At 67.6% G+C, this 55,621-nt stretch carries 59 protein-coding genes and 2 pseudogenes (1 of these 61 cut by a window edge); 49 read left to right on the top strand and 12 right to left on the bottom strand.

The features are described 5' to 3' along the window. The 8 genes from nusG to ABTZ94_RS08990 form a co-directional block, all read left to right on the top strand. Positions 1 to 12: the end of a transcription termination/antitermination protein NusG gene (gene nusG / locus ABTZ94_RS09025; protein ID WP_351198979.1), read on the top strand. The gene continues 873 nt to the left of window position 1, outside the view; only the last 12 of its 885 coding nucleotides appear in the window; its start codon lies off the left edge, out of view; the stop codon is at positions 10 to 12. 176 nt (positions 13 to 188) lie between these two features. Further along, on the top strand, positions 189 to 623 hold the full coding sequence (rplK, locus tag ABTZ94_RS09020; RefSeq protein WP_006126872.1) for a 50S ribosomal protein L11: 435 nt from the start codon (positions 189 to 191) through the stop codon (positions 621 to 623). 81 nt (positions 624 to 704) lie between these two features. Continuing rightward, positions 705 to 1,427 carry a 50S ribosomal protein L1 gene (gene rplA, locus ABTZ94_RS09015; RefSeq protein WP_351198977.1) on the top strand — a complete coding sequence of 241 codons (723 nt, stop codon included), beginning with the start codon at positions 705 to 707 and terminating at the stop codon, positions 1,425 to 1,427. Positions 1,428 to 1,590: 163 nt separating this feature from the next. Continuing rightward, the gene (locus ABTZ94_RS09010) at positions 1,591 to 2,490 is read left to right on the top strand and encodes an SCO4651 family lipoprotein (RefSeq protein ID WP_351198975.1); all 900 of its coding nucleotides are present in this window, start codon (positions 1,591 to 1,593) and stop codon (positions 2,488 to 2,490) included. 311 nt (positions 2,491 to 2,801) lie between these two features. Next, the gene (rplJ, locus tag ABTZ94_RS09005; RefSeq protein WP_328310989.1) at positions 2,802 to 3,332 is read left to right on the top strand and encodes a 50S ribosomal protein L10; all 531 of its coding nucleotides are present in this window, start codon (positions 2,802 to 2,804) and stop codon (positions 3,330 to 3,332) included. A 111-nt stretch (positions 3,333 to 3,443) separates the two neighbouring features. Further along, entirely contained in the window at positions 3,444 to 3,827 is a 384-nt protein-coding gene (gene rplL / locus ABTZ94_RS09000) for a 50S ribosomal protein L7/L12 (RefSeq protein ID WP_010058811.1), read from the top strand. 594 nt (positions 3,828 to 4,421) lie between these two features. Then, positions 4,422 to 7,907, top strand: a complete 3,486-nt coding sequence (gene rpoB / locus ABTZ94_RS08995) for a DNA-directed RNA polymerase subunit beta (RefSeq protein ID WP_351198972.1) — start codon at positions 4,422 to 4,424, stop codon at positions 7,905 to 7,907. Between the two features lie 129 nt (positions 7,908 to 8,036). Continuing rightward, entirely contained in the window at positions 8,037 to 11,936 is a 3,900-nt protein-coding gene (locus tag ABTZ94_RS08990; RefSeq protein WP_351198970.1) for a DNA-directed RNA polymerase subunit beta', read from the top strand. Positions 11,937 to 11,997: 61 nt separating this feature from the next. On the opposite strand, the gene ABTZ94_RS08985 is transcribed toward ABTZ94_RS08990, so the two are convergent. The 6 genes from ABTZ94_RS08985 to ABTZ94_RS08960 all read right to left on the bottom strand — a co-directional run bounded on the left by ABTZ94_RS08985 (position 11,998) and on the right by ABTZ94_RS08960 (position 19,153). Continuing rightward, a complete protein-coding gene (locus ABTZ94_RS08985; RefSeq protein ID WP_351198968.1) occupies positions 11,998 to 13,260 on the bottom strand; it encodes a M48 family metalloprotease in 1,263 nt (420 codons plus the stop codon). Between the two features lie 33 nt (positions 13,261 to 13,293). After that, positions 13,294 to 13,803 carry a Pycsar system effector family protein gene (locus tag ABTZ94_RS08980; RefSeq protein WP_351198966.1) on the bottom strand — a complete coding sequence of 170 codons (510 nt, stop codon included), beginning with the start codon at positions 13,801 to 13,803 and terminating at the stop codon, positions 13,294 to 13,296. Beyond that, positions 13,800 to 15,170, bottom strand: a complete 1,371-nt coding sequence (locus tag ABTZ94_RS08975) for a hypothetical protein (protein WP_351198964.1) — start codon at positions 15,168 to 15,170, stop codon at positions 13,800 to 13,802. Before ABTZ94_RS08975 ends, ABTZ94_RS08980 begins: the two co-directional genes overlap by 4 nt. Before the next feature lie 28 nt (positions 15,171 to 15,198). After that, positions 15,199 to 17,358, bottom strand: a complete 2,160-nt coding sequence (locus ABTZ94_RS08970) for a hypothetical protein (protein ID WP_351198962.1) — start codon at positions 17,356 to 17,358, stop codon at positions 15,199 to 15,201. Beyond that, the gene (locus tag ABTZ94_RS08965; protein WP_351198960.1) at positions 17,355 to 18,176 is read right to left on the bottom strand and encodes a hypothetical protein; all 822 of its coding nucleotides are present in this window, start codon (positions 18,174 to 18,176) and stop codon (positions 17,355 to 17,357) included. The genes ABTZ94_RS08970 and ABTZ94_RS08965 overlap by 4 nt, the downstream gene beginning before the upstream one ends. A 194-nt stretch (positions 18,177 to 18,370) precedes the next feature. Further along, positions 18,371 to 19,153, bottom strand: a complete 783-nt coding sequence (locus ABTZ94_RS08960; RefSeq protein ID WP_351198958.1) for a Crp/Fnr family transcriptional regulator — start codon at positions 19,151 to 19,153, stop codon at positions 18,371 to 18,373. A gap of 360 nt (positions 19,154 to 19,513) precedes the next feature. Between ABTZ94_RS08960 and rpsL the strand changes: the two genes are divergently transcribed. The 4 genes from rpsL (at position 19,514) to tuf (ending at position 23,881) form a co-directional block, all read left to right on the top strand. Next, positions 19,514 to 19,885, top strand: coding sequence for a 30S ribosomal protein S12 (gene rpsL / locus ABTZ94_RS08955; RefSeq protein WP_003948652.1), 372 nt, complete (start codon positions 19,514 to 19,516; stop codon positions 19,883 to 19,885). Positions 19,886 to 19,887: 2 nt separating this feature from the next. Beyond that, positions 19,888 to 20,358 carry a 30S ribosomal protein S7 gene (rpsG, locus tag ABTZ94_RS08950; protein ID WP_093897234.1) on the top strand — a complete coding sequence of 157 codons (471 nt, stop codon included), beginning with the start codon at positions 19,888 to 19,890 and terminating at the stop codon, positions 20,356 to 20,358. A 38-nt stretch (positions 20,359 to 20,396) separates the two neighbouring features. Next, a complete protein-coding gene (gene fusA / locus ABTZ94_RS08945; RefSeq protein WP_351198956.1) occupies positions 20,397 to 22,526 on the top strand; it encodes an elongation factor G in 2,130 nt (709 codons plus the stop codon). A gap of 161 nt (positions 22,527 to 22,687) precedes the next feature. After that, positions 22,688 to 23,881: an elongation factor Tu gene (gene tuf, locus ABTZ94_RS08940; RefSeq protein WP_351198954.1), complete on the top strand. Its 1,194-nt coding sequence runs from the start codon at positions 22,688 to 22,690 to the stop codon at positions 23,879 to 23,881. Positions 23,882 to 24,063: 182 nt separating this feature from the next. Here tuf and ABTZ94_RS37785 read toward each other — a convergent pair. From ABTZ94_RS37785 to ABTZ94_RS08915, 5 genes and pseudogenes are all read right to left on the bottom strand, one after another. Then, a pseudogene (locus ABTZ94_RS37785) lies at positions 24,064 to 24,135 on the bottom strand (DNA-binding response regulator); the annotation flags it as partial. Positions 24,136 to 24,323: 188 nt separating this feature from the next. Next, positions 24,324 to 26,441 carry a PIG-L family deacetylase gene (locus tag ABTZ94_RS08930; protein ID WP_351198952.1) on the bottom strand — a complete coding sequence of 706 codons (2,118 nt, stop codon included), beginning with the start codon at positions 26,439 to 26,441 and terminating at the stop codon, positions 24,324 to 24,326. Positions 26,442 to 26,612: 171 nt separating this feature from the next. Beyond that, positions 26,613 to 26,795, bottom strand: a pseudogene (locus ABTZ94_RS08925) (GNAT family N-acetyltransferase); the annotation flags it as partial. A 239-nt stretch (positions 26,796 to 27,034) separates the two neighbouring features. After that, positions 27,035 to 29,452 carry a poly(A) polymerase gene (locus tag ABTZ94_RS08920; protein ID WP_351198950.1) on the bottom strand — a complete coding sequence of 806 codons (2,418 nt, stop codon included), beginning with the start codon at positions 29,450 to 29,452 and terminating at the stop codon, positions 27,035 to 27,037. Beyond that, positions 29,453 to 31,123, bottom strand: coding sequence for an RNA ligase family protein (locus ABTZ94_RS08915; RefSeq protein WP_351198948.1), 1,671 nt, complete (start codon positions 31,121 to 31,123; stop codon positions 29,453 to 29,455). Positions 31,124 to 31,640: 517 nt separating this feature from the next. On the opposite strand from ABTZ94_RS08915, the gene rpsJ reads away from it, so the two are divergent. From rpsJ to truA, 32 genes are all read left to right on the top strand, one after another. Continuing rightward, positions 31,641 to 31,949, top strand: coding sequence for a 30S ribosomal protein S10 (gene rpsJ, locus ABTZ94_RS08910; protein ID WP_003948644.1), 309 nt, complete (start codon positions 31,641 to 31,643; stop codon positions 31,947 to 31,949). A gap of 13 nt (positions 31,950 to 31,962) precedes the next feature. Continuing rightward, positions 31,963 to 32,607, top strand: a complete 645-nt coding sequence (rplC, locus tag ABTZ94_RS08905) for a 50S ribosomal protein L3 (protein WP_072485542.1) — start codon at positions 31,963 to 31,965, stop codon at positions 32,605 to 32,607. 4 nt (positions 32,608 to 32,611) lie between these two features. Further along, positions 32,612 to 33,262: a 50S ribosomal protein L4 gene (gene rplD, locus ABTZ94_RS08900; RefSeq protein WP_351198946.1), complete on the top strand. Its 651-nt coding sequence runs from the start codon at positions 32,612 to 32,614 to the stop codon at positions 33,260 to 33,262. Beyond that, entirely contained in the window at positions 33,262 to 33,585 is a 324-nt protein-coding gene (gene rplW / locus ABTZ94_RS08895; RefSeq protein WP_093897250.1) for a 50S ribosomal protein L23, read from the top strand. Before rplD ends, rplW begins: the two co-directional genes overlap by 1 nt. Before the next feature lie 40 nt (positions 33,586 to 33,625). After that, complete coding sequence (gene rplB, locus ABTZ94_RS08890) at positions 33,626 to 34,462, top strand: 50S ribosomal protein L2 (RefSeq protein ID WP_351198943.1); 837 nt, start codon at positions 33,626 to 33,628, stop codon at positions 34,460 to 34,462. Between the two features lie 12 nt (positions 34,463 to 34,474). Continuing rightward, positions 34,475 to 34,756, top strand: coding sequence for a 30S ribosomal protein S19 (rpsS, locus tag ABTZ94_RS08885; RefSeq protein ID WP_023539342.1), 282 nt, complete (start codon positions 34,475 to 34,477; stop codon positions 34,754 to 34,756). A 42-nt stretch (positions 34,757 to 34,798) separates the two neighbouring features. Beyond that, positions 34,799 to 35,146: a 50S ribosomal protein L22 gene (gene rplV, locus ABTZ94_RS08880; protein ID WP_026290933.1), complete on the top strand. Its 348-nt coding sequence runs from the start codon at positions 34,799 to 34,801 to the stop codon at positions 35,144 to 35,146. Further along, positions 35,146 to 35,988: a 30S ribosomal protein S3 gene (rpsC, locus tag ABTZ94_RS08875; protein ID WP_093540760.1), complete on the top strand. Its 843-nt coding sequence runs from the start codon at positions 35,146 to 35,148 to the stop codon at positions 35,986 to 35,988. Before rplV ends, rpsC begins: the two co-directional genes overlap by 1 nt. Positions 35,989 to 35,993: 5 nt before the next feature. Next, positions 35,994 to 36,413, top strand: coding sequence for a 50S ribosomal protein L16 (gene rplP, locus ABTZ94_RS08870; RefSeq protein ID WP_014047785.1), 420 nt, complete (start codon positions 35,994 to 35,996; stop codon positions 36,411 to 36,413). Next, the gene (gene rpmC / locus ABTZ94_RS08865) at positions 36,413 to 36,637 is read left to right on the top strand and encodes a 50S ribosomal protein L29 (protein WP_015035581.1); all 225 of its coding nucleotides are present in this window, start codon (positions 36,413 to 36,415) and stop codon (positions 36,635 to 36,637) included. Before rplP ends, rpmC begins: the two co-directional genes overlap by 1 nt. Then, positions 36,637 to 36,921, top strand: coding sequence for a 30S ribosomal protein S17 (rpsQ, locus tag ABTZ94_RS08860; RefSeq protein ID WP_030977953.1), 285 nt, complete (start codon positions 36,637 to 36,639; stop codon positions 36,919 to 36,921). Before rpmC ends, rpsQ begins: the two co-directional genes overlap by 1 nt. Before the next feature lie 100 nt (positions 36,922 to 37,021). Continuing rightward, positions 37,022 to 37,390, top strand: a complete 369-nt coding sequence (gene rplN / locus ABTZ94_RS08855; protein ID WP_003966950.1) for a 50S ribosomal protein L14 — start codon at positions 37,022 to 37,024, stop codon at positions 37,388 to 37,390. Positions 37,391 to 37,392: 2 nt separating this feature from the next. After that, a complete protein-coding gene (gene rplX, locus ABTZ94_RS08850; protein WP_003966949.1) occupies positions 37,393 to 37,716 on the top strand; it encodes a 50S ribosomal protein L24 in 324 nt (107 codons plus the stop codon). After that, the gene (rplE, locus tag ABTZ94_RS08845; protein ID WP_093897251.1) at positions 37,716 to 38,273 is read left to right on the top strand and encodes a 50S ribosomal protein L5; all 558 of its coding nucleotides are present in this window, start codon (positions 37,716 to 37,718) and stop codon (positions 38,271 to 38,273) included. Before rplX ends, rplE begins: the two co-directional genes overlap by 1 nt. Before the next feature lie 2 nt (positions 38,274 to 38,275). Further along, a complete protein-coding gene (locus tag ABTZ94_RS08840) occupies positions 38,276 to 38,461 on the top strand; it encodes a type Z 30S ribosomal protein S14 (RefSeq protein WP_024491590.1) in 186 nt (61 codons plus the stop codon). Positions 38,462 to 38,685: 224 nt separating this feature from the next. Beyond that, on the top strand, positions 38,686 to 39,084 hold the full coding sequence (gene rpsH / locus ABTZ94_RS08835; RefSeq protein WP_030351444.1) for a 30S ribosomal protein S8: 399 nt from the start codon (positions 38,686 to 38,688) through the stop codon (positions 39,082 to 39,084). A gap of 21 nt (positions 39,085 to 39,105) precedes the next feature. Further along, positions 39,106 to 39,645, top strand: a complete 540-nt coding sequence (gene rplF / locus ABTZ94_RS08830) for a 50S ribosomal protein L6 (RefSeq protein ID WP_351198940.1) — start codon at positions 39,106 to 39,108, stop codon at positions 39,643 to 39,645. Positions 39,646 to 39,647: 2 nt separating this feature from the next. Continuing rightward, positions 39,648 to 40,031, top strand: a complete 384-nt coding sequence (gene rplR, locus ABTZ94_RS08825; RefSeq protein WP_093540756.1) for a 50S ribosomal protein L18 — start codon at positions 39,648 to 39,650, stop codon at positions 40,029 to 40,031. Positions 40,032 to 40,077: 46 nt separating this feature from the next. Beyond that, positions 40,078 to 40,683, top strand: coding sequence for a 30S ribosomal protein S5 (gene rpsE / locus ABTZ94_RS08820; RefSeq protein WP_266913326.1), 606 nt, complete (start codon positions 40,078 to 40,080; stop codon positions 40,681 to 40,683). Further along, positions 40,683 to 40,865, top strand: a complete 183-nt coding sequence (rpmD, locus tag ABTZ94_RS08815) for a 50S ribosomal protein L30 (RefSeq protein WP_018550611.1) — start codon at positions 40,683 to 40,685, stop codon at positions 40,863 to 40,865. The genes rpsE and rpmD overlap by 1 nt, the downstream gene beginning before the upstream one ends. A gap of 1 nt (position 40,866) precedes the next feature. Continuing rightward, a complete protein-coding gene (gene rplO / locus ABTZ94_RS08810; protein WP_018550610.1) occupies positions 40,867 to 41,322 on the top strand; it encodes a 50S ribosomal protein L15 in 456 nt (151 codons plus the stop codon). A gap of 215 nt (positions 41,323 to 41,537) precedes the next feature. Beyond that, on the top strand, positions 41,538 to 42,857 hold the full coding sequence (secY, locus tag ABTZ94_RS08805) for a preprotein translocase subunit SecY (RefSeq protein WP_351198937.1): 1,320 nt from the start codon (positions 41,538 to 41,540) through the stop codon (positions 42,855 to 42,857). Continuing rightward, the gene (locus ABTZ94_RS08800; protein ID WP_351198935.1) at positions 42,857 to 43,513 is read left to right on the top strand and encodes an adenylate kinase; all 657 of its coding nucleotides are present in this window, start codon (positions 42,857 to 42,859) and stop codon (positions 43,511 to 43,513) included. Before secY ends, ABTZ94_RS08800 begins: the two co-directional genes overlap by 1 nt. 134 nt (positions 43,514 to 43,647) lie before the next feature. Continuing rightward, on the top strand, positions 43,648 to 44,484 hold the full coding sequence (map, locus tag ABTZ94_RS08795; protein WP_351198933.1) for a type I methionyl aminopeptidase: 837 nt from the start codon (positions 43,648 to 43,650) through the stop codon (positions 44,482 to 44,484). Positions 44,485 to 44,656: 172 nt separating this feature from the next. After that, a complete protein-coding gene (gene infA / locus ABTZ94_RS08790; protein ID WP_003956442.1) occupies positions 44,657 to 44,878 on the top strand; it encodes a translation initiation factor IF-1 in 222 nt (73 codons plus the stop codon). A 60-nt stretch (positions 44,879 to 44,938) separates the two neighbouring features. Continuing rightward, positions 44,939 to 45,052, top strand: coding sequence for a 50S ribosomal protein L36 (gene rpmJ, locus ABTZ94_RS08785; protein ID WP_003956441.1), 114 nt, complete (start codon positions 44,939 to 44,941; stop codon positions 45,050 to 45,052). A 194-nt stretch (positions 45,053 to 45,246) separates the two neighbouring features. After that, entirely contained in the window at positions 45,247 to 45,627 is a 381-nt protein-coding gene (rpsM, locus tag ABTZ94_RS08780) for a 30S ribosomal protein S13 (protein WP_014047799.1), read from the top strand. 106 nt (positions 45,628 to 45,733) lie between these two features. After that, entirely contained in the window at positions 45,734 to 46,138 is a 405-nt protein-coding gene (rpsK, locus tag ABTZ94_RS08775; RefSeq protein WP_003956432.1) for a 30S ribosomal protein S11, read from the top strand. Positions 46,139 to 46,169: 31 nt separating this feature from the next. Continuing rightward, entirely contained in the window at positions 46,170 to 46,796 is a 627-nt protein-coding gene (rpsD, locus tag ABTZ94_RS08770) for a 30S ribosomal protein S4 (protein WP_093897256.1), read from the top strand. 107 nt (positions 46,797 to 46,903) lie between these two features. Then, positions 46,904 to 47,926 (top strand): DNA-directed RNA polymerase subunit alpha, encoded by a 1,023-nt coding sequence (locus ABTZ94_RS08765; RefSeq protein WP_326767231.1) that lies wholly within the window; start codon positions 46,904 to 46,906, stop codon positions 47,924 to 47,926. A 214-nt stretch (positions 47,927 to 48,140) separates the two neighbouring features. Continuing rightward, a complete protein-coding gene (gene rplQ, locus ABTZ94_RS08760) occupies positions 48,141 to 48,653 on the top strand; it encodes a 50S ribosomal protein L17 (protein ID WP_351198931.1) in 513 nt (170 codons plus the stop codon). Between the two features lie 87 nt (positions 48,654 to 48,740). After that, the gene (gene truA / locus ABTZ94_RS08755) at positions 48,741 to 49,595 is read left to right on the top strand and encodes a tRNA pseudouridine(38-40) synthase TruA (protein WP_351198929.1); all 855 of its coding nucleotides are present in this window, start codon (positions 48,741 to 48,743) and stop codon (positions 49,593 to 49,595) included. 69 nt (positions 49,596 to 49,664) lie between these two features. Here the strand turns inward: truA and ABTZ94_RS08750 are convergent, their stop codons facing one another. Then, a complete protein-coding gene (locus ABTZ94_RS08750) occupies positions 49,665 to 50,519 on the bottom strand; it encodes a hypothetical protein (protein WP_351198927.1) in 855 nt (284 codons plus the stop codon). Positions 50,520 to 50,577: 58 nt separating this feature from the next. Between ABTZ94_RS08750 and ABTZ94_RS08745 the strand changes: the two genes are divergently transcribed. From ABTZ94_RS08745 to glmM, 5 genes are all read left to right on the top strand, one after another. Further along, entirely contained in the window at positions 50,578 to 52,206 is a 1,629-nt protein-coding gene (locus ABTZ94_RS08745) for an ABC-F family ATP-binding cassette domain-containing protein (RefSeq protein WP_351198985.1), read from the top strand. Between the two features lie 166 nt (positions 52,207 to 52,372). Further along, positions 52,373 to 52,681: a hypothetical protein gene (locus ABTZ94_RS08740; RefSeq protein ID WP_351198925.1), complete on the top strand. Its 309-nt coding sequence runs from the start codon at positions 52,373 to 52,375 to the stop codon at positions 52,679 to 52,681. 254 nt (positions 52,682 to 52,935) lie between these two features. Then, entirely contained in the window at positions 52,936 to 53,379 is a 444-nt protein-coding gene (rplM, locus tag ABTZ94_RS08735; protein WP_124269622.1) for a 50S ribosomal protein L13, read from the top strand. A gap of 44 nt (positions 53,380 to 53,423) precedes the next feature. Then, on the top strand, positions 53,424 to 53,951 hold the full coding sequence (gene rpsI, locus ABTZ94_RS08730; RefSeq protein ID WP_030914197.1) for a 30S ribosomal protein S9: 528 nt from the start codon (positions 53,424 to 53,426) through the stop codon (positions 53,949 to 53,951). Positions 53,952 to 54,173: 222 nt separating this feature from the next. Beyond that, positions 54,174 to 55,532: a phosphoglucosamine mutase gene (glmM, locus tag ABTZ94_RS08725; protein WP_351198922.1), complete on the top strand. Its 1,359-nt coding sequence runs from the start codon at positions 54,174 to 54,176 to the stop codon at positions 55,530 to 55,532. The last annotated feature ends 89 nt before the right edge of the window (positions 55,533 to 55,621 follow it).

Here is a 55,621-nt window from a genome sequence, read left to right as displayed (position 1 = left end):
CAGAAGAACTAGCGGTTTCCCGCCAGTTTCTGGGCACATACCTACCCAGCAGGTCAGACCGGCTCCGCAGCCGGTCTGACCTGCTCGGTTTTTGGTCGCGCAGCTATACCCGTTATCGTTGTGCGGTATGCCTCCATCCGGATGACCGGACGGCGGCGAAACACTCTCACTAGGACCCGGAGAGAGCAATGCCTCCCAAGAAGAAGAAGGTCACGGGGCTTATCAAGCTCCAGATCAACGCCGGTGCGGCCAACCCGGCCCCGCCGGTCGGCCCCGCGCTCGGCCAGCACGGCGTCAACATCATGGAGTTCTGCAAGGCCTACAACGCCGCGACCGAGTCGCAGCGTGGCATGGTCGTGCCGGTGGAGATCACGGTCTACGAGGACCGCTCCTTCACCTTCGTCACCAAGACTCCGCCGGCCGCGAAGCTGATCCTCAAGGCCGCGGGCGTGGAGAAGGGCTCCGGCGAGCCGCACAAGACCAAGGTCGCCAAGCTGACGGCTGCCCAGGTCCGTGAGATCGCCACGACGAAGCTCCCCGACCTGAACGCCAACGACCTCGACGCCGCGTCGAAGATCATCGCTGGCACCGCCCGTTCCATGGGCATCACGGTCGAAGGCTGATTCAGCCCCTCACGTCCTCAGTGGTAGGGCCAAGCGCTGGCCCGCACCACGACTCCACACCCTGAAACCACAGGAGTAGAAGTGAAGCGCAGCAAGAACCTCCGCGCTGCGGACGCCAAGATCGACCGGGAGCGCGTCTACGCCCCGCTCGAGGCCGTCCGTCTCGCCAAGGAGACCGCGACCACCAAGTTCGACGGCACCATCGAGGTCGCCTTCCGTCTGGGTGTCGACCCGCGCAAGGCCGACCAGATGGTCCGTGGCACCGTGAACCTCCCGCACGGCACCGGCAAGACCGCCCGGGTCCTGGTCTTCGCGACCGGTGACCGTGCTGCGGCCGCGGAAGCCGCGGGCGCCGACATCGTCGGCGCCGACGAGCTCATCGACGAGGTGGCGAAGGGCCGTCTGGACTTCGACGCCGTCGTCGCCACCCCGGACCTCATGGGCAAGGTCGGCCGCCTCGGCCGGGTGCTCGGTCCGCGTGGTCTGATGCCGAACCCGAAGACCGGCACCGTCACCCCCGATGTCGCGAAGGCTGTCAACGACATCAAGGGCGGCAAGATCGAGTTCCGCGTCGACAAGCACTCGAACCTGCACTTCATCATCGGCAAGGTCTCCTTCGACGAGACGAAGCTGGTGGAGAACTACGCCGCGGCGCTGGAGGAGGTCCTCCGTCTGAAGCCGTCCGCCGCCAAGGGCCGCTACATCAAGAAGGCCGCTCTGGCGACGACGATGGGTGCCGGCATCCCGCTGGACTCCAACCGCACCCGTAACCTCCTCGTCGAGGAGGACCCGGCCGCCGTCTGAGCCCCAGCGCTCGGCAGTACGCCGTGTCACGTGTGACATTGACGGGCCCCGCAACCTTTCGAGGTTGCGGGGCCCGTCCTCGTCTCCGCATCCAACCGGTGGCTGTGTCGGAGCTGTGGGTTAGCGTGAGGCTTCGAGAGTCGAACGAGGGGTGGAAGTGGACATGAGGACGAGTACCGTGCGACGCGTGAGCCTGTCGGTAGCGGTGGCCGCGGCGCTGACGTCGGTCGCGGCCTGCGGCGGATCGGACAGCGACGGCGGCAACCGCGGCAGCGCCGCGGTGAAGGCCGACCCCATCGCCGCGTTGCGCGACGTACAGAAGAAGACCGGTGGGGAGCGTTCGGCGAAGGTCGAGGGCACCACCCAGATGGGCACCGCCATGTCCATGAAGCAGAGCGGCACCATCGACTGGACCGACGGTCTCACCGGCACCATGGAGATCACGTACACCGGCGGCAGCATGGCGGACGTCATGAAGCAGAACGGTGGCAGCGGCACGATGCAGGCCCGCTATTTCAAGGACGGCTACGTCGTCAACATGGGCGACAACTTCGCCAAGCAGGCCGGCGGCAAGCACTGGATCAGCTACGGCTACGCCGACCTCGCCAAGCTCGCGGGCGCCTCCGGCGAGGCGATGAAGCAGCAGTTGCAGAACACCACCCCCGACCAGGGTGTGAAGTCCCTGCTGGCCTCCGGTGACGTGAAGAAGGTCGGCCAGGAGGACATACGCGGAGTCTCCGCCACGCACTACTCCGGCACCGTCGATGTCGCCGAACTGACCGCGAAGAACTCCGCGCTCGACGCCGACCAGCTCGACCAGCTGAAGAAGCAGCTGAGCGACGTCGGGATCACCACGGAGAAGGTCGACGTCTGGGTCGACAAGAACAACCTGCTGGTCAAGAAGACCGAGCGCGGCCAGATGAAGACCGGCGAGCTGAACTCGACGGTGTACTACAGCGACTACGGCACCAAGGTCTCGGTCGAGAAGCCCCCGGCCGGCGACACGGCCGACTTCGCTGATCTGCTGAAGCAGCAGCAAGGGACCGGTTCGGGCACGCACTAAGACCGACCATTCCCCCCCATCGCCGGGTCGGTCCAAACCTCCCGCACCACCCGAAGAGGGACGGATTTGCTCGGCGCGACCCCGGTCGCGTACTCTCCTACAGAAGCCAAAGACCGCTGGTCGTTGCTGGGCTCTCGCAAGAGGGAACAGTGACCGAAGGATCCGTTGAGCACGGGCGACCTGCGCAGGTGACTGTGGAAAGTTCCCGGATTTTATTCGGTCGAGCTACGCCCTGGCGCCCGCGCCGGGGCGTTTCGTCTTTCCCGGCCCCTTCTGAGCGGTCCTCATCACCCGGAAGGAGGCCGACGCTCATGGCAAGGCCCGACAAGGCTGCCGCGGTAGCCGAGCTCGCGGACCAGTTCCGCAGCTCGAACGCCGCCGTGCTGACCGAGTACCGGGGTCTCACCGTGGCGCAGCTCAAGACGCTGCGTCGTTCGCTCGGTGAGAACGCCCAGTACGCCGTGGTGAAGAACACGCTGACCAAGATTGCGGCCAACGAGGCCGGGATCACTTCGCTGGACGACCAGTTCACTGGTCCGACGGCGGTTGCCTTCATCACCGGTGACCCGGTGGAGTCGGCGAAGGGTCTTCGTGACTTCGCCAAGGAGAACCCGAACCTGATCATCAAGGGCGGTGTCCTTGATGGCAAGGCGCTGTCCGCCGATGAGATCAAGAAGCTTGCGGACCTCGAGTCCCGCGAGGTTCTGCTCAGCAAGCTGGCCGGTGCCTTCAAGGGCAAGCAGTCTCAGGCTGCCTCGCTCTTCCAGGCGCTGCCGTCGAAGTTCGTCCGCACCGCGGAAGCGCTTCGCGTCAAGCTCGCCGAGCAGGGCGGTGCCGAGTAATTCGGCTCGCGCATTGATCGCCGCCCACCAGGGCGACGGTCGCAGCGGGCCGAACGTACGCCCGCCTACATGTACATCCGGCACCTGCCGAATTAGTGGAAGGACGCCATCATGGCGAAGCTGTCCCAGGACGACCTGCTCGCGCAGTTCGAAGAGATGACCCTCATCGAGCTCTCCGAGTTCGTGAAGGCCTTCGAGGAGAAGTTCGACGTCACCGCCGCTGCGGCCGTCGCCGTCGCCGGCCCGGCCGGCCCGGGTGCCGTTGCCGAGGCCGCTGAGGAGCAGGACGAGTTCGACGTCATCCTCACCGGCGCCGGCGAGAAGAAGATCCAGGTCATCAAGGTCGTGCGTGAGCTGACCTCGCTGGGCCTGAAGGAGGCCAAGGACCTCGTCGACGGCACCCCGAAGCCGGTCCTCGAGAAGGTCGCCAAGGAGGCCGCCGAGAAGGCTGCCGAGTCCCTCAAGGCCGCCGGCGCTTCCGTCGAGGTCAAGTGACTCAGGGAGTCTGCTGACTCCTTCTGACTTCCTGTGCCGCACGGCACGGACGTCATATCACGAAGGGCGATCACCCATCCGGGTGGTCGCCTTTCGGCGTACCCGCGGCGGCTGCCTTGCTCTTACGGCGTTGACGAGTATGGTGATCTTCGCCGTTGCCTCTCGGGGCCGGCCGGCCGGAGAGGCGGCCGGGTGAGGGGCCCGGGGGCGGTGTCCCGGCAGGGGGCCCTTGACGAACCGCACGCGGCGCGCAATTCTCAGGACGCGTCGTCACATCGATCCGAATCCGAGGCATGGATCGTGGACGAAGAGGGCAGTAAAGAAGAGCGCACCGCGCGCACCGGCTAGTCATAGGTGTTGAGAACAGCTGTTGAGAGCAACGTGGGTCTCTGAGAACCCCGACTGGACATCAGTGTGCCGTTTGGCTACACTGACCCTTTGCGCTGCCTGTTAGCTGCCTCCTGCCCGTCACCAGGGGCATGCCCACGCTTGAGCACCGATGGCCGAACGTCTCTGACCTGGGATTTCTGTCTCCGTGTTCAACTTGGGACCGGTACGCGCGTAGTGAGTCCGAGCCCTCGGAAGGACCCCCTCTTGGCCGCCTCGCGCAACGCCTCGACCGCGAATACGAACAACGGTGCCAGCACCGCCCCGCTGCGCATCTCCTTTGCAAAGATCAAGGAGCCCCTCGAGGTTCCGAACCTCCTCGCGCTGCAGACCGAGAGCTTTGACTGGCTCCTCGGCAATGCCGCCTGGAAGGCTCGCGTCGAGGCTGCTCTGGACAGTGGACAAGACGTCCCCACCAAGTCCGGCCTGGAGGAAATCTTCGAGGAGATTTCACCGATCGAGGACTTCTCCGGGTCGATGTCGCTTACGTTCCGCGACCACCGCTTCGAGCCCTCGAAGAACTCGATCGACGAGTGCAAGGAGCGCGACTTCACGTTCGCCGCCCCGCTCTTCGTCACGGCCGAGTTCACCAACAACGAGACCGGCGAGATCAAGTCCCAGACGGTCTTCATGGGCGACTTCCCGCTCATGACCAACAAGGGCACCTTCGTCATCAACGGCACCGAGCGTGTCGTGGTGTCGCAGCTGGTCCGTTCGCCGGGTGTCTACTTCGACTCCTCCATCGACAAGACGTCCGACAAGGACATCTTCTCCGCCAAGGTGATCCCGTCCCGGGGTGCCTGGCTGGAGATGGAGATCGACAAGCGCGACATGGTCGGTGTGCGCATCGACCGCAAGCGCAAGCAGTCCGTCACCGTCCTGCTCAAGGCTCTCGGTTGGACGACCGAGCAGATCCTGGAAGAGTTCGGCGAGTACGAGTCCATGCGCGCCACCCTGGAGAAGGACCACACCCAGGGCCAGGACGACGCGCTGCTCGACATCTACCGCAAGCTGCGTCCGGGCGAGCCCCCGACCCGTGAGGCCGCGCAGACGCTGCTCGAGAACCTCTACTTCAACCCGAAGCGCTACGACCTGGCGAAGGTCGGCCGCTACAAGGTGAACAAGAAGCTCGGCGCGGACGAGCCGCTGGACGCCGGCGTGCTCACCACCGACGACATCATCGCCACCATCAAGTACCTGGTGAAGCTGCACGCCGGTGAGACCGAGACGGTCGGCGAGTCCGGTCGCTCGATCATGGTCGAGACGGACGACATCGACCACTTCGGCAACCGTCGCATCCGCAACGTCGGCGAGCTGATCCAGAACCAGGTCCGTACGGGTCTCGCCCGTATGGAGCGCGTCGTGCGCGAGCGCATGACCACCCAGGACGTCGAGGCGATCACGCCGCAGACCCTGATCAACATCCGGCCGGTCGTCGCCTCCATCAAGGAGTTCTTCGGCACCAGCCAGCTGTCCCAGTTCATGGACCAGAACAACCCGCTGTCGGGCCTGACGCACAAGCGTCGTCTCAACGCCCTCGGCCCGGGTGGTCTCTCCCGTGAGCGGGCCGGCTTCGAGGTCCGAGACGTGCACCCGTCTCACTACGGCCGTATGTGCCCGATCGAGACGCCTGAAGGCCCGAACATCGGTCTGATCGGTTCGCTGGCTTCGTACGGCCGCATCAACGCGTTCGGCTTCATCGAGACGCCGTACCGCAAGGTCGTCGAGGGCCAGGTCACCGACGAGGTCGACTACCTGACCGCCGACGAGGAGGACCGCTTCGTCATCGCGCAGGCCAACGCGCCGCTGACCGACGAGCTCCGGTTCGTCGAGCCCCGCGTGCTGGTCCGCCGCCGTGGTGGCGAGGTCGACTACGTGCCCGGCACGGACGTCGACTACATGGACGTCTCGCCGCGCCAGATGGTGTCCGTCGCCACCGCGATGATCCCCTTCCTGGAGCACGACGACGCCAACCGCGCGCTCATGGGCGCGAACATGATGCGTCAGGCGGTGCCGCTGATTAAGTCGGAGGCCCCGCTCGTCGGCACCGGCATGGAGTACCGCTGCGCCACCGACGCCGGTGACGTGCTGAAGGCCGAGAAGGACGGTGTGGTCCAGGAGGTCTCCGCGGACTACATCACCGTGACCAACGACGACGGCACGTACACCACGTACCGCATCGCCAAGTTCATGCGCTCCAACCAGGGCACCTCGGTCAACCAGAAGGTTGTCGTCTCCGAGGGCGACCGGGTCGTCGCCGACCAGGTCCTCGCCGATGGTCCGGCCACCGAGAACGGTGAGATGGCCCTCGGCAAGAACCTGCTCGTGGCGTTCATGCCGTGGGAGGGTCACAACTACGAGGACGCGATCATCCTGTCGCAGCGCCTCGTGCAGGACGACGTCCTCTCCTCGATCCACATCGAGGAGCACGAGGTCGACGCCCGTGACACCAAGCTCGGCCCGGAGGAGATCACCCGGGACATCCCGAACGTCTCCGAAGAGGTCCTCGCCGACCTCGACGAGCGCGGCATCATCCGTATCGGTGCCGAGGTCGTCGCCGGTGACATCCTCGTCGGCAAGGTCACGCCCAAGGGTGAGACCGAGCTGACCCCCGAGGAGCGCCTGCTCCGCGCGATCTTCGGTGAGAAGGCGCGCGAGGTGCGCGACACCTCGCTGAAGGTGCCGCACGGTGAGATCGGCAAGGTCATCGGCGTCCGCGTCTTCGACCGTGAAGAGGGCGACGAGCTGCCGCCGGGCGTGAACCAGCTGGTCCGCGTCTACGTCGCGCAGAAGCGCAAGATCACCGATGGTGACAAGCTCGCCGGCCGTCACGGCAACAAGGGCGTCATCTCGAAGATCCTCCCGATCGAGGACATGCCGTTCCTGGAGGACGGCACCCCGGTCGACATCATCCTCAACCCGCTGGGTGTCCCGTCCCGAATGAACCCGGGACAGGTCCTGGAGATCCACCTCGGCTGGCTCGCCAGCCGCGGCTGGGACGTCTCCGGCCTCGGTGAAGAGTGGGCCAAGCGCCTGCAGGCCATCGGCGCCGACCAGGTCGCCCCCGGCACCAACGTCGCCACCCCCGTCTTCGACGGTGCGCGCGAGGACGAGATCTCCGGTCTCTTCGAGGCCACGATCCCGAACCGCGACGGCGACCGCCTGGTCCAGCCCTCCGGCAAGGCCAACCTGTTCGACGGCCGCTCCGGTGAGCCGTTCCCCGAGCCGGTTTCGGTCGGGTACATGTACATCCTCAAGCTCCACCACCTCGTCGACGACAAGCTGCACGCTCGTTCGACGGGTCCGTACTCCATGATCACCCAGCAGCCGCTGGGTGGTAAGGCTCAGTTCGGTGGACAGCGCTTCGGTGAGATGGAGGTGTGGGCCCTTGAGGCTTATGGCGCCGCATACGCCCTCCAGGAGCTCCTGACGATCAAGTCCGACGACGTGACCGGCCGCGTGAAGGTCTACGAGGCCATCGTCAAGGGCGAGAACATCCCCGAGCCGGGCATTCCCGAGTCCTTCAAGGTGCTCATCAAGGAAATGCAGTCGCTCTGCCTCAACGTGGAGGTGCTGTCCTCGGACGGCATGTCCATCGAGATGCGCGACACGGACGAGGACGTCTTCCGCGCGGCGGAGGAACTCGGTATCGACCTGTCCCGGCGCGAGCCGAGCAGCGTCGAAGAGGTCTGACGGGTTGGCCGGCCGGATCCCCGTGATCCGGCCGGCTCTCCCCGGACCCGTTCAGACCATTGCTGAAGTGCCCCGATTTCTCGCGTGACGCGAGGGGGCTCGAACCCCCGAAAGAGGGATTGACGACAAGTGCTCGACGTCAACTTCTTCGACGAGCTGCGGATCGGCCTTGCCACCGCGGACGACATCCGGACCTGGTCCCACGGCGAAGTGAAGAAGCCGGAGACCATCAACTACCGCACGCTCAAGCCCGAAAAGGACGGACTCTTCTGCGAGAAGATCTTCGGTCCGACCCGGGACTGGGAGTGCTACTGCGGCAAGTACAAGCGTGTCCGCTTCAAGGGCATCATCTGTGAGCGCTGTGGCGTCGAGGTCACGCGCGCCAAGGTGCGTCGTGAGCGCATGGGCCACATCGAGCTTGCCGCTCCCGTCACCCACATCTGGTACTTCAAGGGCGTCCCGTCGCGCCTGGGCTACCTCCTCGACCTCGCGCCGAAGGACCTCGAGAAGGTCATCTACTTCGCCGCGTACATGATCACGTTCGTGGACGAGGAGCGCCGTACGCGTGACCTGCCCTCGCTGGAGGCGCACGTCTCCGTCGAGCGTCAGCAGGTCGAGAACCGTCGCGACGCCGACCTCGAGGCCCGCGCCAAGAAGCTCGAGACCGACCTGGCCGAGCTCGAGGCCGAGGGTGCCAAGGCCGACGTGCGCCGCAAGGTGCGCGAAGGTGCCGAGCGCGAGATGAAGCAGCTGCGCGACCGTGCGCAGCGCGAGATCGACCGTCTCGACGAGGTGTGGAGCCGCTTCAAGAACCTCAAGGTCCAGGACCTGGAGGGCGACGAGCTGCTCTACCGCGAGCTGCGTGACCGCTTCGGCACGTACTTCGACGGCTGCATGGGTGCCGCTGCTCTGCAGAAGCGCCTTGAGTCGTTCGACCTCGACGAGGAGGCCGAGCGCCTCCGCGAAATCATCCGTACCGGCAAGGGCCAGAAGAAGACCCGTGCGCTCAAGCGCCTCAAGGTCGTCTCCGCGTTCCTGCAGACCAGCAACAAGCCCAAGGGCATGGTGCTCGACTGCGTGCCGGTCATCCCGCCGGACCTGCGTCCGATGGTGCAGCTGGACGGTGGCCGCTTCGCGACCTCCGACCTGAACGACCTGTACCGCCGTGTGATCAACCGCAACAACCGCCTCAAGCGTCTCCTTGACCTCGGTGCCCCCGAGATCATCGTGAACAACGAGAAGCGGATGCTGCAGGAGGCCGTCGACGCACTGTTCGACAACGGCCGCCGCGGTCGCCCGGTCACCGGTCCCGGTAACCGCCCGCTCAAGTCCCTCAGCGACATGCTGAAGGGCAAGCAGGGTCGATTCCGTCAGAACCTTCTCGGTAAGCGTGTGGACTACTCCGCGCGTTCCGTGATCGTCGTCGGCCCGCAGCTCAAGCTGCACCAGTGCGGTCTGCCGAAGGCCATGGCGCTGGAGCTCTTCAAGCCGTTCGTGATGAAGCGCCTGGTCGACCTGAACCACGCGCAGAACATCAAGTCGGCCAAGCGCATGGTCGAGCGCGGCCGCACCGTGGTGTACGACGTCCTCGAAGAGGTCATCGCCGAGCACCCGGTGCTGCTGAACCGTGCACCGACCCTGCACCGCCTCGGCATCCAGGCCTTCGAGCCGCAGCTGGTCGAGGGCAAGGCCATCCAGATCCACCCGCTCGTCTGCACCGCGTTCAACGCGGACTTCGACGGTGACCAGATGGCCGTGCACCTGCCGCTCTCCGCGGAGGCGCAGGCCGAGGCCCGCATCCTGATGCTGTCCTCGAACAACATCCTGAAGCCGGCCGACGGTCGTCCCGTCACCATGCCGACCCAGGACATGGTGCTGGGCCTGTTCTTCCTCACCACGGACGAGGAGGAGCGCAAGGTCGTCGGCCAGGGCCGTTCCTTCGGTTCCACGGCCGAGGCGATCATGGCCTTCGACGCCCGCGAGCTGTCGCTCCAGGCGAAGGTCGACATCCGCTTCCCGGTGGGCACCATCCCGCCGCGTGGCTGGGTGCCGCCGGTCGCCGAGGAGGGTGAGCAGGAGTACCAGCAGGGCGACACGTTCCGGCTGCGTACGTCCCTGGGCCGCGCGCTCTTCAACGAGCTGCTGCCCGAGGACTACCCGTTCGTCGACTACTCGGTCGGCAAGAAGCAGCTCTCCGAGATCGTCAACGACCTCGCCGAGCGCTACCCCAAGGTCATCGTGGCGGCGACGCTCGACAACCTGAAGGCGGCGGGCTTCTACTGGGCGACCCGTTCCGGTGTCACCGTGGCCATCTCCGACGTCGTGGTCCCCGAGGCCAAGAAGGCGATCGTCGCCGGCTACGAGGCGCAGGACGAGAAGGTCCAGAAGCAGTACGAGCGCGGTCTGATCACCAAGGACGAGCGCACGCAGGAGCTCATCGCGATCTGGACCAAGGCGACCAACGAGGTTGCCGAGGCGATGAACGCGAACTTCCCCAAGACGAACCCCATCTTCATGATGGTTGACTCGGGTGCCCGAGGAAACATGATGCAGATGCGTCAGATCGCCGGTATGCGTGGTCTGGTGTCCAACGCCAAGAACGAGACGATCCCGCGTCCCATCAAGGCGTCCTTCCGTGAGGGCCTCACCGTTCTGGAGTACTTCATCTCCACGCACGGTGCCCGTAAGGGTCTGGCGGACACCGCCCTGCGTACCGCCGACTCGGGTTACCTGACCCGTCGTCTGGTGGACGTCTCGCAGGACGTGATCATTCGCGAGGAGGACTGCGGCACCGACCGCGGCCTCAAGCTGAAGATCGCCGTCAAGGGTGCGGACGGTGTGCTCCGCAAGACGGAGGACGTCGAGACCTCGGTCTACGCCCGCATGCTCGCCGAGGACGTCGTCGTCGACGGCAAGGTCATCGCGCCTGCCAACGTCGACCTCGGTGACGTCCTGATCGACGCCCTGGTGGGCGCCGGCGTCGAGGAGGTCAAGACCCGTTCGGTCCTGACCTGTGAGTCCGCGGTCGGCACCTGTGCCTTCTGCTACGGACGCTCGCTCGCCACCGGCAAGCTGGTCGACATCGGTGAGGCGGTCGGCATCATCGCCGCCCAGTCCATCGGTGAGCCCGGTACCCAGCTGACGATGCGTACCTTCCACACCGGTGGTGTGGCCGGTGACGACATCACCCAGGGTCTGCCCCGAGTCGTCGAGCTCTTCGAAGCCCGTACGCCCAAGGGTGTCGCCCCGATCTCGGAGTCCGCGGGCCGGGTCCGGATCGAGGAGACCGAGAAGACCAAGAAGCTCGTGGTCACGCCGGACGACGGCAGCGACGAGATCCCCTTCCCGATCTCGAAGCGCGCCCGTCTGCTGGTGGGCGAGGGCGACCACGTCGAGGTGGGCCAGAAGCTCACCGTGGGTGCCACCAACCCGCACGACGTGCTGCGGATCCTCGGTCAGCGCGCGGTCCAGGTCCACCTGGTCGGCGAGGTCCAGAAGGTCTACAACTCGCAGGGTGTGTCGATCCACGACAAGCACATCGAGATCATCATCCGGCAGATGCTGCGCCGCGTGACGATCATCGAGTCCGGCGACGCGGAGCTGCTGCCGGGCGAGCTCGTCGAGCGCTCGAAGTTCGAGACCGAGAACCGTCGTGTGGTCACCGAGGGCGGTCACCCCGCCTCCGGCCGTCCGCAGCTGATGGGTATCACCAAGGCCTCGCTCGCCACCGAGTCGTGGCTGTCGGCGGCGTCCTTCCAGGAGACGACCAGGGTTCTGACCGACGCGGCGATCAACGCCAAGTCGGACTCCCTGATCGGCCTCAAGGAGAACGTCATCATCGGTAAGCTCATCCCGGCCGGTACGGGTCTGTCCCGCTACCGCAACATCCGGGTCGAGCCGACCGAGGAGGCCAAGGCCGCGATGTACTCGGCCGTCGGCTACGACGACATCGACTACTCGCCGTTCGGCACGGGCTCCGGCCAGGCCGTTCCGCTGGAGGACTACGACTACGGTCCGTACAACCAGTAAGTAGTTGTTCCGAAGGGCGGTCACCTCGTTCCGTACGAGGTGACCGCCCTTCGGCGTTCTCTCAGCGCTGAGGCTCGAGGTGTGGGCGCAGCCGATCCAGCCTGGTCGCGAAGTCCGGGTGGGTGGAGAGGAGCTTGGCCAGTGTGCCGGGCTCCTCCGGCGGCTTTCCGGCCATGGCCACGGCCTGGAAACGGGCCTGCTGTTCCATGGCGTGCATGGTGTGCAGGACATGCGCGAGGTCGGGCGCGAAGCCCAGGGACGCGGCGTGCTGGTCGGCGCGCAGCTCTGAGCGGCGGCCGACCGCGGCCATCAGATACGGGATGGCTAGCAGCACCAGCGGCAGCCCGTAGAGCACGGTGATCGTGGCGATGGTGACGGCGCCGATGACCACGATCAGGGCTGCGGTGGCCAGGCAGGAGATGTAGCTGGCGACCGTGACTGTGAAGACCATGATCGTACGGATCACTCGCCAGGCGATCCGGCCCGGCAGCGAGTACCAGTATCCGAGGAGGGACGTCCAGGCGTGGCCGCCGGTGTGGTGGCCGAGCTCATGGGCCAGTACGGCGGCCAGCTGGGCGCTCGGGAGGCGCTCCAGGGCGAACTGGGTTACGCCGACGATGTGGCCCGCCGCCGCGTATGCGTTCAGGTCCTGGCTGTTCTCGATCCAGAGGTCGTACTGCCGGCCCTCCACGCCCGCGCGTGCGGTTACCTTGCGCCATACCGGTTCGAGCCGGGCCGCCTCCTGCGGCAGCGGACGCCGTAGCTTCAGCAGGTAGCGGGCGAAGTAATCCTCGGTGGGGCGGTGGAAGACGAGTGCGCCGGAGGCGAGCCAGGCGAGGGCCAGGAGCCAGGCGGGCAGACTGGTGATGGCTTCCACGATGGTGGCCAGCAGCACGACCACGATCAGGCTCATCAGGAACCCGGGTAAATGCAGCGCCAGTTGACCCAGTGCCGTGGCGTCGGCGCCGCGTTGGTGGGCCTTGTAGTGGACGCGGTTGCCCGGGGCGTTCTGGTAGTCGAGGTTGTCGGGGGCCTGCTGGTACTGCGGTGGGGTGTGGGGCGGAGTGGGCGGTGGGGCCTGCGGCGATATGGGAGCGGGGGGCTGTGTGGGCTGTGGGTTGGGCAGTGCGGATGAGGCCTGCGGGTACGCGGGTGGCGGTGTGGAGGCCGAGGTGGGCTGGGGGTACTGCGGAGGGCGGACCTGGTACTGGGGGTACTGCGGAGGGACGGACTGGGCCTGGGGGTATGGCGGCGGTACGGGGCCGGGCTGGGAGGGCTGCGGGTACTGCGGTGCCAGGGACGCGGGTTCGGGCGTTTGGGACATGGTTGTCCTTCTGGAGAGTGGGGACGGAGCGTGCTAATCGATGAGCACGGATGCGGGGAGCAGCGTCATACCTACGCAGAACGCCAGCAGGCCACGGCGTATCCACTGGTGCTTGAGCGCGGCGATCCTGCTGTTCTCGGCGAGTGCCGCCATGAGTGAGGCCGACGGGTCGCGTTCGGTCTCGGCGAGTGCCTGGGCCAGCTGTTCCTGCTGTACGGCCTGTTGGATGTCTCCGAAATACGAGAGCGGGGCGCCCGGGGTCCATTTGCTGGTGCGGTAGCGGGGCACTACGACCATGAGCAGCGCCACCAGGGCGGCGGCGAGTGCCGCCGTACCGGACCACCAGAACACGGCTCCGGTGGTGGACAGAGTGCTCGGCCGCCAGCCGCGCCCGGCGAAGAGGCCGCTGGCCGCGCCTGCGGTGGTACCGATGGCGGCGACCAGGACATTCGCCTTGCTGTCGGCCCGGGCTATCTCCGACCGCAGTTCGGCGAGCAGGCGCGTGGCGGCCTCTGAACCAGTCGCCGGTCCAGTGGTGGTCATTGCGGGCCCGCTCCGTCTTCCGTACCGGCCGGGTCCTGCGTACCGGCCGGGTCCTGCGTGGCGGCGGGCGGTGGCGGCGGCGGGGCCTGGGGCACGCTGCCGTAACCGGGAGGCGGCTGCCAGCCCGCGAAGCCGCTGCCGGGCGCTGGAGGAGCGGGCGGCGGGGGCGTGGGAGCCGGAGCGGGCTGCGGGGGCGTGGGAGGTGCAGGGGGTGCCTGGGGCGTCGGCGGCACGGAGTCCTGCGGGCCCTGCAGCGAGCCCGGATACGACGGGAGCTGAGGCGACGGCTCGCCCTGCTGCGGCACTCCCGGCAGGCGCTGGTTGAGGATGTCGCTCATCGCGCGCAACGCCAGCTGCTTGGGGCCCTCCAGCTCGTAGTTTTCCGCGCCGTCGCCGCCGAGGAGCTGGCCGACCAGGTCCATCTGTGCCTGGATCATGCGGAGCTGGTCCTCGCGCATGCTGTTCATGACGAGTGCGGAGTCCTCGGGGTGCTGCGCCAGGTGCAGGGCCCAGGAGTGCACTCCGCCCTGTTGCAGATGCCACTGGTAGAAGTTGATCTTCTCGGCCTCCACTTGCTGCCGCTCCACCTGCTGGCGGCTCTCCAGCATGGCTCGCTCGTGCTCCCACCTCTGCTGCTGGAGCTGGAGCTCCTGCTGCTGGTGCCCGTAGGACAGAGCGCGGCCCACGGTGAGTTCGTCCTGCCGGCGGCTGCGCCGGTCCAGCTCGACGTCGTAGTCCATACCCCGCTGCTCGGTGAGAATCTGCTCGGTGGCGTTGTGGTGGATGGCCTGCATCCGGAGCTGGTGGTCGATGTTCTCCTGGTCCCTGCGCAGCCGTACGGTCCAGGTCACCTGCAGCCCGGCGGCGGATCCGAGCGGACCGCGTGCGGTCAGGGCCGCCAGGATCTCCTGCTCGGCGGCCGCGCTTGCGGCGATGGCGTGCCTGCGTGCGATCGGACGGGCGGCCTGCTCCAGTTCGCCGAGGAGCAGCTTCGGCACGTCCCGGTGGCCGCCGGCCACGAAGTGGCCCGGATCGCCGACCTGCCAGGCGAGGTCGGCGATCACTCCGAACTCGAAGGCGTCGTTGTTGCTGGGTAGCTTGATCTCCGCCCGGACATGGTGGATGGCCATGTCGACCTCGTACACCGAGGTGTACCGCTTGGAGGCGGCCTCGGTGCGGGTCGGCCGCAGCGGCGGCAGATAGGTGTCGAACGAACCCTTGGGGGTCGAGAAGACCAGGGCGTGGTCGATGCGGGTGAGAGACTTGCGGGCGAACTCGAAGCGCGACAGCTGCCGCACGGTGATGACCGGGTCGATCAACTGGCTGTGCCGGTCGGCTGGTTGTTCCCAGTCGATTGTTGGGGCCATGCTCTGGATCTCCTCAAGGTGTGCGGGTTCAGCGGGGTGGCAGGACAGTCAGCAGACGGCTCGCCACGGGCGGCGGAGGGGCTCCGTCCTCGCCGGGCATGGTGCGCAGCAGATGGGTGAGGCGCTGGTGTTCGGGGCCGGACTCGGCCAGCGCGGGCAGCAGTGCCGCGAGTGCCCATTCGCAGTCGGTGTCGTGCTCCGCCGTCAGCACCCAGTGGCGCAGGACCTTGAGTGCGTCCTGGGTGTGCGCGAGGTCTCCGAGGGCGGCCCGCCACAGTCCGGCGATGTGCTCGGCGGCCGGATCGTGGCCGTGCGTGGCCTGCGCATACCAGTGCAGGATCAGCGGTCGTCCGTACGGTTCGTCCTGCTCGGTTCTGGCGCAGGCGCCGGTGAACCCGCTGACCGCCAGATTGAAGACGGCCCGGTCGTCGCGGAGCTTCCTGCTCAACTCGGAGAGGACCTCGTCACCGGTCGGAGAGAGGATCAACAGCTGTACGGACTGGGCGAGTTCGGCGGCGAGCCGTTCGTCGGGCTCGACCTCGTCGCTCTGCCGCCGGGCCGCTGCGCGCAGCGCGAGGAGCGTCTCGACCGGGCGCTCCGGGCCGATCAGGCCGTGTGCGCGGATCGCGACCCAGCGCAGCCGTGGATCGTCGCTGATGCACCAGGAGTCGATGACACGCGGCACGTTCGACGTCCCGACCAAGTGGGCGAGCGCGAGTGCGTTGACGGCGACGAGGCGGTGCCGGTACAGCTGCGAGGTGGCCCATCCTTCGATGACCAGAGCCATCGCGGACGGCAGATCGGTGTAGGCGAGCACCGCGACGGTGGCGGCAGCTCGCGTGCGTACCAGCGGACGGCCGTCACCCGCGAGCTTCCGCAGCCACCCGACCAGCGCGGGGCGGGCCGACGGATGCCCGGTCCATACCTCGCGCAGCAGTACCAGCGCGGCGCGGTCGTCCCGGAAAGCGGCCTTGAGCTGGGTCACCGGACCCCACTCGGTGTGCTCCTCCTCCTCGTACCGCTTGGCCCGGGCCAGCTGTAGGCGCTTGCCGATGTGTGTGCCGAAGACCGGGACTGTGGGCGGCAGTCCGGGGTTCTCGGTCTTCTGCAGGAAGCCGTAGAGGAGGTCGCTCAGCTCTGCGGTGAGCGCGTAGGGGCCGCCGTCGAAGGCGGCCAGTGCGACCAGGAACGCCTTGTCGCGCAGGTGCAGCGAGGCCTCGTTCTCCTCGAACCACTCCTGGACCTGGTTCTCCAGCGAGGCCAGTGAGAACCGCTCGATATTCCGTTCCTCCGCTTGCCCGTGCGCGAACCGCGCGAGCTCTGCGGCGTACGCGGCGGCCTCCCGTAACTGATGGTCCCGGTCCAGGAATTCGGTCACGGCCGGCAGATCGAGCAGCTTCTGTACGTCTTCGGGGCCGACCAGCGCGGCGAGGTGTGCGCGGAGTACCGCGCCGGGCGACGGCGACTGCCAGACGGCGGCCGGAATGCCCTCCAGCGCGGCCGTCGGGCCCACGGTGACGACCAGGTACGCGTCCTTCTCGGTGAGCCGCTCGCGCACGGCGAGGAGGTCGGCCTCGCGCAGCGGCCGGCGGCGGTCGGTGATCAGGTCGCAGAGGACCTGCCCGCCGTCGCCCACCCACTGGGCGAGCGCGCCGGGCTCGGTGGCCCGGTCCAGTGCGCGCACAGGCGTGGCGCCCAGATGGTGCAGCAGCATCAGGGCCGCCGTCCGCCGTCCGGCGAAGTGCGGTCCGGACAGGACGAGGACGCGCTCGGTGCGTAATCGCTCGATCAGCGCGGTGAACGGGGCCTCGTCGGCGACGAAGCGCGCGGCCAGCCGCTCCAGCGTGGCCTGCGGCAGCTCGCCGGAAGAGTGTGTGGTGCCGCCGAGTTGGTAGAAGATCTCGGTCTTGCTGCCCATGATCACGTCACCGGCGATCCGGCCCGCGCTGACACCGTGGTTGTCGCGGCCCGTCAGCCCGCCGCCGAACCGGGTGCCGACGTCGAACTTCATGCTCCGCGGAGTGTGGTCCTCCAGGTCGCGCCGGGCCGACCAGGCGCTCTGGGGCTGGTCCTGCTCCTCGGCGGCCGACTCCTTGCTGTCGGCGTCCTCGGCGGCCGGCTGCTCGGGCTTGTCGTCCGTGGACGGCGCCGGCTGCTGCGCCTGCGGGTCGGCGGTTTTTGGGCTCATCCGCGCTCACCCCGGCCACCGGTACCGCCGAAGTTGATGTCGCCGTTGACCGTTCCGGCGGAGACGCCGTGGTTGTCGCCGACGACGAGGCCGCCGCCGAACCGCGCGCCGGTGCCCTGGGGGCCGGACGGCGGACGGGACGCGGCCGGCCGGCCGGCCGTGGTCCCGGCGCCGGACTTCCCCTCCCCTTTCCGCTCCGGCACTGGGACGTCGTCCCCCGCTTCATGGTGGTCCTGCCGGGGCCCGGTCGGAACGGGGCCGTGAAGCCATGCCTTCAGCACTCCGTTCTTGCTGGGCACCGAGATGGCAGTGAACTCCTCGGCAGGTACGCCGAGATGGTTGTGGCGCACGATTCCGGCATACACGTTCTCCGACACGCAGAGGGCGAATGCGTCCGTCCGCTCGCGCAGCGCGGCCCGCAGCAGGGACGCGTCCAACAGCCGGCAGGCGTGATTGAGGTCGGAGCCGACCCAGCCGTTGAGTTCGTCGACCGCCACGTAACCCGCCGCGACGACCGCGCGCAGCCGCATCTGTGCCGAGCTGGACGCCATCCGGTTCACTGCCCGCAGCTGGGCCGGTACGTCGGTGAGCAGCGTGCGCAGCAGCGTGGGCACCGAGGCGTCCGCGTCGATGAGCTCCATGACCGAGTCGCCGCGGTCCGCCCGCTGCCGCCTGGTCTCGTCGATGCCGGCGGCGAGCATGGTGCGGTCGGCCACGTCGTACAGCATCCGGCGCAGATACGACTGCTCGACGTCGTCCCGGTCGCTGAACTTTTCGATGTCGAGCAGCAGGATGGTGCGGCTCACTGGATGGGTCATGGGTCGCCTCTCGTGGGATGCCGTGCTGTGAGGAGTGTGGTGGCGGCGTGGCACGGGCAGTGAGGACGGATGACGCACTCGGAGTGTGACCGTGTGCACAGAGTCGCCCTCGGGGACGGCGAGGTCACCCGGAGTCACCGTTGGAGGTCAGAGGCCCGACCCGCCCTGAGGCCGCCCGGAGTCACCGCCGGAGGTCAGAGACCGGACCCGCCTCTGTGATCCGGCCCCGGCTCCGCCCCAGGGCCAGGAGCAGGACGGGGCTCCGGCTCCGGCCGCTCCTCTCGGGCAATCCGGCGCAGGATGTCCGGTCGCCTGATGAGCAGCGCCCGCCGCCCCGTGCTCACCGCGCCCCTCTCCCTCAACTCCTTGAGCAGCCGCTGCACCATCTCGCGCGAAGCGCCCACCGATCCCGCGAGCTCCTGCTTGCTCAGCGGTACAGCGAGCTCGATGCCCTCATCGGTGCGCCTGCCGTGGGTGCGGGCCAGGTCGAGCAGGAGGGCGGCGAAGCGCTCGCGCACGCTCATCGACGCGAACTCCAGCCGGCGCCGGTCGGCGGCGCGCGTACGGTCGGAGGTGAGCCCGAGCAGGGCGAACGAGACGCCGGTGGAGCTGGACAGGAACTCCTTGAACAGTTCCCGTGGCACGGCCACGGCCCGGACCGGCTCCAGCGCTGTCACCGTGGCGGAGCGGGGCCTGCCGGTCAGTGCGGCGGACTCACCGATGATGTCGCCGGGGCCGCGCAGGGCGAGTAGCGCCTCGTAGCCGTTGGCGGCCGAGGCGGTGACCTTGGTCCAGCCGTGGACGATGAAGAGGACGTACGAGGAGGGTTCGTTCTGGTGCAGAAGCTCGATACGGGGCGCGAACCGTAGCTCGCGGCCGAGGCCGAGAAGTCTGGACCGGTCGTCGTGTTCAAGCCGAGCCAGAAAGGGCACCCGGTCCTCCAGGCCCCCGTCGCCCGGTACGTACGCGCCGCTCATGGGCTCCCCCGATCGCCGAGACGGACCGATCAAGCTACGACAAGTGCGGGTCGGCTGGTTGTAAACGGAAAGAATTGGTGGCGGGCGGGAGAACGACCGGGGGACATGCCGGGCGTGTCGGGGCCTCCAGCATTTGTTTTGACCGGAGTCGATGAGGTAGGTACGCTCAGACCTTGTGCCTGGGGTGTGCCTGGGCTCGTGTGCGTGTCCTCAACCGCATGGCGAGTCCGTCAGTGGCCACCGCAATCTGCGCTCCTTCTGCCTTGCGGCAGGAGCCTGCAGCATTCGACACACCCGACCGCGTGGGTCGGTGACGTTTCAGGTTAGTTTCACGAACGGCACACAGAAACCGGAGAAGTAGTGCCTACGATCCAGCAGCTGGTCCGGAAGGGCCGGCAGGACAAGGTCGAGAAGAACAAGACGCCCGCACTCGAGGGTTCGCCCCAGCGCCGCGGCGTCTGCACGCGTGTGTTCACGACCACCCCGAAGAAGCCGAACTCGGCACTCCGTAAGGTCGCGCGTGTGCGTCTGACCTCCGGTATCGAGGTCACGGCCTACATCCCGGGTGAGGGACACAACCTGCAGGAGCACTCCATTGTGCTCGTGCGTGGTGGCCGTGTGAAGGACCTGCCGGGTGTTCGTTACAAGATCATCCGCGGCTCCCTTGACACCCAGGGTGTCAAGAACCGCAAGCAGGCCCGCAGCCGCTACGGCGCCAAGAAGGAGAAGTAAGAATGCCTCGTAAGGGCCCCGCCCCGAAGCGCCCGGTCATCATCGACCCGGTCTACGGTTCTCCTCTTGTCACCTCGCTGATCAACAAGATCCTGCTCAACGGCAAGCGTTCCACTGCCGAGCGGATCGTGTACGGCGCCATGGAAGGCCTCCGCGAGAAGACCGGCAACGACCCGGTCATCACGCTGAAGCGCGCGCTTGAGAACGTCAAGCCCTCGCTCGAGGTCAAGTCCCGCCGTGTCGGTGGCGCCACCTACCAGGTGCCGATCGAGGTCAAGCCCGGTCGCGCCTCCACCCTCGCGCTGCGCTGGCTCGTGGGTTACTCCCGCGCCCGCCGCGAGAAGACCATGACCGAGCGCCTCATGAACGAGCTGCTCGACGCCTCCAACGGTCTTGGCGCTGCCGTCAAGAAGCGCGAGGACACCCACAAGATGGCCGAGTCCAACAAGGCCTTCGCGCACTACCGCTGGTAGTCGCTACCCACATCGAGACCGAGAGAAGATTGAGCCTTATGGCCACCACTTCGCTTGACCTGGCCAAGGTCCGCAACATCGGGATCATGGCCCACATCGACGCGGGCAAGACGACCACCACTGAGCGGATCCTGTTCTACACCGGCGTTTCGTACAAGATCGGTGAAGTCCACGACGGCGCTGCCACGATGGACTGGATGGAGCAGGAGCAGGAGCGCGGCATCACGATCACGTCTGCCGCGACGACCTGTCACTGGCCGCTCAATGATGTTGACCACACCATCAACATCATCGACACCCCGGGTCACGTCGACTTCACCGTCGAGGTGGAGCGTTCGCTCCGCGTCCTCGACGGCGCCGTCACCGTGTTCGACGGTGTGGCGGGCGTCGAGCCGCAGTCCGAGACCGTCTGGCGTCAGGCGGACCGCTACGGCGTGCCGCGTATCTGCTTCGTCAACAAGCTCGACCGTACCGGCGCCGACTTCCTCCGTTGTGTCGACATGATCGTCCAGCGCCTTGGTGCTGTCCCGATCGTCATGCAGCTCCCCATCGGTGCGGAGGCCGACTTCCGCGGCGTCGTCGACCTCGTGACGATGAAGGCCTTCGTGTACCCCGAAGAGGCCGCCAAGGGCGAGATGTACGACACCGTCGAGATCCCGGACAACCTCAAGGAGGCCGCCGAGGAATGGCGCGGCAAGCTCCTCGAGGCCGTCTCGGAGAACGACGACGCCATGATGGAGCTGTACCTGGAGGGCGAGGAGCCCACCCACGAGCAGCTGCACGAGGCGATCCGTCGGATCACCCTCGCATCGAAGGGCAGCGCCGACTCCGTCACCGTCACCCCGGTGTTCTGTGGCACGGCGTTCAAGAACAAGGGTGTCCAGCCCCTGCTCGACGCGGTCGTCCGCTACCTGCCTTCCCCCCTGGACGTCGAGGCCATCGAGGGCCACGACGTCAAGGACCCCGAGGTTGTCATCAAGCGCAAGCCCTCGGACGACGAGCCGTTCTCCGGCCTGGCGTTCAAGATCGCGAGCGACCCGCACCTCGGCAAGCTCACCTTCGTCCGGATCTACTCCGGTCGCCTCGAGGCCGGCACCGCGGTGCTGAACTCGGTCAAGGGCAAGAAGGAGCGCATCGGCAAGATCTACCGCATGCACGCGAACAAGCGTGAGGAGATCGCGTCGGTGGGTGCCGGTGACATCATCGCCGTCATGGGCCTGAAGCAGACCACCACCGGCGAGACGCTGTGTGACGACAAGAACCCGGTCATCCTGGAGTCCATGGACTTCCCGGCGCCGGTCATTCAGGTCGCCATCGAGCCCAAGTCCAAGGGTGACCAGGAGAAGCTGGGTGTCGCCATCCAGCGCCTCTCCGAGGAGGACCCGTCCTTCCAGGTGCACTCCGACGAGGAGACCGGCCAGACCATCATCGGTGGTATGGGCGAGCTTCACCTCGAGGTGCTCGTCGACCGCATGAAGCGCGAGTTCCGCGTCGAGGCGAACGTCGGCAAGCCGCAGGTCGCGTACCGCGAGACGATCCGCAAGGCCGTCGAGCGCATCGACTACACGCACAAGAAGCAGACTGGTGGTACCGGCCAGTTCGCGAAGGTGCAGATCGCCCTTGAGCCCCTCGAGGGTGGCGACGCGTCCTACGAGTTCGTCAACAAGGTCACCGGTGGCCGCATCCCCCGTGAGTACATCCCCTCGGTGGACGCGGGTGCTCAGGAAGCCATGCAGTTCGGCATCCTGGCCGGTTACGAGATGGTCGGCGTCCGCGTCACCCTTCTCGACGGTGGCTACCACGAGGTCGACTCCTCCGAGCTCGCCTTCAAGATCGCCGGTTCGCAGGCGTTCAAGGAGGGTGCCCGCAAGGCGTCCCCCGTGCTCCTTGAGCCGATGATGGCCGTCGAGGTCACCACGCCCGAGGACTACATGGGTGACGTCATCGGCGACCTCAACTCCCGCCGTGGCCAGATCCAGGCCATGGAGGAGCGCAGCGGCGCTCGCGTCGTGAAGGGCCTCGTGCCCCTCTCGGAGATGTTCGGCTACGTCGGAGACCTCCGCAGCAAGACCTCGGGTCGCGCAAGCTACTCGATGCAGTTCGACTCCTACGCCGAGGTTCCGCGGAACGTCGCCGAGGAGATCATCGCGAAGGCCAAGGGCGAGTAACTCTCCCGAGCTCACGCTTTAGGCTTGTCACCGGAGCCTGGTGGGGCATTCGTCGCAAAGCGCAAGCAATGCGGTGCATGCCCCCCGGCCCCGGCATCCCAGCAAAGATCACCTGGCGCCGATGAAGCAAGGCGTACAGAACCACTCCACAGGAGGACCCAGTGGCGAAGGCGAAGTTCGAGCGGACTAAGCCGCACGTCAACATCGGCACCATCGGTCACATTGACCACGGTAAGACGACCCTCACGGCCGCCATTACCAAGGTGCTGCACGACGCGTACCCGGACCTGAACGAGGCCTCGGCCTTCGACCAGATCGACAAGGCTCCCGAGGAGCGCCAGCGCGGTATCACGATCTCGATCGCGCACGTCGAGTACCAGACGGAGTCGCGTCACTACGCGCACGTCGACTGCCCGGGTCACGCCGACTACATCAAGAACATGATCACGGGTGCGGCGCAGATGGACGGCGCCATCCTCGTGGTTGCCGCCACCGACGGCCCGATGCCGCAGACCAAGGAGCACGTGCTCCTGGCCCGCCAGGTCGGCGTTCCGTACATCGTCGTCGCCCTGAACAAGGCCGACATGGTGGACGACGAGGAGATCCTGGAGCTCGTCGAGCTCGAGGTCCGTGAGCTCCTCTCCGAGTACGAGTTCCCGGGCGACGACCTGCCGGTCGTCAAGGTCTCGGCGCTCAAGGCGCTCGAGGGCGACAAGGAGTGGGGCCAGACCGTCCTCGACCTGATGAAGGCCGTCGACGAGTCGATCCCGCAGCCCGAGCGCGACGTCGACAAGCCGTTCCTGATGCCGATCGAGGACGTCTTCACGATCACCGGTCGTGGCACCGTCGTCACCGGTCGTATCGAGCGTGGTGTCCTGAAGGTCAACGAGACCGTCGACATCGTCGGTATCAAGCAGGAGAAGACCACCACCACGGTCACCGGCATCGAGATGTTCCGCAAGCTGCTCGACGAGGGCCAGGCCGGTGAGAACGTCGGTCTGCTCCTCCGTGGCATCAAGCGCGAGGACGTCGAGCGCGGCCAGGTCATCATCAAGCCCGGTTCGGTCACGCCGCACACCGAGTTCGAGGCCCAGGCCTACATCCTGTCGAAGGACGAGGGTGGCCGTCACACCCCCTTCTTCAACAACTACCGCCCGCAGTTCTACTTCCGTACCACGGACGTGACGGGCGTGGTGACCCTTCCCGAGGGCACCGAGATGGTCATGCCGGGTGACAACACCGTCATGACGGTCAACCTCATCCAGCCTGTCGCCATGGAAGAGGGCCTGAAGTTCGCCATCCGTGAGGGTGGCCGGACCGTGGGCGCCGGCCAGGTCACCAAGATCGTCAAGTAATTACCTGACTGTCTGACCTGGTTGCTCCGCACAGAGCACCAAGAAGGGCCCCGGCCCGCCGCGTAAGCGGTGGACCGGGGCCCTTCGGTATGTGACGACATCGCGCAGGCTCCGAGTTGGTGGCCGGCGGCGCCCGCTTCCCCGGCTGCCCGCAGATGGCCCGGCCGGTCGAGTACGGTCAGGACGAGCATGCGGCATGACGGCAGTCGTTCGGCGAGTTGACGTGCTGTGGCGATGCCGTCCTGGCCGGGCATGGCGACATCCAGCACGGCCACGTCGGGCCGGGCGGCCGGCGCGGACCTCGTCGCCGCGGGTGGCCTGGGTCACACCTCGCGCCCGCACGGATGCCAGCCCCTCCCGTACGACCGCCATGTCCTCGGCGATCAGCGCCTTGAGCATGACGGTGGCAGCCGCTGCCTCGGGCAGGTGCCCACCTGTGTCGTCAGGCCTGCTGGGGGCGCCAGAGCCACGGGCGGGCGTCGACCCCCAGTGCCACCACCGTCGGCCGCCCGGCCGTTCCGATGTGCAGCGCGGGGCGGTCCAGCGCCACCGGGCCGCGCTCCCGCACGGAGAGCTTTCCGGCGGTACGGACCTGGATCAGGCCCTTCTCGGTGCGGCCGAGCAGTACCGGGCCGTGCGGAGACCCGGCGGCGGTGACCGGTCCGTACCCGTCGAAGCCGGTCCGGTCCTCGATGGTCCGCCCGTACCCTTCGATGCCGGTCTCGCCCGCCGTCTCCCCGGTCCGTACGGTCGTCACCGCGGCCTTCGCCGCCGCCCGGTAGAACAGATCGGTGGACCCGTCCGATGCCGCCAGCGCACCCGGACCGTCACCCGGCACCGGCACCCCGCTGATCTGGGTGCGCGCCGTCAGTGCGTCCCCGGGCGCGTCCTGCGTCCAGTGATGCACCGCGAAACGGCCCGCCGCGAAGACATGGACACACCCCGCGTCGTCCACCACGGCGGACAGCCCGTCCTGGATCTCGCCCCCGCCCATGTCCCGCCATCCGCTCCACCGGCCGGACGTGTCCCGTACCCGCGTACTGAGGCCCTTCTCCGCGTTCCGCACGAAGAGATGGACCTGCCCGTCGGGGGCGGCGACCGCGACGGGCACGCCGATCCGGCGCCCGTTGTCATGGCTCCGCTCCGGGTTTCCCAGCCCCTGCCAGGCCCGGAAGCCGCCGCCGGGGGAACGCTGCTCCAGCGCGACGATCTCACGTTCGTTGTCGGCGCCGTGCCCGCTGAGAGCGGCGAACCGGAGCCCGAAGAGCAACTGCCGTCCGTCCGGCAGCGTCGCGCTGCCCAGAATCGGGGCGAGCGGGCCGCCGCCGAGGTCGTCCGGCGCGTCCCACACCCCGCTGCCCGGGGCGCTCTCGCGCCAGCGCACCGCCCGCAGCCCCAGCACCCCGTAGGCGACGAGCCGGCCGTCCGGGCCGGTGGCGACGGCCGGCCGGGGGCCGGGGTAGCGGTAGTGGGTGGACCGTACCCAGCCCTTCCGGTTGGTCAGCGGCCGGTTGCCGCCGACACCGTAGTCACCGCAGCCGGCGGGGTTGCCGCAGTCCCAGTCGGCCGAACCGCCGTAGGGCACCAGGCGCGATGCCTTCTCCGCGAGCACGGCGGGCGGCAGATTCTTCGGCCAGTGCCGGTTGTAGTACCCGCGGAACGCCGTGGTGGCGAAGCTCGGCACCTTCCCACCGCCCTGGGTGGCCCGCGCCACCCACCGGATCAGAGCGGTCCAGGTGAACAACGCGGTCGCGGTGTGGTCGGGATGGTCGGAGTAGCCCTGCTGCTCACTGTCCCGGCGGCGGACGGCCTCGCTGCTGTGCTGGATGTCGGGATCCGGGTCCATGGTGTGCACGATGCTGGGCCGGTACCGGTCGAACAGCCCGACCAGGACGTCGATCAGTCCGTCGTACGTGTACGAGCCCACCTGCTGCAGCGGTGAGTTGTCGGCGACGACCGTGGGCAGGACGAGCCGCCGGTCCCGCCAGAGACTGGGCAGGCCGAGACGGCCATACGTGGTGTGCATAGCGGTGTTGATGAAGATCAGCTCGACCTTGCGGCCGTCGTGCGAAAGGCTGTTGATCTCGGCCCGGTGGTTGCCGTCGAGGTCGATGACGGACTTCTGCCACTTCGTGAACCGGCCGAGTCCGAGCAGCGTCGCGTACGCCTGGCGGAGCCCCTGGTGACGGGAAGAGGAGTACGCGGCCTTGTCGGGGACGGGCAGCGGCTGGCCGGGCATGCGATTGATGCCGGTGGCCTCGCCGCCGGTCAGATAGACGCAGACCAGTGGTGTCCCGGCGGCGAAGGCCTGCTGGGTGTCCGGGTTCATGAAGTACAGGTCGTCGTCCGGGTGGGCGAGGATCTGCATCATCAGGGCCGGGTGCGAGGTGCTGATCGGCAGGCCGGGCGTCGGGTCCGCGGCGGTATCCCGACGGCGGGGAGGCGCAGGCGCCGTGCATGCGCTGAGGGCGGCCAGGCCGGGCACACCGGCCGCCGCCTTCAGCAGAGCGCGCCGAGGTACTCCCGCATGGGATGCGCGCAACGCAGGTCGATCCGTCACACCGTGCTCCGTCCACTTCCCCCGCAGCGGGCGGCTGGGCGGCCCTGTGCTGCGTGCCGATTCGTGCAGGTGGCGGCGGGGGGCGAGCCGCTGCTGCGGGGGGATAGACGGAGATTGCCGGGGGTGGGTTGCCTGGGTTTCTACGGGTGCGGGCCCAAGAACCCGGACGGCTCAACGCGCGGGGGCGCGCACCATGAACACGTCGATCGGGTCCTGCCGTTCCTCGGTGAACCCGTGCCGTTCGTAGAGAGCCCGGGCGGCGCTGCCCTCCAGCACGTCCAGGCGGACGGTCACGCCTTCGTCATCGGCCCGGGTGAGCAGCGACCGCAGCACGGCGGTGCCGATGCCGCGCCCCCATGGCCTCATCGCCTACGCACTCGGCACGGAAGCGGCGTGGGCTGGCCCGGTGCGGGACCGGTGGTGGGCGGCTCTGAGCGCGGTGGGGGTCGCTTCGTTCGTGGGCCGGTTGTACGAGACGGTGCGGGTGACGATCCGGCCCGGTCCTCCGGAGTCGAGGGTGAGGGCCGTCGCCGCCCTGCGGCGTTGTACCGAGGCGCCGAACAGGGGTTCTACCCCTCCGTGGCCGCCGGTGTTCAGCGAACCGGCCGCCCAGCTGCGGCTCCCGTGCGGGTGAGCTCCGCTCCGGACAGCCCGCGCAGCAACTCCCCGCCGATCTCGGCCAGCCGGGCCGCGTCGGGCGGGGTGCGGCCGAGGCCGATCGCGTACTGGACGTGGGACGCGTCGGTGCCGCACGGGCGGGGCCAGGCGTGGGCGTCCGGGGAGCCCGCTTCCGCGAGGGCGGCGAGCAGGGCCAGGAGCCGGCCCCGGAAGCGGCCCTCGTCCGCGCCCTGTCGTACGGAGACGATCGCCCAGGCGGCGTGGCGCAGGTGCAGGGGCGGTGGGGCGCAGAGCAGGGCGTGCGGTACCGGGTCGGAGTCGGCGGCGGACTCCAGGATCTCCCAGGCGCGGAAGAGTTCCTCGGCGATGAGGTCGCGGCCTGTGGGGGAGACCTGCGAGGTGCAGGAACGCACGGGGGCGGTCGGGGTGAGCACGGTGAGGGGGAACGGGCCGGGCTTTTCGCCGACCGTCCCCACGGTGTGGGGGTGGGAACCGGGCTTCTGGGACCCGACTGCCCCCACAAGGGGGACGGCGCCGGGCTCCTCCCACCCGACCGCCCGCTCCCAGTCCCACGCCGCCCAGGTCGCGAAGAAGTGCCGCAGCAACGGCACGGGCGGCAGGTCACCGGCGTCGTGGGCGGTGTGGGCCGCCAGCACGGACCAGGCAAGGCCGGGCAGCCCGCCGCACGGGGCGGAATCCAGACCGCGCGCCCCGGCCCACGCCTTCACCTCGCGGGCGAGGCGGGTGAACGCCGCCCGGTGCGGGCCCGTTGCCGCGAGCACGGCGTCCGCGTCGCTCACCGCGCTCAGGGCCGTGGCCGCCGCCTCGCCCAGTTCGGTGCGGCGGGGGACCGCCTCGGCCGACGGGAGGTCGCCGGTCGCGACGGTCACCAGGTCCACCTGGAGCCCATGGAGACCGAAGCGCAGGCCGGGCACGCGCGCCCCGGTCACCTCGCGGAGGCCCACCGCCTCGGGGAGGGCCGCGGCCAGCCGTTCCCGTAGCGCCGTGGGATCGACGGTGCCGGGCAGCGCCGCGACCAGGTCCACATCGGCGCCGTACAGCGCACAGCACATCCGCCGCGAGCCGACCGGATGGACGATGCCCTCGGGCAGGGCGTCGGTCACCCGGCGGACGATGTCCGCCGCATCGGTCGCGGTGGGCCGGGTGGCCGCCGGGACGGCGCGCGCGAGCCACGGGACCTGTCCGGGTTCCGTCGCGCTGGGACGGGAGGCCGCCGGGGCATCGAACCACGAGACCTGTCCAAAACCGGACGCGCCGATCGGTACCGCGCTGCCGGTGAAGCGCACCCGTACCCCGAAGTGGTCCGAGACGTACAGCCCGTCCGGCGACGCCGTGTCGCCCAGCAGCACCGCCGACACCGGCCGCAGCCGCTCCGACCGGACCAGGACCCGGTCCAGCCGGGACACCCGCCCCGTCAGGGAGGAGACGGCGGCCAGCGGATTGACGGACGGATCGAAGGTCGGCGTCCGGTCGTCCGAGCCGTGCACCTGACTCCAGGCGTCCGCCATCGCCAGCCGGTCCTGCGGGGTGTCGCCCCCGTCGTTGAAGTCCCCGACCAGCAGCACATCACCCTCGACAGCGGCCAGCCCCACCGCCAGATCGGCCAGTTCGGCATCGCGCCGAGCGGCGCCGTCCGCCGAGTGGTCGCTGCTGAGATGCGTGACCGCAACCGTGACCGGCCCTTCGGCGGTCTCCACGACCACGGCGGCGACCGCCTTGTGCGGGCCGAGGACATGCAGGCCCGCCTCCCGGACCGGGAGCCTGCTGAGCAGCAGCAGACCGCAGTCGGCGACATCCCGGCCGGCCGGGTCGGCCCAGAGGGTGTAGCTCTCGCGGACCCAGGGCGTGGACAACAGCAGGCCGAGCAGGGCGGGTTCGGCCTCCTGGAGGGCGATGACGTCCGCGTCCGCCGAGCGGAGGGCGTCCAGAAGCAGCGGACGGCGCCGGGCGGTGTCGATGCGGTCGCTGTCGTAGCGGTCCCAGAGGGTGTTCCAGGTCAGCAGCGTCAGGGAGCCCCGATGTGCAGGCGCCGGCGGGTTCTCGGGTGCGGGGGTCCAGGCGGCCTCCGGTACGGAGTACGCGTGCGGCGTACGGGAGGTGAAGTACGGGGACGGCAGCCGGCGCGGGGTGCGTACCCGTCCGGCGTCCGTCGCGTCGATCCGGTCCACGCCCGAGGACCGGCTCCACACCACCTCGCCGTCCGCCTCGAAGAACAGCACCCGGTGCCAGGGAATGTCCCCGCCGGGTGTGAACCGGGGCAGCGGCACCCGCTTGGGCTCCCGCCCGCGCTGCGCCACGCCCAGCACGAAGCGCGCCGGGTCGAACCGGGAGTCCCAGCGGACCCGGTGATAGATCTCGTCGCTGGTACGCATCTACGCCCTGTCCTCCACGGTCCCGCTCGCGCCGATGTACCAGGTGCGGTGCGCCTGGCCGGGGTACGGGGGTACGAACCGGTGCAGTTGCGAGGTCAGCACCTGAGGGGGCACCGGGTGGCTGCGGCGGTCGTTGCGGCGGATCAGCTCCGCCTCGTCGACCAGCGCCACGGCGTGGGTGAGCAGCGCGTCCCTGCGCCGGGCGACCGCGTGCACCAGGGAGCGCTGGTGCGCGTTGAGCGAGGTGGCGTCCCAGACGACCGTGCCACCCGTTGCGAGCGCGGTGTCCAGCCGGTCGAGCCCCTCGCGCAGCACCTCCCCGTTGGCCCTCTGGTCGGCGCGTGATCCCCGGGCCAGCCGCAGATCGTCGAGCGAGAGGTACGTGTCCACGCCGGGCAGAGCGCGCGCGAAGGTGCTCTTGCCGCTGCCGGAGGGGCCGACCAGATGGACCAGGCGCGGGAAGTCCCCGCCCCGCCACCGCCAGGTCGCGGCGACCGCCTCCTCGGCGGTGGTGACCCGGCCCAGGGCGTACGCCTCCCGGGCCTGCGCCCAGCAGCGGGAGGCGGCCGTCGGCTCCAGATCCGCGAACGCCTCGCGCAGCCCGTCCGGTTCCCGTACGTCCTCCGCGTGCAGCGCCGACCACTCCACCTGTTCACGGGTCCCGTCGGTGTCCGCCACGGCGGCGGCCAGCGCGTGCAGCAGCGGCAGATCGGCGGCGAACGACATCCGGACCAGGCCGGTCCGGCGCTCCTCGTCCGGGTACGGGCGGTGCAGTGCGGGGTGCAGTCCGACGAGATCCGCGATGCGCCGGGCCAATGGCATCCCCAGCGTCCTGGCCAGCGCGGGCGCCAGCTCCGTACGCCGTCCGCGGTGCATCAGCGCGGCCAGTACGCCGGTCAGCCGGTCGTCGCCCGTCCGGCCCAATGCGTCGAGGGAATCGCCCATCGCCACGGCAGCCCCGGCGTTCCCCGATGCCGCACCCGTCGCGTCGGCCAGTGCCGCCGCGTCGACCGGTGCCCCCGACCGTACGGCCCACAGGGCGGCGGCCGGGCCGAGCCCGTTCTCCACTACGGAGGCGTGCATCCAGTGCGTATCGGTCTGTACGTGGCCGGGCCGCACCCACTTCGCCACCAGGCGCCCGAAGTCCGGTGCGTCGAAGCCGTCGGCGGGCCGTACGACGTACCCCTCCTGCCGTGCCGTGTCCGGCTTCAACGCCCGCAGGGCCTTCTCGGCGCGCGCGTCGAACACCCCGCGCCACAGCACCGGCGGCACCGGAATCCCCAGCTCGCGCAGGAACACCACCGTCCGGTCCCAGCCCAGGCAGTGCTCCCCGTCCCAGACGGAGAAGCCGTAGAAGAAGCTCTCCAGGCCGTCGTACGGGATCGAATGGCGCGCGAACATGTTCTCGCCGCACACCCGCCACCCGTCGGGTATCCGGGCTCCGATCCTGCCCTGGAGTGCCTTCACCCACCCACGCGAGGGATGGTGGGCGGAATCGAGGGAGCGGGCGTGGAGTCCATCGGCGTAGAGCGTGGTGTTCTCGCCGTCCAGCTTCTCGGTGACGACGACCTCGCGGCCGGCCAGCGCGCAGAGGTCCGCGATCCGTACATCGTCCGAGGTGGCCCCCGGGGACCAGGGCAGATGGGCCGTGCGTGGATAGTGCGTACGCATGATGCATGCCCCTGGTGACGACGGTGAGCCCGGCCGGTCACTGTAGGGGCGGGGGCGAACGGCGTTCGACCGAATTACGATGTGCGATGCCCGTACGGCCCCCAGGGCTCCCGCTGCGCGCCCGCGTTTGACCGAGCGACCACGAGGGGTAAGATCCTCCACCCGATTGGCCAGGCTCACGCCCCGTATGGCACACTGGCCAGGTTGCTCGGTTGAGTGTCAATGCTGCGCGCCTCCCGCCGGGAGGACCGGAAGCGAGTCCCACAGTACTCGTCGACCCTTTACGGGTCGGAAGTACGGGAATCTTCCGGGAAGCGTCAGTGGGGCACAGGCCAGGCACCCGGTGGGTGTTCCGCCCCCGGTCTCGCGGTCCTCGGGCCCGCACCCCCTTGGTTGGGAAATCCTTCGGGAGATCTGCGTAGAGGGGATGCGACACGCCCGACCGCGTGGGTCGGAGACGGAGTCCTTAGAACCCCCGGGTTCCAGAGCGTTATGAGAGACAGGACTACTAGTAGCCATGGCGGGACAGAAGATCCGCATCCGGCTCAAGGCCTACGACCACGAGGTCATCGACTCCTCGGCGAAGAAGATCGTCGAGACGGTGACCCGCACTGGTGCGTCGGTCGCGGGCCCGGTGCCGCTGCCCACTGAGAAGAACGTGTACTGCGTCATCAAGTCGCCGCACAAGTACAAGGACTCGCGCGAGCACTTCGAGATGCGCACGCACAAGCGCCTCATCGACATCCTCGACCCCACGCCGAAGACGGTTGACTCGCTGATGCGTCTCGACCTGCCGGCGGGCGTCGACATCGAGATCAAGCTCTGAGGTGACGCGCGAGATGGCTAAGAACATTAAGGGCGTCCTGGGCGAGAAGCTCGGCATGACCCAGGTCTGGGACGAGAACAACCGGGTCGTCCCGGTGACCGTCGTCAAGGCCGGGCCCTGCGTCGTCACCCAGGTTCGCACCAACGACAACGACGGCTACGAGGCAGTCCAGATCGCCTTCGGCGAGATCGACCCCCGCAAGGTGAACAAGCCCCTCAAGGGTCACTTCGCCAAGGCCGACGTGACCCCGCGCCGCCACCTGGTGGAGCTCCGCACCCCTGACGCCAGCGAGTACACGCTGGGCCAGGAGGTCACTGCCGAGGTGTTCGAGTCCGGCGTCAAGGTTGACGTCACGGGCAAGAGCAAGGGCAAGGGCTTCGCCGGTGTGATGAAGCGTCACAACTTCAAGGGTGGCAAGGCGTCCCACGGTGCCCACCGTGTGCACCGCATGCCCGGCTCCATCGGTGGCTGTGCCACCCCCGGCCGTGTCTTCAAGGGCATGCGCATGGCGGGTCGCATGGGCAACGAGCGTGTCACCACCCAGAACCTGACCATCCACGCGGTTGACGCGGAGAAGGGTCTGCTCCTCATCAAGGGCGCAGTTCCCGGTCCGAACGGCGGCCTCGTCCTGGTCCGTACCGCGGCCAAGGGGGCTTGAGGTAATGAGCACCATTGAGATCCTTTCGCCGGCAGGCGACAAGGCCGGTACCGTCGAGCTCCCCGCGGAGATCTTCGACGCGAAGACCAGCGTTCCGCTGATCCACCAGGTCGTTGTCGCGCAGCTGGCAGCTGCCCGTCAGGGCACGCACAAGACCAAGACCCGCGGCGAAGTCCGTGGCGGTGGCCGCAAGCCGTACCGCCAGAAGGGCACCGGCCGCGCGCGCCAGGGTTCGACCCGTGCGCCGCAGTTCGTCGGCGGTGGCGTCGTCCACGGCCCGCAGCCGCGTGACTACTCGCAGCGGACCCCGAAGAAGATGAAGGCCGCCGCCCTGCGCGGTGCCCTCTCGGACCGGGCCCGTCACTCCCGCATCCACGTCGTCACCGGCGTGGTCGAGGGTGCCGTCTCCACCAAGGCCGCCAAGACGCTGTTCGGCAAGATCTCGGAGCGCAAGAACCTGCTCCTGGTCGTCGACCGCGCCGACGAGGCCGCGTGGCTGTCCGCCCGCAACCTGCCCCAGGTGCACATCCTGGAGCCGGGCCAGCTGAACACGTACGACGTGATCGTCTCTGACGACGTGGTCTTCACCCAGGCCGCCCTCGAGTCCTTCGTGTCTGGCCCCCAGACCGCTGAGACCGAAGGGAGCGACGCCTGATGAGCGAGGCGACCGTTACCAGCAAGACCTACTCGGACCCGCGCGACGTTCTCGTCAAGCCGGTCGTTTCCGAGAAGAGCTACGCGCTGCTCGACGAGAACAAGTACACGTTCATCGTCGCGCCCGGCTCCAACAAGACCCAGATCAAGCAGGCCGTGGAAGCGGTCTTCTCGGTCAAGGTCACCGGGGTCAACACGATCAACCGGCAGGGTAAGCGCAAGCGCACCAAGACCGGTTTCGGCAAGCGCGCTGACACCAAGCGCGCCATCGTGACCCTCGCCGAGGGCGACCGTATCGACATCTTCGGCGGTCCGACCGCCTAAGGGCGGTCTGGATCGTCCGGAATCGGACGAGGACTGAGAAATGGGTATCCGCAAGTACAAGCCGACGACCCCGGGCCGTCGTGGCTCCAGCGTCGCCGACTTTGTCGAGATCACGCGGTCCACGCCGGAGAAGTCGCTGGTCCGCCCCCTGCACAGCAAGGGCGGCCGTAACAACGCCGGTCGGATCACTGTTCGCCACCAGGGTGGTGGACACAAGCGCGCCTACCGCGTGATCGACTTCCGTCGTCACGACAAGGACGGCGTGCCGGCCAAGGTCGCGCACATCGAGTACGACCCGAACCGCACCGCGCGCATCGCGCTCCTGCACTACGCGGACGGCGAGAAGCGCTACATCATCGCGCCGCGTGGCCTGACGCAGGGCGACCGTGTCGAGAACGGCCCGGCCGCCGACATCAAGCCCGGCAACAACCTGGCGCTGCGCAACATCCCGGTCGGTACGACCATCCACGCCATCGAGCTGCGGCCCGGCGGCGGCGCGAAGTTCGCCCGTTCCGCGGGTGCCTCCGTGCAGCTGCTGGCGAAGGAGGGCACCATGGCCCACCTTCGTATGCCGTCGGGTGAAATCCGCCTGGTCGACGCCCGCTGCCGCGCCACGATCGGCGAGGTCGGCAACGCCGAGCAGTCGAACATCAACTGGGGCAAGGCCGGTCGCATGCGCTGGAAGGGCGTACGCCCGTCCGTCCGCGGTGTTGCGATGAACCCGGTTGACCACCCGCACGGTGGTGGTGAAGGCAAGACCTCCGGTGGACGCCACCCGGTCTCGCCGTGGGGTCAGAAGGAGGGTCGTACTCGCTCGCCGAAGAAGGAATCGAGCAAGTACATCGTCCGCCGCCGCAAGACGAACAAGAAGCGCTAGGAGCGGGTTTAGATGCCGCGCAGTCTCAAGAAGGGGCCCTTCGTCGACGGCCACCTCATCAAGAAGGTGGACGTACAGAACGAGGCAGGCACCAAGAACGTCATCAAGACCTGGTCCCGTCGCTCGATGATCATCCCGGCCATGCTGGGTCACACCATCGCGGTGCACAACGGCAAGATCCACGTCCCGGTGTTCGTCACCGAGTCGATGGTCGGCCACAAGCTCGGCGAGTTCTCGCCGACTCGCACCTTCCGCGGCCACGTCAAGGACGACCGGAAGTCGAAGCGCCGCTAGCGCGGGGTGGAAACGACTATGACTCACACCGAAGGGACAACCATGGAAGCCAGGGCCCAGGCGCGGTACATCCGCGTCACGCCCATGAAGGCCCGCCGCGTGGTGGACCTCATCCGTGGCATGGATGCCACGGAGGCTCAGGCGGTCCTGCGTTTCGCCCCGCAGGCCGCGAGCGTGCCGGTTGGCAAGGTGCTGGACAGCGCCATCGCCAACGCCGCACACAACTACGACCACCCTGACGCCTCTTCGCTGGTCATCAGCGAGGCGTACGTGGACGAGGGCCCGACCCTGAAGCGGTTCCGTCCGCGTGCTCAGGGCCGTGCCTACCGGATCCGTAAGCGGACCAGCCACATCACCGTGGTCGTCAGCAGCAAGGAAGGAACCCGGTAATGGGCCAGAAGGTAAACCCGCACGGGTTCCGGCTCGGCATTACCACGGACTTCAAGTCCCGTTGGTACGCCGACAAGCTGTACAAGGACTACGTCAAGGAAGACGTTGCCATTCGTCGCATGATGACGAAGGGCATGGAGCGGGCCGGCATCTCGAAGGTCGAGATCGAGCGCACCCGCGACCGCGTCCGCGTTGACATCCACACCGCCCGCCCGGGCATCGTCATCGGTCGCCGTGGCGCCGAGGCCGACCGCATCCGTGGCGAGCTGGAGAAGCTGACCGGCAAGCAGGTCCAGCTGAACATCCTCGAGGTCAAGAACCCCGAGGTGGACGCTCAGCTGGTGGCCCAGGCCGTCGCCGAGCAGCTCTCCTCCCGCGTCTCCTTCCGTCGTGCCATGCGTAAGAGCATGCAGAGCTCGATGAAGGCCGGCGCCAAGGGCATCAAGATCCAGTGCGGTGGCCGCCTCGGCGGCGCCGAGATGTCCCGCTCGGAGTTCTACCGCGAGGGCCGTGTGCCCCTGCACACGCTCCGCGCGAACGTCGACTACGGCTTCTTCGAGGCCAAGACGACCTTCGGCCGCATCGGCGTGAAGGTCTGGATCTACAAGGGCGACGTCAAGAACATCGCCGAGGTCCGCGCCGAGAACGCCGCTGCCCGCGCAGGCAACCGCCCGGCCCGTGGCGGCGCTGACCGCCCGGCCGGCCGTGGTGGCCGCGGTGGCGAGCGCGGCGGTCGCGGTCGCAAGCCGCAGCAGCAGTCGGCTCCGGCTGCCGAGGCCCCCAAGGCCGAGGCTCCCGCCGCTGCCGCTCCGGCTGCTGAGAGCACCGGAACGGAGGCCTGACCGAAATGCTGATCCCCCGTAGGGTCAAGCACCGCAAGCAGCACCACCCGAAGCGCAGCGGTATGTCCAAGGGTGGCACGCAGGTTGCGTTCGGCGAGTACGGCATCCAGGCGCTGACCCCGGCGTACGTGACGAACCGCCAGATCGAGGCAGCTCGTATCGCGATGACCCGCCACATCAAGCGTGGCGGCAAGGTCTGGATCAACATCTACCCGGACCGCCCCCTGACGAAGAAGCCTGCCGAGACCCGCATGGGTTCCGGTAAGGGTTCTCCCGAGTGGTGGATCGCGAACGTCAAGCCGGGTCGGGTGATGTTCGAGCTGTCCTACCCGAACGAGAAGATTGCTCGTGAGGCGCTTACCCGCGCTGCTCACAAGCTTCCGATGAAGTGCCGGATCGTTCGGCGCGAGGCAGGTGAGTCGTGATGTCGGCCGGTACCAAGGCGTCCGAGCTGCGCGAGCTGGGCAACGAGGAGCTCCTCAACAAGCTCCGCGAGGCCAAGGAAGAGCTGTTCAACCTCCGCTTCCAGGCGGCGACCGGACAGCTCGAGAACCACGGTCGGCTCAAGTCCGTCCGTAAGGACATCGCCCGGATCTACACCCTGATGCGCGAGCGCGAGCTGGGCATCGAGACGGTGGAGAGCGCCTGATGAGCGAGAAGACTGTGACTGAGACGAACACCGACCGCGGATTCCGCAAGACCCGTGAGGGTCTGGTCGTCAGCGACAAGATGGACAAGACCGTCGTCGTCGCTGTCGAGGACCGTGTCAAGCACGCGCTGTACGGCAAGGTCATCCGCCGTACGAACAAGCTCAAGGCGCACGACGAGCAGAACGCCGCAGGCGTCGGCGACCGCGTCCTCCTGATGGAGACCCGGCCGCTGTCCGCCACGAAGCGGTGGCGCGTCGTCGAGATCCTCGAGAAGGCCAAGTAATTCCTGAGGGGCATTCCCCTCAGGCAAGTTCCGCCAGGCTCGGTGGGGGCTCCGGTCAAGGAGCCCCCGCCGGGAACCGGCAGACGATCAGGAGATAGACGTGATCCAGCAGGAGTCGCGACTTCGCGTCGCCGACAACACGGGTGCGAAGGAAATCCTCACCATCCGTGTTCTCGGTGGTTCGGGTCGCCGCTACGCGGGCATCGGTGACGTCATCGTCGCCACCGTCAAGGACGCGATCCCCGGTGGCAACGTGAAGAAGGGTGACGTCGTCAAGGCCGTCATCGTTCGCACCGTCAAGGAGCGTCGTCGTCAGGATGGCTCGTACATCCGCTTCGACGAGAACGCCGCCGTCATTCTGAAGAACGACGGCGACCCCCGCGGCACCCGTATCTTCGGCCCGGTGGGCCGTGAGCTGCGCGAGAAGAAGTTCATGAAGATCATCTCGCTCGCGCCGGAGGTGCTGTAAGCATGAAGATCAAGAAGGGCGACCTGGTTCAGGTCATCACCGGTAAGGACAAGGGCAAGCAGGGCAAGGTCATCGTGGCCTACCCCGCTCAGGACCGCGTCCTCGTCGAGGGTGTCAACCGGGTCAAGAAGCACACCAAGGCCGGTCAGACGGCTCGCGGTTCGCAGACCGGTGGCATTGTCACGACCGAGGCCCCCATCCACGTGAGCAACGTTCAGCTCGTCGTGGAGAAGGACGGCAACAAGGTCGTCACGCGCGTCGGTTACCGCTTCGACGACGAAGGCAACAAGATCCGCGTTGCCAAGCGGACGGGTGAGGACATCTGATGGCTACCACCACCACTCCGCGTCTGAAGACGAAGTACCGCGAGGAAATCGCCGGCAAGCTGCGTGAGGAGTTCTCGTTCGAGAACGTCATGCAGATTCCCGGCCTGGTCAAGATCGTGGTCAACATGGGTGTGGGCGACGCCGCCCGCGACTCCAAGTTGATCGATGGCGCCGTGCGCGACCTCACCACGATCACCGGCCAGAAGCCGGCTGTCACCAAGGCCCGCAAGTCCATCGCGCAGTTCAAGCTGCGTGAGGGTCAGCCGATCGGCTGCCACGTCACCCTTCGTGGTGACCGGATGTGGGAGTTCCTGGACCGTACGCTGTCGCTCGCGCTGCCGCGTATCCGTGACTTCCGTGGCCTGTCGCCGAAGCAGTTCGACGGCCGTGGCAACTACACCTTCGGTCTCACGGAGCAGGTCATGTTCCACGAGATCGACCAGGACAAGATCGACCGGGTCCGGGGCATGGACATCACCGTGGTCACCACGGCGACCAATGACGACGAGGGTCGTGCCCTCCTTCGTCACCTCGGCTTCCCGTTCAAGGAGAACTGACCGTGGCGAAGAAGTCTCTGATCGCTAAGGCCGCCCGTAAGCCGAAGTTCGGCGTTCGCGGGTACACCCGCTGCCAGCGCTGCGGCCGGCCCCACTCCGTCTACCGCAAGTTCGGCCTGTGCCGCGTGTGCCTTCGTGAGATGGCTCACCGTGGCGAGCTGCCGGGCGTGACCAAGAGCTCCTGGTAATTCTCCTTCGCCCTTTGGGCGTTGGGAATTGACGGAAGCTCTCGGTAAGCATCTGGTCGGCAGGAGCCCGGCCTCACATGCCGTAGGCTTGTGGGGTTGGGCGCCTGCCGCCCTAGACCGACTTACTACGCCGTAGGTCCCCGCACCGCACCCGTCCCGCCACTGAGTGGGGAGAGGGATGGCGCATACAGGAAACCCCGGCGAGAGAGGCCGAAGGCCAATTCATGACCATGACTGATCCCATCGCAGACATGCTCACGCGTCTGCGTAACGCGAACTCGGCGTACCACGACGACGTCGTGATGCCGCACAGCAAGATCAAGTCGCACATCGCGGAGATCCTCCAGCAGGAGGGCTTCATCACGGGCTGGAAGGTCGAGGACGCCGAGGTCGGCAAGAACCTCGTCCTCGAGCTGAAGTTCGGCCCGAACCGCGAGCGCTCGATCGCCGGCATCAAGCGAATCTCGAAGCCGGGTCTGCGTGTATACGCAAAGTCCACCAACCTGCCGAAGGTCCTCGGCGGCCTGGGCGTGGCGATCATCTCCACGTCCCACGGTCTCCTGACCGGCCAGCAGGCCAGCAAGAAGGGCGTAGGTGGGGAAGTCCTCGCCTACGTCTGGTAGTCGGGAACGGAGGAATAGCTCATGTCGCGAATCGGCAAGCTCCCCATCCAGGTTCCCGCCGGTGTGGACGTCACCATCGATGGCCGTACGGTCGCGGTGAAGGGCCCCAAGGGCACCCTCACGCACACCGTTGCCGCGCCGATCGAGGTCACCAAGGGTGAGGACGGCGTTCTGAACGTCGCCCGCCCGAACGACGAGCGTCAGAACAAGGCCCTTCACGGCCTGTCCCGCACGCTGGTGGCGAACATGATCACCGGTGTGACCCAGGGATACACCAAGGCGCTCGAGATCAGTGGTGTCGGTTACCGCGTCCAGGCGAAGGGCTCCAACCTGGAGTTCGCCCTGGGCTACAGCCACCCGATCCTGATCGAGGCCCCGGAGGGCATCACCTTCAAGGTGGAGTCCCCCACGAAGTTCTCCGTCGAGGGCATCGACAAGCAGAAGGTCGGCGAGACCGCGGCCAAGATCCGCAAGCTGCGGAAGCCTGACCCGTACAAGGCCAAGGGCGTCAAGTACGCCGGCGAGGTCATCCGCCGCAAGGTCGGAAAGGCTGGTAAGTAGCCATGGCATACGGCGTGAAGATCGCCAAGGGCGACGCCTACAAGCGTGCCGCCCTCAAGCGTCGCCACATCCGCGTCCGCAAGCACATCTCCGGTTCGCCGGAGCGTCCGCGCTTGGTCGTGACGCGGTCCAACCGCCACATGGTGGCTCAGGTCATCGACGACATCGCGGGCCACACGCTCGCGTCGGCGTCGACCCTGGACGTCTCCATCCGTGGTGGCGAGGGCGACAAGAGCACCCAGGCCAAGCAGGTCGGCGCCCTGGTCGCTGAGCGTGCCAAGGCCGCAGGCGTCGAGGCCGTCGTGTTTGACCGCGGTGGTAACCAGTACGCCGGGCGGATTGCCGCTCTGGCTGACGCCGCCCGTGAAGCCGGTCTGAAGTTCTGAGCCCGGTTCCTACGCACAGCGGACGTAACAGAGAGAGGTAAATCCAATGGCTGGACCCCAGCGCCGCGGAAGCGGTGCCGGTGGCGGCGAGCGGCGGGACCGGAAGGGCCGTGACGGCGGCGCAGCTGCCGCCGAGAAGACCGCGTACGTTGAGCGCGTTGTCGCGATCAACCGCGTCGCCAAGGTTGTGAAGGGTGGTCGTCGCTTCAGCTTCACCGCGCTGGTCGTGGTGGGCGATGGTGACGGCACCGTCGGTGTCGGTTACGGCAAGGCCAAGGAAGTTCCCGCGGCCATCGCCAAGGGCGTGGAAGAAGCCAAGAAGAGCTTCTTCAAGGTTCCGCGCATCCAGGGCACCATCCCTCACCCGATCACGGGCGAGCGGGCCGCGGGTGTCGTGCTGCTGAAGCCGGCTTCCCCCGGTACCGGCGTTATCGCCGGTGGCCCGGTGCGCGCCGTTCTGGAGTGCGCCGGCGTTCACGACATCCTGTCGAAGTCGCTTGGCTCGTCCAACGCGATCAACATCGTGCACGCGACCGTGGCGGCCCTCAAGGGCCTGCAGCGTCCCGAGGAGATCGCGGCTCGCCGTGGTCTGCCCCTCGAGGACGTCGCCCCCGCGGCTCTGCTTCGTGCACGTGCGGGAGCGGGTGCGTAATGGCTCGCCTCAAGATCACGCAGACGAAGTCGTACATCGGCAGCAAGCAGAACCACCGCGACACCCTTCGTTCGCTCGGGCTCAAGCGCCTGCACGACGTGGTTGTCAAGGAGGACCGCCCCGAGTTCCGCGGAATGGTGCACACCGTCCGCCACCTCGTGACGGTTGAGGAGGTCGACTGACATGGCGGAGAACAAGCCGCTGAAGGCCCATGACCTCCGGCCCGCCCCGGGCGCCAAGACCGCCAAGACCCGTGTGGGTCGTGGTGAGGCGTCCAAGGGTAAGACCGCCGGTCGTGGCACCAAGGGCACCAAGGCCCGTTACCAGGTTCCGGAGCGCTTCGAGGGTGGGCAGATGCCCCTCCACATGCGTCTCCCGAAGCTCAAGGGCTTCAAGAACCCGTTCCGCACCGAGTACCAGGTCGTGAACCTGGACAAGCTCGCGACGCTCTACCCCGAGGGTGGAGAGGTCACCGTGGCCGACCTGGTCGCCAAGGGTGCGGTGCGCAACAACCACCTCGTCAAGGTCCTCGGACAGGGCGAGATCTCCGTGGCACTGCAGGTTTCGGTTGACGCCGTCTCCGGCTCCGCCAAGGAGAAGATTGCCGCCGCCGGCGGCACCGTCACCGAGCTCGTCTGAGACGACTCGATGGCCTGAACATCCGACCGGGGATGCCTCTTATTTGAGGCATCCCCGGTTGGTCGTTCCTAGGTGGGCATGGTCGCCGGTAAGGTGGCGTGCGTTGTTGTGTGGTAACCCCCTGGGCACCTGCCCGGGGTTCTTTGACTGTTACGTATTCGTCGATCCTCAAGACCGTCACCTCTACGCTTTGCGCGGGGGTCGCAGGAGGCACCGTGCTCACCGCGTTCGCCCGGGCGTTCAAGACGCCCGACCTGCGCAAGAAGCTGCTCTTCACGCTCGGCATCATCGTGCTCTACCGGCTCGGGGCACACATCCCGGTACCGGGAGTGAGCTACGAGAACGTCCAGACCTGTGTTGATCAGGCCAGCAAGGGCAACAACAGCCTCTTCGGCCTGGTGAACATGTTCAGCGGTGGTGCACTGCTGCAGATCACGATCTTCGCGCTCGGCATCATGCCGTACATCACGGCCAGCATCATTCTTCAGCTGCTGACCGTGGTGATTCCCCGACTCGAGGCGCTCAAGAAGGAGGGGCAGTCCGGCCAGGCGAAGATCACGCAGTACACGCGTTATCTGACCGTCGCGCTCGCCATCCTCCAGGGCACCGGCCTGGTGGCCACCGCCACCAGTGGCGCGCTCTTCAGCGGCTGCCCGGTCGCCGACCAGATCGTGCCGAACCAGTCGATCTTCACGACCATCATCATGGTGATCACGATGACCGCGGGTACCGCGGCCGTCATGTGGCTCGGTGAGCTCATCACCGACCGTGGCATCGGCAACGGCATGTCGATCCTGATGTTCATCTCGATCGCCGCCAGCTTCCCCGGCGCCCTGTGGGCCATCAAGACCAGCGGCAAGCTGGCCGACGGCTGGATCGAGTTCGGCACCGTCATCCTGATCGGCTTCGTGATGGTGGGCCTCGTCGTCTTCGTCGAGCAGGCCCAGCGCCGTATCCCGGTGCAGTACGCGAAGCGCATGATCGGCCGCAGGTCGTACGGCGGTACGTCGACGTACATCCCGCTGAAGGTGAATCAGGCGGGTGTGATTCCCGTCATCTTCGCTTCTTCGCTGCTCTACATCCCGGCCCTGATCGTCCAGTTCTCCAACTCCACTGCGGGCTGGGCGACCTGGATCAAGGACAACTTCGTCAAGGGCGACCACCCGTACTACATCACCGCGTACTTCCTGTTGATCGTCTTCTTCGCCTTCTTCTATGTGGCGATTTCGTTCAACCCCGAGGAAGTCGCCGACAACATGAAGAAGTATGGTGGCTTCATCCCGGGTATCCGGGCTGGTCGACCTACTGCCGAGTACCTGAGCTACGTGCTCAACAGGATCACTTGGCCGGGCTCGCTGTACTTGGGTCTGATCGCTCTTGTGCCGACGATGGCGTTGGCCGGCTTCGGTGGTGCGAACGCCAACTTCCCGTTCGGCGGGACGAGCATCCTGATCATCGTGGGTGTGGGGCTGGAGACCGTGAAGCAGATCGAGAGTCAGCTCCAGCAGCGCAATTACGAAGGGTTCCTCCGCTGATGCGAATCGTCCTCGTCGGGCCGCCCGGTGCCGGCAAGGGAACGCAGGCTGCGTACCTTGCCAAGAACCTGTCGATTCCGCAGATCTCCACGGGCGACCTCTTCCGCGCCAACATCAGCCAGGGCACTGACCTTGGCAAGCAGGCCCGCGCCTACATGGACGCGGGACAGCTGGTGCCGGACGAGGTCACCATCGGGATGGCCAAGGACCGTATGTCCCAGCCGGACGCCGAGAACGGCTTCCTGCTGGACGGCTTCCCGCGCAATGTGGGCCAGGCCGAGGCTCTTGACGCCATGCTCAAGGACGAGGGCACCAAGCTGGACGCGGTCCTGGACCTGGAGGTCCCCGAGGACGAGGTGGTCAAGCGCATCGCCGGCCGCCGAATCTGCCGGAACGACGGCTCGCACGTCTTCCACGTGGCGTACAACCCGCCGGAGACCGAGGGCGTCTGCGACGCCTGCGGTGGCCAGCTGTACCAGCGTGACGACGACACCGAGGACACGGTTCGTACCCGGCTGGAGGTCTACCACACGCAGACCGAGCCGATCATCGACTACTACAGGGCCCAGAACCTGGTGGTCACCATCTCCGCGCTCGGCCAGGTCACCGATGTGACCGAGCGGGCGATGGAGGCTCTCAGGTCCGACAGGGGCTGAGAGAAGAACCCGCAGTACTTGTGCAGTCGGCCGCGGCGTCCATGGGCGCCGCGGCCGACTGCTTGCGCCGTATCGTTGAGTACGCCGCACCCGTCACCCGTTCGATGCAGTCCGATGCAGAGAGGCGCCGCGCAATGGTGCAGATCAAGACCCCCGAGCAGATCGCGAAGATGCGTGAGGCGGGGCTGGTGGTCGCTGCCATTCACGCGGCCACCCGCGAGGCGGCGGTGCCCGGAGCCACCACGCTGGACCTGGACCAGGTCGCCCGCAAGGTGATCGCCGATCACGGTGCGAAGTCGAACTTCCTCGGGTACGGCGGGTTCCCCGCGACCATCTGCACCTCGGTCAACGAGGTCGTCGTCCACGGCATCCCGGACGACAAGACCGTCCTCAAGGACGGCGACATCATCTCCATCGACGCCGGCGCGATCGTCGACGGCTGGCACGGCGACGCCGCGTACACGGCCTTCGTCGGCACCGGTCACGCTCCGGAGCTGGTCGAGCTCTCCCGGGTGACCGAGGAGTCCATGTGGGCCGGTATCGCCGCGATGAAGGTGAACAACCGACTCGTCGACATCTCGAAGGCGATCGAGTCCTACATCCGCCGTCAGCCCCGCCCCGCCACCGGCAAGTACGGGATCATCGAGGACTACGGCGGCCACGGCATCGGCACCGAGATGCACATGGACCCGCACCTGCTGAACTACGTCGCCCGCAAGCGCGGCAAGGGCATCAAGCTCGTGCCCGGTGTCTGCCTGGCCATCGAGCCGATGGTGTCCCTCGGCACGCCGCAGACCGAGGTGCTTCAGGACGACTGGACCGTGATCACGACGGACGGCACCTGGTCCTCCCACTGGGAGCATTCGATCGCCGTCACCGAGCAGGGCCCGCTGGTCCTGACGGCCCCCGACTGCGGCAAGGCGAAGCTGGCCGAATACGGGATCGAGGCGGCACCGGACCCGTTGGGCTGATTTGACCCTCTTGCGGAGGTCTAAGGATCTCCCCGGGTGGGCAAACTTGACGGATTCGTCTTTTGGGGTCCGCTGACGTAGACTGACTCGTCGGCTCTCGTGCATCCGTGTGTCCACATGTATACGCGCGATGCCGGAAGTCGATCAAGGTAGCCGATTCGAAAGGCGAAGCGTGGCCAAGAAGCAAGGTGCCATCGAAATTGAGGGCACCGTGATCGAGTCCCTCCCGAACGCCATGTTCAAGGTGGAGCTCCAGAACGGTCACAAGGTCCTCGCGCACATCAGCGGCAAGATGCGGATGCACTACATCCGAATCCTTCCGGATGACCGGGTCGTCGTGGAGCTCTCTCCGTACGACCTGACGCGTGGCCGGATCGTCTACCGCTACAAGTAGATCTTGCCCGCACCCCGCTTCGGCGTGGTGTCGGCACTGACCCGGAGAACCTGACATCCCATGAAGGTCAAGCCGAGCGTCAAGAAGATCTGCGACAAGTGCAAGGTGATCCGCCGTCACGGTCGGGTCATGGTCATCTGCGACAACCTGCGCCACAAGCAGCGCCAGGGCTGACGTACGACCCCCTGCATCTCGCAGCACTTCGCGCGACGCACGTAATACGTACATACGCAGAGTCCGTCCAAGCTTCGGCTGACGACACCTCCGGCGGGGGCCGGGGACCCGGGCGTACCACCTCTCGTCACGAGAGGTCGGCGATCGGGAGTGGCACTGCGGAAGACCCCCGAAATGACAACTGGAGCCATTGAATGGCACGCGTTTCAGGTGTTGACATCCCGCGCGAAAAGCGCGTGGAGGTTGCCCTCACCTACGTCTTCGGTATCGGGCGCACCCGGTCCAAGGAGATCCTCGCCACCACGGGCGTGAACCCGAACACCCGCGTTCGCGACCTGGCCGAAGAGGACCTGGTCAAGATCCGCGAGTACGTGGACGCCAACCTCCGCACCGAGGGTGACCTTCGCCGCGAGATCCAGGGCGACATCCGCCGCAAGATCGAGATCGGCTGCTACCAGGGCATCCGCCACCGTCGCGGTCTCCCGGTCCACGGCCAGCGCACCAGCACGAACGCTCGTACCCGCAAGGGCCCGCGTCGCGCGATCGCCGGTAAGAAGAAGCCGGGCAAGAAGTAGTCCTCAGCGGACGCACTGCGGGGCGTCCGGGTCACCGGCCATCCGCAGCAACCAGCGGTCTTCGCTGTAGGACCGATCACCTCCCCTCTCCATCTGGAGTCAAGACATGCCCCCCAAGGGTCGTCAGGGCGCAGCCAAGAAGGTGCGTCGCAAGGAAAAGAAGAACGTCGCTCACGGCCACGCGCACATCAAGAGCACGTTCAACAACACGATCGTCTCGATCACGGACCCCTCGGGCAACGTGATCTCCTGGGCCTCCGCCGGCCACGTCGGCTTCAAGGGCTCGCGCAAGTCCACCCCCTTCGCCGCGCAGATGGCCGCCGAGTCGGCCGCCCGCCGCGCGCAGGAGCACGGCATGCGCAAGGTTGACGTCTTCGTCAAGGGCCCGGGCTCCGGCCGCGAGACCGCGATCCGTTCGCTCCAGGCCACCGGCCTGGAGGTCGGCTCGATCCAGGACGTCACCCCCACTCCGCACAACGGATGCCGGCCGCCCAAGCGTCGCCGCGTCTGATTCCGTCTGAAGCAACGGAGACAACTGGAAAATGGCGCGATACACCGGGGCCGACTGCAAGCGTTGCCGTCGGGAGAAGCAGAAGCTGTTCCTCAAGGGCAGCAAGTGCGAGAGCGCGAAGTGCCCGATCGAGATCCGTCCTTACCCCCCGGGTGAGCACGGACGCGGGCGCACCAAGGACAGCGAGTACCTTCTTCAGCTTCGTGAGAAGCAGAAGTGCTCGCGGATCTACGGTGTTCTTGAACGACAGTTCGTGAACTACTACAAGGAAGCGAACCAGAAGACCGGCAAGACCGGTGAGAACCTTCTGCGCATCCTTGAGACCCGCCTCGACAACGTGGTCTACCGGGCAGGCTTCGCCAAGTCCCGCGACCACGCCCGTCAGCTGGTGCGTCACGGACACATCGCTGTGAACGGCACGAAGACTGACATTCCGTCGGCCCGCGTCGCCGTGAACGACGTCATCGAGGTTCGTCAGAAGTCCAAGGCCCTGACCCCCTTCCAGGTGGCCCAGGCCGAGGCCGGCGAGCGCACCGTACCGGCATGGCTCGAAGCCGTGCCGTCGACGATGCGGATCCTCGTGCACTCCCTGCCCGAGCGCCAGGTGATCGACACCCAGGTGCAGGAGCAGCTGATCGTCGAGCTCTACTCCAAGTAGTAGCTCGTGGGTCCGGGCGGTACGACTCTTTCGGGTCGTGCCGCCCGTACCCTTGTCAGTATCTGGGGGCGTCAAATAGTGGGCGCCCACGACTGAAGGAACGCAACATGCTTATCGCTCAGCGTCCGTCGCTGACCGAAGAGGTCGTTGACGAGTTCCGCTCCCGGTTCGTCATCGAGCCGCTGGAGCCGGGCTTCGGCTACACCCTCGGCAACTCTCTTCGCCGTACGCTCCTCTCCTCGATCCCCGGCGCTGCTGTCACCAGCATCCGGATCGACGGTGTCCTGCACGAGTTCACCACCGTGCCGGGCGTCAAGGAAGACGTCACGGACCTCATTCTCAACATCAAGCAGCTGGTCGTCTCCTCGGAGCACGACGAGCCGGTCGTGATGTACCTGCGCAAGCAGGGTCCCGGCCTGGTCACCGCGGCTGACATCGCCCCGCCGGCCGGTGTCGAGGTCCACAACCCGGACCTGGTCCTGGCCACGCTGAACGGCAAGGGCAAGCTGGAGATGGAGCTGACCGTCGAGCGCGGTCGCGGCTACGTCTCCGCCGTCCAGAACAAGCAGGCGGGCCAGGAGATCGGCCGTATCCCGGTCGACTCCATCTACTCGCCGGTGCTCAAGGTCACGTACAAGGTCGAGGCGACCCGTGTCGAGCAGCGCACCGACTTCGACAAGCTGATCGTCGACGTCGAGACCAAGCAGGCCATGCGTCCCCGTGACGCCATGGCGTCGGCCGGTAAGACCCTGGTCGAGCTGTTCGGCCTGGCGCGCGAGCTCAACATCGACGCCGAGGGCATCGACATGGGCCCGTCCCCGACGGACGCCGCGCTCGCTGCCGATCTGGCGCTGCCGATCGAGGAGCTCGAGCTCACGGTCCGTTCGTACAACTGCCTCAAGCGTGAGGGCATCCACTCCGTGGGTGAGCTCGTGGCTCGTTCCGAGGCCGACCTGCTCGACATCCGCAACTTCGGTGCGAAGTCGATCGACGAGGTCAAGGCGAAGCTGGCCGGTATGGGCCTGGCGCTCAAGGACAGCCCGCCCGGATTCGACCCGACGGCCGCGGCCGACGCGTTCGGCGCCGATGACGACGCGGACGCCGGTTTCGCGGAGACCGAGCAGTACTAGTACGCCTCCGGCTGGGGTGCCCGGTTTTTCGGGCGCCCCGGACCGGGCGAGGGCTTTGCCCTCAAGCGCCGGACGGGCTGGATTGTGGCTGATGAGGGATTTCATCCGCCGTGAATTCGCCCCGAAGGATTCTGATACTTCCGTGGGGCGTCCGCCGTACGGGAACTGACACCGGTACCTGATACGGCCGGTGCAGCACACAAGGAGAAAAACCATGCCGAAGCCCGCCAAGGGTGCCCGTCTGGGCGGCAGCGCTGCGCACGAGAAGCTTCTTCTCATCAACCTTGCGAAGGCGCTGTTCGAGCACGGCCGCATCACCACGACCGAGGCCAAGGCTCGCCGCCTGCGTCCGGTCGCCGAGCGTTTCATCACCAAGGCGAAGAAGGGCGACATCCACAACCGTCGCCTGGTGCTGCAGTCGATCACGGACAAGGGCATCGTGCACACGCTCTTCACCGAGATCGCCCCGCGGTACGAGAACCGCCCCGGTGGTTACACCCGCATCACCAAGATCGGCAACCGTCGTGGCGACAACGCCCCGATGGCCGTCATCGAGCTGGTCGAGGCGCTGACCGTGGCCCAGCAGGCCACCGGTGAGGCCGAGGCCGCGACCAAGCGTGCGGTCAAGGAAGACGCCCTCAAGAAGGACGAGGCTCCGGCCGAGGCCGTCGAGGACGCCAAGCCGGCCGAGGCTGACGCGCCCGCCGCGGAAGCCAAGGACGCCTGAGCGTTCTGAGACCACTGGACGGGCCCGCATCACCCTTCGGGGCGGTGCGGGCCCGTTCCGTATGCACTGGCAGAAAAGGATCCTTCGGTGAGTGACGACGTAGAGCCCGGCTTCGTACGGGTGCGGCTGGACCTGGCGTACGACGGCAAGGACTTCTCCGGCTGGGCCAAGCAGACCTCCAGGCGGACCGTCCAGGGGGAGATCGAGGACGCGCTGCGGACCGTGACGCGGTCCTCGCGTACGTACGACCTGACCGTCGCCGGACGCACCGATGCCGGGGTGCATGCCAGGGGCCAGGTCGCCCATGTCGATCTGCCGGACGAGGTGTGGGCCGAGCACGCGGACAAGCTGCTGCGGCGGATGGCCGGACGGATGGCGCCCGATGTACGGATCTGGCGGATTGCGGAGGCCCCGGCCGGGTTCAACGCCCGGTTCTCGGCGCTGTGGCGTCGTTACGCCTACCGCGTCGCCGATCGTCCCGGTGGAGTGGATCCGCTGTTGCGCGGTCATGTGCTGTGGCACGACCGGCCGTTGGACGTCGACGCCATGAACGAGGCGGCGGCCCGGATGGTCGGGGAGCACGACTTCGCCGCGTACTGCAAGAAGCGCGAGGGTGCGACGACCATCCGTACGCTGCAGAAGCTGAGTTGGGTACGGGACGAGCCGTCCGGGATCATGACGGCGACCGTGCAGGCCGATGCGTTCTGCCACAACATGGTGCGGGCGCTGATCGGGGCGGCGCTGTTCGTCGGGGACGGGCGTCGCCCGGCCGAGTGGCCCGCACAGGTGCTGGCGGCACGGGTGCGGGACCCCGGCGTGCATGTGGTGCGTCCCCATGGGCTGACGCTGGAGGCGGTGTCGTACCCGGCCGACGAGCTGCTGGCGGCCCGCTCCAAGGAGGCGCGCAACGTGCGCACGCTCCCGGGAAGCGGTTGCTGCTGAGACCCGGTGACGGGCCTGTCCGATCGGTCCTGTCCGTACGGTGGTCCGTCCCTCGGGACGACGGCCCTGTCAGCCGGCGGGTGCCGTGGCCGCCGCCGATGCCTGGAGCTCGCCGCGGTGGCGGATTTGACGGAACGTGAAGTTCGTCAAGTCGTCGCCGGTGGTGAAGGCGGTCTTGTCGGCCGTGGTGACGTTCTTGCCGTTGGTGAAACCACTGATGGCGAAGTAGGCGTAGCGGCCGTAGAAGTTGGCGGTACGGCGGCACACCGATCCGGTGGAGCAGAAGGCCGGCACACCCGCGCCGCTCAGGGTGGCGATGCTGCCGCTCGACTGCTGGGCCGCTCTCTTCGCCCGGGCTTCCGTGTCGAAGACCGCGAGGCCGACGGTGACGGCGACGCCGTCCCTGCTGTACGTGGCCCGGATGACCTGGCCGCAGCCATTGTTGACGAGGATCGAGCCGAGCGCGTCCTTGGTGGTCGCGGCGCAGTTCTTCGTCTGCTGCGTCGCGCCCTTGACGTAGACGCGGTCGCCCATCGTCAGCTTCTTGCCGGGGAAGAACGCGTCGACGGTGATCGGCGCCTTGTCCTTCTTGACGTCGGATATGTAGTCCTTCGGGTCCGGCGGGGGCGGTGGTGCCACCGAGGAGAAGGACGGCTCGGGCTCGGCCGTGTTGCTCGGCAGGTCGGTCGGGGCCGGCAGCTCGCTCGCGTTCTTGCCGGAGCCGGTGGAGCCGTTGCCGTTGTTGGCCGAGATGACCGCCGTCGCCACGATGGCACCGACCGCCGCGGTGGCGAGCACGCCGCCGCCGATCAGCAGCCACTTCTTGCGGCGGCTGCGCGCGGCGGACTCGTCGGCCAGCGCTGTCCAGTCCGGAGTCTGTGTGCCCCCGGGCCCCCAGGAGGGCTCCCCTTGCCCAAAGCTCATGCGGCGAATCCTAGACGGAACATAAACCGGTTGGGCCAGGGCTTCGCGGCCCGTGACAATGCTGTGCATGGGACATCTTGAAGCAGGCCATCTGGAGTACTACCTACCGGACGGGCGGGTGCTGCTCGGCGATGCTTCGTTCCGGGTCGCGGACGGGGCCGTGGTCGCCCTCGTGGGGGCGAACGGCGCCGGAAAGACCACGCTGCTGAGGCTGCTCGCCGGGGAGCTCCAGCCGCACGGCGGGTCCGTGTCGGTGAGCGGCGGGCTCGGGGTGATGCAGCAGTTCGTGGGCTCCGTGCGGGACGACCGTACGGTCCGGGATCTGCTGGTCTCCGTCGCCCAGCCCCGTATCCGGGAAGCGGCGCTGGCGGTCGACAAGGCCGAGGAGCTGATCCTCACCGTCGACGACGAGGCCGCGCAGATGAAGTACGCGCAGGCCCTGAGCGACTGGGCGGAGGCCCGCGGGTACGAGGCCGAGACCGTGTGGGACATGTGCACCATGGCCGCGCTCGGTGTCCCGTACGAGAAGGCGCAGTGGCGTGAGGTGCGCACGCTGTCCGGCGGTGAGCAGAAGCGCCTGGTGCTGGAGGCGCTGCTGCGCGGGCCGGACGAGGTGCTGCTGCTCGACGAGCCGGACAACTATCTCGACGTCCCCGGAAAAAGGTGGCTGGAGGAGAAGCTGAAGGAGACCCGTAAGACGGTCCTCTTCGTCTCCCACGACCGGGAGCTGCTGTCCAGGGCCGCCGAGAAGATCGTCAGCGTCGAACCGAGCCCGGCGGGCAGCGATGTGTGGGTGCACGGCGCCGGTTTCGACACGTACCACCAGGCCCGCAAGGACCGGTTCGCCCGGTTCGAGGAGCTGCTGCGGCGCTGGGAGGAGGAGCACGCCAGGCTGAAGGCGCTGGTCCACCGGCTGCGGCAGCAGGCGGCGATCAGCCCCGACATGGCGTCCCGCTACCGGGCGATGCAGACCCGCTTCAAGAAGTTCGAGGACGCGGGACCCCCGCCGGAGCCGCCTCGCGAGCAGGACATCAAGATGCGGCTGCGCGGCGGCCGGACCGGCGTACGGGCAGTGACCTGCAAGGGGCTCGAACTGACCGGGCTGATGAAACCGTTCGACCTGGAGATCTTCTACGGGGAGCGGGTCGCCGTCCTCGGCTCGAACGGCTCCGGGAAGTCGCACTTCCTGCGGCTGCTCGCGGGCGAGCCGGTGGCGCACGCGGGGGAGTGGAAGCTCGGGGCGCGCGTCGTACCGGGTCACTTCGCGCAGACGCACGCCCATCCGGAGCTGCTGGGGCACACGCTCGTCGAGATCCTGTGGACCGAGCACGCCAAGGACCGCGGCGGGGCGATGTCCGTACTGCGGCGGTACGAGCTGGAACGGCAGGGCGACCAGCCGTTCGAGAAGCTGTCCGGCGGACAGCAGGCGCGGTTCCAGATCCTGCTCCTGGAGCTGGCCGGCACGACGGCACTGCTGCTGGACGAGCCGACGGACAACCTGGACCTGGAGTCGGCGGAGGCCCTGCAGGACGGGCTGGAGGTGTACGACGGGACGGTGATGGCCGTCACGCACGACCGCTGGTTCGCGAAGTCCTTCGACCGGTATCTGGTGTTCGGCTCGGACGGCGTCGTACGGGAGACGACGGAGCCGGTGTGGGACGAGCGGAGGGTGGAGCGGGTGCGGTGACGCTCCGCGTCCCGGCGGGGGCGTGGGCACACAGGCGGGGGCGTGGGCACGGGCGCGCGGGGGGCGAGGCTCACCTGTTTGGGTGAGCCCTCCGCGAAGGGAGGACACCTCCGATGCCTCGTCCCTAGCGTGTCCGCATGGTCAGCTCATTGACGACGACACGGCGATGATCTTCGCCGAACTCACCGAACTCGGCCTGGGTTCCGCTCCGGCCGCACAGATCTGGAGGGACCTGATGTCCGTCGACCTCTCTTTCTTCCGCTCGGAGACGTCTGAGCGGCTGCGTTCTGAGGGCCGCGCCGAGGGGCGTGCCGAGGACATTTTGCGGATTCTCTCCAAGCGGGGGGTGGCGGTGTCGGAGCGGGTGCGGGAGCGGATCGTTTCGTGTGGTGATCTGGATGAGCTGAGCGACTGGCTGGATCGGTCGTTGACGGCCGAGATCGCCGAGGATCTGTTCGTGGCGAGCGAGGCCTGACTGCGGGGCAGTCAGGCCCGGCCGGCCGGGGTGCGGAGGCTGTTTTGACCCGCGTGGGGGAGCAACGGTATTCTTCTGGTTTGTTATGCGTATTGGCTTGGTCGTTCTCACGCGAGGGGCCCTTACGCCGGTCCACCGGGCCGATGACCAGCGGCAGGCACTCGGGTTGCGTCCCCGTAGTGCCGCCAAGGCTGGTGTGATCGTCCGGGTGGCCTTGTCAGGACTCACTCACTGAAGAAGCGAAGGCTACGACCGTGCGTACGTACAGCCCCAAGCCCGGCGATGTGACGCGCCAGTGGCACATCATTGACGCGCAGGACATCGTCCTGGGTCGTCTGGCCACCACGGCTGCGAACCTCCTCCGCGGCAAGCACAAGGCGATTTACGCCCCCCACATGGACATGGGCGACTTCGTCATCATCATCAACGCCGAGAAGGTTCACCTCTCCGGCAACAAGAAGACCCAGAAGATGGCGTACCGCCACTCCGGGTTCCCGGGTGGTCTGCGCTCCGTGCGTTACGACGAGCTCCTCTCCAAGAGCCCGGAGAAGGCTGTCGAGAAGGCCATCAAGGGCATGATCCCCAAGAACACCCTGGGCCGTCAGATGCTCTCGAAGCTCAAGGTCTACGCGGGCGACCAGCACCCGCACGCTGCTCAGCAGCCGGTCCCGTTCGAGATCACCCAGGTCGCGCAGTAGTTCCGGCCTCCCCCTAAGACCATAAGAAAGATCTGAGGAGAATCGTGGCCGAGACCACTGTTGAGAACCCCGTCGAGGGCACCGAGGGCGAAGAGGTTTTCGCCGAGGTGACCACCTTCGAGTCCGAGGTTCCCGTCGAGGGCGAGTACACCAGCGAGTCGCTGGCTTCCCGCTTCGGCGACCCGCAGCCTGCCGCCGGCCTTGGCCGTCGGAAGAACGCCATCGCCCGCGTCCGGATCGTTCCGGGCACCGGCAAGTGGAAGATCAACGGTCGCACCCTTGAGGACTACTTCCCCAACAAGGTGCACCAGCAGGAAGTCAACGAGCCCTTCAAGGTGCTCGAGCTCGACAACCGCTACGACGTCATCGCCCGCATCTCGGGTGGCGGCGTCTCGGGTCAGGCCGGCGCCCTGCGCCTCGGCGTGGCCCGTGCGTTGAACGAGGCGGACGTGGACAACAACCGCGCCCCGCTGAAGAAGGCCGGCTTCCTCTCCCGCGACGACCGTGCGGTCGAGCGCAAGAAGGCCGGTCTCAAGAAGGCCCGTAAGGCCCCGCAGTACAGCAAGCGCTAATCCGCCTGCTCATCTGCTTTACACGTTCGCCCCGGCGGCACACCTTGTGCTGGCCGGGGCGTTCGTCTATCGGCACCCTCGGGCGTATAACGGCATAGGACGTTCATACGCTTGCATGCGCAGCGTTGTGTCACGTTGCCCGGCGACGGTGTGCCGCGCTCTGCGCGTCGTGTTGCCGTGCGTTGGTTTGGTTTGCGTTTTCGGAGCATTCGGAGGACACCAGTGGGACGGCTCTTCGGCACGGACGGTGTGCGCGGTGTGGCCAATGCGGATCTGACGGCTGAGCTGGCGCTCGGTCTCTCGGTCGCTGCGGCGCACGTGCTTGCCGAGGCGGGCACCTTTGAGGGGCATCGGCCGACAGCCGTGGTGGGACGTGACCCACGTGCGTCCGGAGAGTTCCTGGAGGCCGCCGTCGTGGCCGGCCTCGCCAGTGCCGGCGTGGACGTCCTGCGGGTCGGTGTGCTGCCCACCCCTGCGGTGGCGTACCTCACCGGCGCGCTGGGCGCCGACCTCGGTGTGATGCTCTCCGCCAGCCACAACGCCATGCCGGACAACGGTGTCAAGTTCTTCGCCCGTGGCGGTCACAAGCTCGCCGACGAGCTGGAGGACCGGATCGAGACGGTCTACGAGCAGCACCGCACCGGTGAGCCCTGGGCGCGTCCGACGGGCGCAGGGGTGGGCCGGGTCACCGAGTACGCCGAGGGCTTCGACCGGTACGTAGCCCACCTCATCGCCGTCCTCCCGAACCGGCTCGACGGGCTGACGGTCGTCCTCGACGAGGCACACGGCGCGGCCTCCCGGGTCTCGCCCGAGGCCTTCGCGCGGGCCGGCGCCGAGGTGATCACTATCGGTGCCGAACCGGACGGTCTGAACATCAACGACGGCTGCGGCTCCACCCACCTGGAGCTCCTGAAGGCCGCCGTCGTCGAGCACGGCGCCGACCTCGGCATCGCGCACGACGGCGACGCGGACCGCTGCCTCGCCGTGGACGCCACGGGCGCGGAGGTCGACGGCGACCAGATCCTGGCCGTGCTCGCCCTCGCCATGCGCGAGGCCGGGCAGCTGCGCAAGGACACCGTGGTCGGCACGGTCATGTCCAACCTCGGCTTCAAGATCGCGATGGAGCGGGAGGGCATCCAGCTCGTCCAGACCGCTGTCGGCGACCGTTACGTACTGGAGTCGATGAAGGCCGAGGGCTATGCGCTGGGCGGCGAGCAGTCCGGCCATGTCATCGTCCTGGACCACGCCACGACCGGCGACGGCACGCTGACCGGCCTGATGCTGGCGGCCCGGGTCACCGCCACCGGCCGTACGCTCGCCGAGCTGGCCGGGGTCATGCAGCGGCTGCCCCAGCTGCTGATCAACGTCCCCGACGTCGACAAGTCCCGGGTCGAGACCTCCCCGGAGCTGGCCGCGGCGGTCGCCGAGGCCGAGCGCGAGCTGGGGTCCACCGGGCGTGTACTGCTGCGCCAGTCGGGCACGGAGCCCCTGGTACGGGTCATGGTCGAGGCGGCCGACATCGAGCAGGCACGGGCGGTCGCCGAGCGGCTGGCCGATGTGGTGAAGTCCGCACTCGGCTAGTGCCCTTCCCGGCAAGCTCTGCCCCGTCGCGCCGGTGAACCTTTCCGGCTACAGCACTGGAGCGAGACAGCCGGATCACGTTGCCGTTA

This window comes from Streptomyces sp. NPDC002785 (assembly GCF_040295565.1).
GTDB lineage: Bacteria > Actinomycetota > Actinomycetes > Streptomycetales > Streptomycetaceae > Streptomyces.
Note: the sequence above shows the minus strand (reverse complement) of the source record. Positions and strands in the feature narration are given on the sequence as shown.

Excerpts from the sequence above, each read along its gene's own strand:
- rplE (WP_093897251.1), top strand. The coding sequence starts at position 37,716 with ATGGCTACCACCACCACTCCGCGTCTGAAGACGAAGTACCGCGAGGAA.
- ABTZ94_RS08745 (WP_351198985.1), top strand. The coding sequence starts at position 50,578 with ATGCTGTGCATGGGACATCTTGAAGCAGGCCATCTGGAGTACTACCTA.
- rpsH (WP_030351444.1), top strand. The coding sequence starts at position 38,686 with ATGACCATGACTGATCCCATCGCAGACATGCTCACGCGTCTGCGTAAC.
- rplF (WP_351198940.1), top strand. The coding sequence starts at position 39,106 with ATGTCGCGAATCGGCAAGCTCCCCATCCAGGTTCCCGCCGGTGTGGAC.
- rpmC (WP_015035581.1), top strand. The coding sequence starts at position 36,413 with ATGTCGGCCGGTACCAAGGCGTCCGAGCTGCGCGAGCTGGGCAACGAG.
- rpsJ (WP_003948644.1), top strand. The coding sequence starts at position 31,641 with ATGGCGGGACAGAAGATCCGCATCCGGCTCAAGGCCTACGACCACGAG.
- rplL (WP_010058811.1), top strand. The coding sequence starts at position 3,444 with ATGGCGAAGCTGTCCCAGGACGACCTGCTCGCGCAGTTCGAAGAGATG.
- rpsM (WP_014047799.1), top strand. The coding sequence starts at position 45,247 with ATGGCACGCGTTTCAGGTGTTGACATCCCGCGCGAAAAGCGCGTGGAG.
- ABTZ94_RS08985 (WP_351198968.1), bottom strand. The coding sequence starts at position 13,260 with ATGTCCCAAACGCCCGAACCCGCGTCCCTGGCACCGCAGTACCCGCAG.
- ABTZ94_RS08750 (WP_351198927.1), bottom strand. The coding sequence starts at position 50,519 with ATGAGCTTTGGGCAAGGGGAGCCCTCCTGGGGGCCCGGGGGCACACAG.
- ABTZ94_RS08960 (WP_351198958.1), bottom strand. The coding sequence starts at position 19,153 with ATGAGCGGCGCGTACGTACCGGGCGACGGGGGCCTGGAGGACCGGGTG.
- ABTZ94_RS08970 (WP_351198962.1), bottom strand. The coding sequence starts at position 17,358 with ATGAGCCCAAAAACCGCCGACCCGCAGGCGCAGCAGCCGGCGCCGTCC.
- rplK (WP_006126872.1), top strand. The coding sequence starts at position 189 with ATGCCTCCCAAGAAGAAGAAGGTCACGGGGCTTATCAAGCTCCAGATC.
- rplB (WP_351198943.1), top strand. The coding sequence starts at position 33,626 with ATGGGTATCCGCAAGTACAAGCCGACGACCCCGGGCCGTCGTGGCTCC.
- ABTZ94_RS08920 (WP_351198950.1), bottom strand. The coding sequence starts at position 29,452 with ATGCGTACCAGCGACGAGATCTATCACCGGGTCCGCTGGGACTCCCGG.
- rpsK (WP_003956432.1), top strand. The coding sequence starts at position 45,734 with ATGCCCCCCAAGGGTCGTCAGGGCGCAGCCAAGAAGGTGCGTCGCAAG.
- ABTZ94_RS08740 (WP_351198925.1), top strand. The coding sequence starts at position 52,373 with ATGATCTTCGCCGAACTCACCGAACTCGGCCTGGGTTCCGCTCCGGCC.
- rplC (WP_072485542.1), top strand. The coding sequence starts at position 31,963 with ATGGCTAAGAACATTAAGGGCGTCCTGGGCGAGAAGCTCGGCATGACC.
- rpsD (WP_093897256.1), top strand. The coding sequence starts at position 46,170 with ATGGCGCGATACACCGGGGCCGACTGCAAGCGTTGCCGTCGGGAGAAG.
- rpsE (WP_266913326.1), top strand. The coding sequence starts at position 40,078 with ATGGCTGGACCCCAGCGCCGCGGAAGCGGTGCCGGTGGCGGCGAGCGG.
- rpsS (WP_023539342.1), top strand. The coding sequence starts at position 34,475 with ATGCCGCGCAGTCTCAAGAAGGGGCCCTTCGTCGACGGCCACCTCATC.
- rpsQ (WP_030977953.1), top strand. The coding sequence starts at position 36,637 with ATGAGCGAGAAGACTGTGACTGAGACGAACACCGACCGCGGATTCCGC.
- rplX (WP_003966949.1), top strand. The coding sequence starts at position 37,393 with ATGAAGATCAAGAAGGGCGACCTGGTTCAGGTCATCACCGGTAAGGAC.
- rplP (WP_014047785.1), top strand. The coding sequence starts at position 35,994 with ATGCTGATCCCCCGTAGGGTCAAGCACCGCAAGCAGCACCACCCGAAG.
- ABTZ94_RS08975 (WP_351198964.1), bottom strand. The coding sequence starts at position 15,170 with ATGGCCCCAACAATCGACTGGGAACAACCAGCCGACCGGCACAGCCAG.
- rplJ (WP_328310989.1), top strand. The coding sequence starts at position 2,802 with ATGGCAAGGCCCGACAAGGCTGCCGCGGTAGCCGAGCTCGCGGACCAG.
- rplQ (WP_351198931.1), top strand. The coding sequence starts at position 48,141 with ATGCCGAAGCCCGCCAAGGGTGCCCGTCTGGGCGGCAGCGCTGCGCAC.
- ABTZ94_RS08800 (WP_351198935.1), top strand. The coding sequence starts at position 42,857 with ATGCGAATCGTCCTCGTCGGGCCGCCCGGTGCCGGCAAGGGAACGCAG.
- rpsG (WP_093897234.1), top strand. The coding sequence starts at position 19,888 with ATGCCTCGTAAGGGCCCCGCCCCGAAGCGCCCGGTCATCATCGACCCG.
- rplR (WP_093540756.1), top strand. The coding sequence starts at position 39,648 with ATGGCATACGGCGTGAAGATCGCCAAGGGCGACGCCTACAAGCGTGCC.
- rplO (WP_018550610.1), top strand. The coding sequence starts at position 40,867 with ATGGCGGAGAACAAGCCGCTGAAGGCCCATGACCTCCGGCCCGCCCCG.
- ABTZ94_RS08915 (WP_351198948.1), bottom strand. The coding sequence starts at position 31,123 with ATGCGTACGCACTATCCACGCACGGCCCATCTGCCCTGGTCCCCGGGG.
- fusA (WP_351198956.1), top strand. The coding sequence starts at position 20,397 with ATGGCCACCACTTCGCTTGACCTGGCCAAGGTCCGCAACATCGGGATC.
- ABTZ94_RS08980 (WP_351198966.1), bottom strand. The coding sequence starts at position 13,803 with ATGACCACCACTGGACCGGCGACTGGTTCAGAGGCCGCCACGCGCCTG.
- ABTZ94_RS08765 (WP_326767231.1), top strand. The coding sequence starts at position 46,904 with ATGCTTATCGCTCAGCGTCCGTCGCTGACCGAAGAGGTCGTTGACGAG.
- rplW (WP_093897250.1), top strand. The coding sequence starts at position 33,262 with ATGAGCGAGGCGACCGTTACCAGCAAGACCTACTCGGACCCGCGCGAC.
- rplV (WP_026290933.1), top strand. The coding sequence starts at position 34,799 with ATGGAAGCCAGGGCCCAGGCGCGGTACATCCGCGTCACGCCCATGAAG.
- rplD (WP_351198946.1), top strand. The coding sequence starts at position 32,612 with ATGAGCACCATTGAGATCCTTTCGCCGGCAGGCGACAAGGCCGGTACC.
- rpmD (WP_018550611.1), top strand. The coding sequence starts at position 40,683 with ATGGCTCGCCTCAAGATCACGCAGACGAAGTCGTACATCGGCAGCAAG.
- ABTZ94_RS08965 (WP_351198960.1), bottom strand. The coding sequence starts at position 18,176 with ATGACCCATCCAGTGAGCCGCACCATCCTGCTGCTCGACATCGAAAAG.
- rpmJ (WP_003956441.1), top strand. The coding sequence starts at position 44,939 with ATGAAGGTCAAGCCGAGCGTCAAGAAGATCTGCGACAAGTGCAAGGTG.
- ABTZ94_RS09010 (WP_351198975.1), top strand. The coding sequence starts at position 1,591 with ATGAGGACGAGTACCGTGCGACGCGTGAGCCTGTCGGTAGCGGTGGCC.
- rpsC (WP_093540760.1), top strand. The coding sequence starts at position 35,146 with ATGGGCCAGAAGGTAAACCCGCACGGGTTCCGGCTCGGCATTACCACG.
- map (WP_351198933.1), top strand. The coding sequence starts at position 43,648 with ATGGTGCAGATCAAGACCCCCGAGCAGATCGCGAAGATGCGTGAGGCG.